This window comes from Salinivibrio sp. IB868, assembly GCF_001995655.1.
Taxonomy (GTDB): Bacteria; Pseudomonadota; Gammaproteobacteria; order Enterobacterales; family Vibrionaceae; genus Salinivibrio; species Salinivibrio siamensis.
Genome location: NZ_MUEW01000003.1, coordinates 345813 through 403483, shown reverse-complemented (window position 1 = coordinate 403483; position 57671 = coordinate 345813). Strand labels below are relative to the sequence as shown.

41 protein-coding genes and 2 tRNA genes (2 of these 43 cut by a window edge) are annotated in these 57671 nt (G+C 51.3%); 10 read left to right on the top strand and 33 right to left on the bottom strand.

The window, feature by feature from the left end:
- Positions 1 to 996, bottom strand: partial view of a DNA repair protein RadA gene (gene radA, locus BZG20_RS05445; RefSeq protein ID WP_046075145.1) — the 5' portion only. Its footprint begins 381 nt before the window's first position; only the first 996 of its 1377 coding nucleotides appear in the window; its start codon is at positions 994 to 996; its stop codon lies beyond the left edge, outside the window.
- A gap of 123 nt (positions 997 to 1119) precedes the next feature.
- Between radA and BZG20_RS05440 the strand changes: the two genes are divergently transcribed.
- Positions 1120 to 3477 carry a PilZ domain-containing protein gene (locus BZG20_RS05440; protein WP_077578330.1) on the top strand — a complete coding sequence of 786 codons (2358 nt, stop codon included), beginning with the start codon at positions 1120 to 1122 and terminating at the stop codon, positions 3475 to 3477.
- A gap of 125 nt (positions 3478 to 3602) precedes the next feature.
- On the opposite strand, the gene serB is transcribed toward BZG20_RS05440, so the two are convergent.
- Positions 3603 to 4574, bottom strand: coding sequence for a phosphoserine phosphatase (gene serB, locus BZG20_RS05435; protein WP_077578329.1), 972 nt, complete (start codon positions 4572 to 4574; stop codon positions 3603 to 3605).
- A 130-nt stretch (positions 4575 to 4704) separates the two neighbouring features.
- On the opposite strand from serB, the gene BZG20_RS05430 reads away from it, so the two are divergent.
- The gene (locus tag BZG20_RS05430) at positions 4705 to 5289 is read left to right on the top strand and encodes an AhpA/YtjB family protein (protein ID WP_077578328.1); all 585 of its coding nucleotides are present in this window, start codon (positions 4705 to 4707) and stop codon (positions 5287 to 5289) included.
- Between the two features lie 110 nt (positions 5290 to 5399).
- Here the strand turns inward: BZG20_RS05430 and BZG20_RS05425 are convergent, their stop codons facing one another.
- The 8 genes from BZG20_RS05425 to prfC form a co-directional block, all read right to left on the bottom strand.
- The gene (locus tag BZG20_RS05425) at positions 5400 to 6620 is read right to left on the bottom strand and encodes a phosphopentomutase (protein ID WP_077578327.1); all 1221 of its coding nucleotides are present in this window, start codon (positions 6618 to 6620) and stop codon (positions 5400 to 5402) included.
- 11 nt (positions 6621 to 6631) lie between these two features.
- Positions 6632 to 7963, bottom strand: coding sequence for a thymidine phosphorylase (gene deoA, locus BZG20_RS05420; RefSeq protein WP_077578326.1), 1332 nt, complete (start codon positions 7961 to 7963; stop codon positions 6632 to 6634).
- A gap of 65 nt (positions 7964 to 8028) precedes the next feature.
- Positions 8029 to 8805 (bottom strand): deoxyribose-phosphate aldolase, encoded by a 777-nt coding sequence (gene deoC, locus BZG20_RS05415; RefSeq protein ID WP_046075139.1) that lies wholly within the window; start codon positions 8803 to 8805, stop codon positions 8029 to 8031.
- Positions 8806 to 9172: 367 nt separating this feature from the next.
- The gene (locus BZG20_RS05410; RefSeq protein WP_046075138.1) at positions 9173 to 9343 is read right to left on the bottom strand and encodes a XapX domain-containing protein; all 171 of its coding nucleotides are present in this window, start codon (positions 9341 to 9343) and stop codon (positions 9173 to 9175) included.
- Positions 9344 to 9500: 157 nt separating this feature from the next.
- Positions 9501 to 10787 carry a NupC/NupG family nucleoside CNT transporter gene (locus BZG20_RS05405; RefSeq protein WP_046075137.1) on the bottom strand — a complete coding sequence of 429 codons (1287 nt, stop codon included), beginning with the start codon at positions 10785 to 10787 and terminating at the stop codon, positions 9501 to 9503.
- A gap of 209 nt (positions 10788 to 10996) precedes the next feature.
- Positions 10997 to 11767 carry a TatD family hydrolase gene (locus tag BZG20_RS05400; RefSeq protein ID WP_077578325.1) on the bottom strand — a complete coding sequence of 257 codons (771 nt, stop codon included), beginning with the start codon at positions 11765 to 11767 and terminating at the stop codon, positions 10997 to 10999.
- On the bottom strand, positions 11760 to 11906 hold the full coding sequence (locus BZG20_RS15995; RefSeq protein WP_158010020.1) for a hypothetical protein: 147 nt from the start codon (positions 11904 to 11906) through the stop codon (positions 11760 to 11762). Before BZG20_RS15995 ends, BZG20_RS05400 begins: the two co-directional genes overlap by 8 nt.
- Positions 11907 to 12059: 153 nt before the next feature.
- Positions 12060 to 13649: a peptide chain release factor 3 gene (gene prfC / locus BZG20_RS05395; RefSeq protein ID WP_077578324.1), complete on the bottom strand. Its 1590-nt coding sequence runs from the start codon at positions 13647 to 13649 to the stop codon at positions 12060 to 12062.
- Between the two features lie 416 nt (positions 13650 to 14065).
- Between prfC and pnp the strand changes: the two genes are divergently transcribed.
- On the top strand, positions 14066 to 16204 hold the full coding sequence (gene pnp / locus BZG20_RS05390; RefSeq protein WP_077578323.1) for a polyribonucleotide nucleotidyltransferase: 2139 nt from the start codon (positions 14066 to 14068) through the stop codon (positions 16202 to 16204).
- 67 nt (positions 16205 to 16271) lie between these two features.
- Positions 16272 to 17150: a lipoprotein NlpI gene (nlpI, locus tag BZG20_RS05385; RefSeq protein ID WP_077578322.1), complete on the top strand. Its 879-nt coding sequence runs from the start codon at positions 16272 to 16274 to the stop codon at positions 17148 to 17150.
- An 87-nt stretch (positions 17151 to 17237) separates the two neighbouring features.
- Here nlpI and BZG20_RS05380 read toward each other — a convergent pair whose 3' ends face one another.
- Positions 17238 to 19346 carry a bifunctional diguanylate cyclase/phosphodiesterase gene (locus tag BZG20_RS05380; protein WP_077578321.1) on the bottom strand — a complete coding sequence of 703 codons (2109 nt, stop codon included), beginning with the start codon at positions 19344 to 19346 and terminating at the stop codon, positions 17238 to 17240.
- Between the two features lie 334 nt (positions 19347 to 19680).
- Between BZG20_RS05380 and BZG20_RS05375 the strand changes: the two genes are divergently transcribed.
- Genes BZG20_RS05375 through rimI form a run of 3 tightly spaced genes read left to right on the top strand, consistent with a single transcriptional unit; the run spans position 19681 to position 20945 of the window.
- A complete protein-coding gene (locus tag BZG20_RS05375; protein ID WP_131825923.1) occupies positions 19681 to 20085 on the top strand; it encodes a hypothetical protein in 405 nt (134 codons plus the stop codon).
- Between the two features lie 13 nt (positions 20086 to 20098).
- Positions 20099 to 20491, top strand: a complete 393-nt coding sequence (locus BZG20_RS05370; RefSeq protein WP_158010019.1) for a DNA polymerase III subunit psi — start codon at positions 20099 to 20101, stop codon at positions 20489 to 20491.
- Positions 20484 to 20945, top strand: a complete 462-nt coding sequence (gene rimI / locus BZG20_RS05365; RefSeq protein ID WP_077578319.1) for a ribosomal protein S18-alanine N-acetyltransferase — start codon at positions 20484 to 20486, stop codon at positions 20943 to 20945. Before BZG20_RS05370 ends, rimI begins: the two co-directional genes overlap by 8 nt.
- Here the strand turns inward: rimI and BZG20_RS05360 are convergent.
- The 7 genes from BZG20_RS05360 to BZG20_RS05330 form a co-directional block, all read right to left on the bottom strand.
- A complete protein-coding gene (locus tag BZG20_RS05360) occupies positions 20942 to 22876 on the bottom strand; it encodes an EAL domain-containing protein (protein WP_077578318.1) in 1935 nt (644 codons plus the stop codon). The genes rimI and BZG20_RS05360 overlap by 4 nt on opposite strands.
- 37 nt (positions 22877 to 22913) lie before the next feature.
- The gene (locus tag BZG20_RS05355) at positions 22914 to 23516 is read right to left on the bottom strand and encodes an OmpA family protein (RefSeq protein ID WP_077578317.1); all 603 of its coding nucleotides are present in this window, start codon (positions 23514 to 23516) and stop codon (positions 22914 to 22916) included.
- The gene (locus BZG20_RS05350) at positions 23513 to 24904 is read right to left on the bottom strand and encodes a TolC family outer membrane protein (protein WP_241829519.1); all 1392 of its coding nucleotides are present in this window, start codon (positions 24902 to 24904) and stop codon (positions 23513 to 23515) included. Before BZG20_RS05350 ends, BZG20_RS05355 begins: the two co-directional genes overlap by 4 nt.
- A gap of 25 nt (positions 24905 to 24929) precedes the next feature.
- Positions 24930 to 26324 (bottom strand): HlyD family type I secretion periplasmic adaptor subunit, encoded by a 1395-nt coding sequence (locus tag BZG20_RS05345; RefSeq protein WP_231637435.1) that lies wholly within the window; start codon positions 26322 to 26324, stop codon positions 24930 to 24932.
- The gene (locus BZG20_RS05340) at positions 26324 to 28486 is read right to left on the bottom strand and encodes a type I secretion system permease/ATPase (protein ID WP_077578316.1); all 2163 of its coding nucleotides are present in this window, start codon (positions 28484 to 28486) and stop codon (positions 26324 to 26326) included. The genes BZG20_RS05345 and BZG20_RS05340 overlap by 1 nt, the downstream gene beginning before the upstream one ends.
- A 63-nt stretch (positions 28487 to 28549) precedes the next feature.
- Complete coding sequence (locus tag BZG20_RS05335) at positions 28550 to 35506, bottom strand: Ig-like domain-containing protein (RefSeq protein WP_077578315.1); 6957 nt, start codon at positions 35504 to 35506, stop codon at positions 28550 to 28552.
- A gap of 222 nt (positions 35507 to 35728) precedes the next feature.
- Positions 35729 to 36625 carry a LysR family transcriptional regulator gene (locus tag BZG20_RS05330; RefSeq protein WP_077578349.1) on the bottom strand — a complete coding sequence of 299 codons (897 nt, stop codon included), beginning with the start codon at positions 36623 to 36625 and terminating at the stop codon, positions 35729 to 35731.
- A 101-nt stretch (positions 36626 to 36726) separates the two neighbouring features.
- Between BZG20_RS05330 and metE the strand changes: the two genes are divergently transcribed.
- On the top strand, positions 36727 to 38997 hold the full coding sequence (metE, locus tag BZG20_RS05325; RefSeq protein ID WP_077578314.1) for a 5-methyltetrahydropteroyltriglutamate--homocysteine S-methyltransferase: 2271 nt from the start codon (positions 36727 to 36729) through the stop codon (positions 38995 to 38997).
- Positions 38998 to 39134: 137 nt separating this feature from the next.
- Here the strand turns inward: metE and rpsO are convergent, their stop codons facing one another.
- The 13 genes from rpsO to rlmE form a co-directional block, all read right to left on the bottom strand.
- Positions 39135 to 39404, bottom strand: a complete 270-nt coding sequence (rpsO, locus tag BZG20_RS05320; protein WP_046075122.1) for a 30S ribosomal protein S15 — start codon at positions 39402 to 39404, stop codon at positions 39135 to 39137.
- A 153-nt stretch (positions 39405 to 39557) separates the two neighbouring features.
- Positions 39558 to 40514: a tRNA pseudouridine(55) synthase TruB gene (gene truB / locus BZG20_RS05315; RefSeq protein ID WP_046075121.1), complete on the bottom strand. Its 957-nt coding sequence runs from the start codon at positions 40512 to 40514 to the stop codon at positions 39558 to 39560.
- A 3-nt stretch (positions 40515 to 40517) separates the two neighbouring features.
- Positions 40518 to 40910 carry a 30S ribosome-binding factor RbfA gene (gene rbfA / locus BZG20_RS05310; protein ID WP_046075120.1) on the bottom strand — a complete coding sequence of 131 codons (393 nt, stop codon included), beginning with the start codon at positions 40908 to 40910 and terminating at the stop codon, positions 40518 to 40520.
- Between the two features lie 86 nt (positions 40911 to 40996).
- A complete protein-coding gene (gene infB / locus BZG20_RS05305; protein WP_046075119.1) occupies positions 40997 to 43714 on the bottom strand; it encodes a translation initiation factor IF-2 in 2718 nt (905 codons plus the stop codon).
- 21 nt (positions 43715 to 43735) lie between these two features.
- On the bottom strand, positions 43736 to 45223 hold the full coding sequence (nusA, locus tag BZG20_RS05300) for a transcription termination factor NusA (protein ID WP_077578313.1): 1488 nt from the start codon (positions 45221 to 45223) through the stop codon (positions 43736 to 43738).
- 21 nt (positions 45224 to 45244) lie between these two features.
- A complete protein-coding gene (gene rimP, locus BZG20_RS05295; RefSeq protein WP_046075117.1) occupies positions 45245 to 45700 on the bottom strand; it encodes a ribosome maturation factor RimP in 456 nt (151 codons plus the stop codon).
- A 422-nt stretch (positions 45701 to 46122) separates the two neighbouring features.
- Positions 46123 to 46199 (bottom strand) — tRNA-Met (locus BZG20_RS05290).
- A 63-nt stretch (positions 46200 to 46262) separates the two neighbouring features.
- Positions 46263 to 46349 (bottom strand) — tRNA-Leu (locus tag BZG20_RS05285).
- Positions 46350 to 46356: 7 nt separating this feature from the next.
- Entirely contained in the window at positions 46357 to 46695 is a 339-nt protein-coding gene (gene secG, locus BZG20_RS05280) for a preprotein translocase subunit SecG (RefSeq protein WP_046075116.1), read from the bottom strand.
- A 177-nt stretch (positions 46696 to 46872) separates the two neighbouring features.
- Positions 46873 to 48210, bottom strand: coding sequence for a phosphoglucosamine mutase (glmM, locus tag BZG20_RS05275; RefSeq protein ID WP_046075115.1), 1338 nt, complete (start codon positions 48208 to 48210; stop codon positions 46873 to 46875).
- Entirely contained in the window at positions 48210 to 49061 is an 852-nt protein-coding gene (gene folP, locus BZG20_RS05270; protein WP_077578312.1) for a dihydropteroate synthase, read from the bottom strand. Before folP ends, glmM begins: the two co-directional genes overlap by 1 nt.
- A gap of 62 nt (positions 49062 to 49123) precedes the next feature.
- The gene (gene ftsH / locus BZG20_RS05265; RefSeq protein WP_046075113.1) at positions 49124 to 51073 is read right to left on the bottom strand and encodes an ATP-dependent zinc metalloprotease FtsH; all 1950 of its coding nucleotides are present in this window, start codon (positions 51071 to 51073) and stop codon (positions 49124 to 49126) included.
- 51 nt (positions 51074 to 51124) lie between these two features.
- Positions 51125 to 51754, bottom strand: a complete 630-nt coding sequence (gene rlmE, locus BZG20_RS05260) for a 23S rRNA (uridine(2552)-2'-O)-methyltransferase RlmE (RefSeq protein WP_077578311.1) — start codon at positions 51752 to 51754, stop codon at positions 51125 to 51127.
- 204 nt (positions 51755 to 51958) lie between these two features.
- Here rlmE and yhbY point away from each other — a divergent pair, with 204 nt between their 5' ends.
- Positions 51959 to 52255 carry a ribosome assembly RNA-binding protein YhbY gene (gene yhbY / locus BZG20_RS05255; protein ID WP_046075111.1) on the top strand — a complete coding sequence of 99 codons (297 nt, stop codon included), beginning with the start codon at positions 51959 to 51961 and terminating at the stop codon, positions 52253 to 52255.
- Between the two features lie 103 nt (positions 52256 to 52358).
- On the opposite strand, the gene greA is transcribed toward yhbY, so the two are convergent.
- The gene (gene greA / locus BZG20_RS05250; RefSeq protein ID WP_046075110.1) at positions 52359 to 52832 is read right to left on the bottom strand and encodes a transcription elongation factor GreA; all 474 of its coding nucleotides are present in this window, start codon (positions 52830 to 52832) and stop codon (positions 52359 to 52361) included.
- A gap of 276 nt (positions 52833 to 53108) precedes the next feature.
- Here greA and dacB point away from each other — a divergent pair, with 276 nt between their 5' ends.
- A complete protein-coding gene (dacB, locus tag BZG20_RS05245) occupies positions 53109 to 54551 on the top strand; it encodes a D-alanyl-D-alanine carboxypeptidase/D-alanyl-D-alanine-endopeptidase (RefSeq protein WP_077578310.1) in 1443 nt (480 codons plus the stop codon).
- A gap of 51 nt (positions 54552 to 54602) precedes the next feature.
- Here dacB and carB read toward each other — a convergent pair whose 3' ends face one another.
- On the bottom strand, positions 54603 to 57671 hold the 3' portion of the coding sequence (gene carB / locus BZG20_RS05240; RefSeq protein ID WP_077578309.1) for a carbamoyl-phosphate synthase large subunit. It continues 159 nt past the right edge of the window; only the last 3069 of its 3228 coding nucleotides appear in the window; the start codon falls outside the window, past its right edge — the gene reads right to left on this strand; it ends in the stop codon at positions 54603 to 54605.

The window sequence follows — 57671 nt, the reverse complement described above, 5'->3', positions numbered from 1 at the left end:
CTCTAGCCCCACCGCCACCCGGCGTGGATTGGCCAATTGTGAATAATCGACCAAGGCTTGTAACTCTACCAATAGAGGGCGCGTGCCTTCCCACACCACCATTACCGAGCTACCGGAGGTTTGCTCCTCACCACGTGAAAGGAAAATAGCGGAGGGGTTACTGACCTCTTTTAAACCCTGCCCAGTCATCGCGAACACGCCAAGTTCGTTGACCGCACCAAAGCGGTTTTTATGGCTGCGCAGCGTACGAAAACGGCTATCACTGGAGCCATCGAGCAAAATAGAACAATCAATACAGTGCTCCAGCACCTTGGGGCCAGCCAGTGTGCCATCTTTCGTCACATGCCCCACCATGAAAATCGCCACATTGTGTTGCTTGGCATAACGGGTCAAGGCTGCGGCAGACTCCCGCACCTGCGACACGCTACCGGGCGCGGATTGCACATCCGCGACATGCATCACCTGTATCGAGTCAATCACCATGATTTTCGGTTGTTCTTTTTTGGCCACCTGGCAGATGGTTTCTACGCCCGTTTCTGACAACAGCTTCAAGCGGTCTTTGGCAAGCCCCAACCGATCAGCGCGCATCGCCACTTGCTGTAATGACTCTTCCCCTGTGATGTACAAGGTCGGCAAATGGTGCGCGAGCCCCACCATGGTTTGCAACAGCAAGGTACTTTTCCCCGCGCCTGGGTTACCACCAATCAAAATAGCGGCACCAGGGACGATCCCCCCGCCGAGCACACGATCCAGCTCTTTAAAACCACTGCTCAGGCGTGGCACTTCTTGTAAATCGATATCCTGCAGGGTTTGTACTTGTCCTTCTGCGCTACCTGCATACCCGGCATACTTTTCATTGCGCGCGACCTGGGGCGATGCTGCCAGTCTCACTTCTGTAATGGTGTTCCACGCGCCACAGGCTGAGCACTGCCCTTGCCAACGGGGAAAATCCGCGCCACAGTCGTTACATACGTAGGCTCGTTTTGTTTTTGCCATTCGCTCTCCAAGACGTATGATGTCAGCTAATTCACAAAATGATTGCTATCTTATTAATTATTCCGACACTTTTTCCGACGCGTGCCGTTAATATACAAGGACAATACTTTACCAGACTTTGCCATGAAGCAGGATGATTACCAGGGACTGATTGAGCAACTGCTTCCTATGTCCCAAACCCCAAAATTTGAGGTGCTGCTCGATAAGCTAACCGCCAACGAGCCAAGCTCTGCCAAACTTCTGATCAAAATGGAGATCAGACGTTTGATGACGCCATGCAACCGTACCATCGACCTGCGTGGCAAAGTGGATGGTGAGTGTCATCAATACGAGCTCAACGGCAAAAAGCATTGGCTGGATGATGTCGCGATTAACCGCTATTACGAGCGTTTGCCTTTATACAACGGGCAAATGACTCAAGGGTTGTGGGAAGATTTGCACAATACCCCTAATAACTTTCGCGTCAAACACGAACAAGAAAAGCAGACGCAGCAACAAGGAAAAGGCCCAGTCAGTGATAGCGCCCAGGCGGCATTATTGCCCGAGAAACTCACCTTTGGACGTTATTTAGCGCGTAGTGAAAGCCGCATCCATTTTGCTACCCAAGTATTAATAACACTGAATACCGGCTATGAGGTACATGGGGTCACCAGCGACTTGTCTAATTCAGGCTGCCGAGTACGTGTCCCCGCGGCATTCGATTACCCGCCTAGCGCTGAAGTCATCGTTCGGTTCACAGCACTGGCGCAAAAGTATCAAGACCCCGATCTGGAACAAGGGCTGAGTTATCGCATTATTGGCGTCGATCAAAACAAAGAGTCCACCAGCAGTGCTTGGCTACGCTTACGGCTTGACACCAGCAGTGATGCGATTAAGCAGGCCCTCGATGCAGAAATGGCCTCGCCCGACTTTCGTGGCAAACAAGATGGGGAGGACAAGCTACTCACTCTCAAGCTGCAAAGCTATGAACAATCCTTCTTGCATCACACCAGCGTGCTACCGCTTTACTTTGCGCAAGACAAGTTAGAGTACGTATTACAAACGCGGCAAAATCGAGAGCTATGGGATTACTGGCACGACAGCCGCAATCAACCTGTCATTAATCATATTTTCGATGCACAGCGCTTGTCACTGCTGCAAGTGGAAGGGGCGTCAACCAGCCAGCTATTGTTATATTGCTTTTATGTAGAGAAAAACAAACAGCGTTTTTTCTATTCCGCTTCGCCCAGCGAAATGAGCGAAGATGAGCGCCACCTGTTCTGGCAACTGGGTGCCAAGCGCCATTCATGGCGGGTGTTTAAGGTGACCATGTCAGCCATAAACGCGGGTGACATTGAACGGCTACAAGATGTGTCGCCTGATTGGCTGAATACGCTCAAAACCCTGACTCATGTCGCGTTGGTGCAAGATGTGACTCATACCGAAAGCAAGGAGAGTTATTTAACCCACCCCAAACCGTCGTTATCCAGTCAAGCCTTGCGACGCTTTTTACACCAACGTAATCCAGTTTGTCTTGCCCAGCTCATCTCTTCTGACCGTCAACCACAACGTCGTGAACCACGTTATGCCTATCGCTCTGAGGTATCACTGGTGCATTCAGAACAGGGAGCGCTGAAGGGAAAACTGGTCGACTTTTCCTCGGGTGGGTTGAACCTGAAACTGGCGCAGCCTTTTCAAGGTGCGAAAGATGACTTGGTGTCTGTATCACTCGATGCGTTTGTCAATATTGACCCTCGTGCGCCTCTCGTCGATATGCCGTATCAAGTCATTCGAGTGAGCCCCAAACGAGACAATATCCAACTCAAGCTTACCACTGAAGCGCCCAACACCCGTCGTCGCCAGTACCTTCGCCGCTTGATTGAATACAACCTCGACAAACTGACCGTGCTGGATGAGCGTTTACCCGACCCTCCCTTGGTTTGGGCCATGCACCAATTATTGCTTACGCGCTTAACCGTACAACCCTACTTTATTCGGCGCGACAACGGTGTACTCTCGGTGCCCGCAGTGGGTATCAACCTGCCACCCAGCCGTTTGCACCGCTTTCTCGAGCGCGCAGGCGGCGGTCGCCAACTGTCTTTTTATCCGGTGTTCGGGGACAAGATTCTCACCCGCACTCATGAAGTCACTCGCCCCTCGCAGCCTCTTAAAGAGCTGGTGCGCGAATACTTTGTCTGGATAGACATGCAAAATGATAAGGTGCGCGCCGTCCATACCTTTGCCGATAGTGAATTTGAATCAGACGACGCAAGGCGTAAGTTCATCCAGTTGGCGCAAAAAGGCGGCGCATTCGCGGTGCTACGCAATCGGATGACACCGCTAGCCCATGCTGAACAAGATATTGATGCCACGCAGTTATCCACGTTACTCAAACGCGATACCCACAAAGCACGCCAGCTAGAAGACGAATTTGTTGCCTTGTGTGCCTACGGTGAGTTGGTCGATGTGACCGATGAAGTGCTAATGCGCCTGGGACGATAACCGCAGGCGACATACGAATGAATCGGCACGATATCGACCGGGGCAACAGCAAAGAGAGGATGGCACCCAGTGGGTACCACTCCGAGTGAGTGCCACACCAAGTGGGTGCCACACCCTTTACCCTATTAGCGTGGCTGCCAACTAATGCGATTTCGAATACTGGCAGAGAGCACGCACAACACACCCCCCAACCACGCATGTTTGACCGCAGCTTGCGCTTTCGCATTCACTTTGGGTTTCGCATGATACGCAATGCCGAGACCCGCAGCGTCCATCATCGCCAAGTCATTGGCGCCATCGCCTACAGCTAACGTGTTCTCTGGGGCGATATCGTACTTTTGTGCCAACATGGTTAACACATCCGCTTTGCGTTGCGCATCCACCACAGCCCCGTCTACCTCGCCGGTGAGTTGACCATCACGGCATCCAAGCTGGTTCGACACGGCATAATCCAAGCCTAATTGTTGTTGAAGATGATCAGAAAAATGGGTGAAACCGCCAGAGGCAATCGCCACATACCAGCCGTGGGCTTTTAAACTGGCCACTAAGCTCGCCATTTCTGGCATCAACGGCAACTGCGCTTTCACTGTCTCAAGTATCGCCGCGTCAGCGCCTTTCAACGCCGCCACGCGTTGACGTAAGCTTGCCTCAAAATCAAGTTCGCCCAACATGGCGCGCTCGGTGACCGCAGACACCGCGTCTCCAACCCCAGCGAGTGCCGCAATCTCATCAATACATTCTATTTCTATCGCGGTGGAGTCCATGTCAAACACCGCCAAACCAGGTTTGCTTAAATCCGGTAGGGCCTGTAAGTCCGCGCAGTCGAGCTCGAGCGCCTCAATCACGGTGCGATGTTCAGCCGTCAATTCACCGCGGATCAATAACACCTCATACGGCCCAACACGCCATCCATCGACGACCTCTAGCGCCTCCCCAGTAAAAAAGCGGATATCGTCAAGCTGACGGGGGTCGATGGCTTTAGCAAACACAATCCACCCGCCATGCCGGTGGCGAGAGAAAAACGGCGTGGTGATGGAAGGAAAGCGACGGTAGAGTTGCGGTGAACGGTGAATTGCCAACGGTTTGGCCTTATCCATGGTCAATATTTTCCTTTCGGTTTCCAAGCAAGCTTGGTGAATGAATCAATCACAATGAGGCTGTGATACCATAAAAACCGTAGTAAGCTCCAGTGCTAATTGACTCTGTTTATCTGGCTTTGAGGAAGGTATGTTTTCAATTTCGCGCAAAACACTACGGCGGGTGACTTGGTGGAGTCTTTTGCTCATGACCATGGGGACTATTGCCGCTTTGATGCTTTACAGCACCACACTCAGCCAGCGTCAGTACCAAGCGCTATACCAGCAAACGGACCAATTAGCCCAGCTAATGACCCGCCAAGTGGGTGTGCAAGCCTATGATGCCTTAGTGGATAAGAATTACCAGCCTTTACAAGCCATGGCTGATGAGCTGGCAACCGAGCCGTTAATTCGCGATGCCAGTTTCTATCAGCTCAACGGCAGCCCTGTCGTGCGCTCAACCAACGCCTTACCGTTGGAAACGGCCGTTGGGTTGACCACTCCGCTGGGGTTGGAAAGCCAAGGACGACAGCAACTGATGACACCAATCAGCCGTGATGGTGACATTGTCGGTTTTCTCCGCCTCACCGTTGAGCATCACTCCGTTATCAATGAAGCCAAAAAGCAGCTGCAATCGAACATGACCGAATTTCGCTTCCTCATCGGCCTCGCACTCCTATTGGGAGCGCTATTGATGGCAATACTCACTCGTCGTTCTGCGCGTTTATCTTGGTAAAACGGCAAATTGGTAAAACGGCAAAGACACGGCGATCAGGGCAATAAACCGAGATAAAAAAAGAGATGGCCGTTCGCCATCTCTTTTTATCTAGGGAAGTGGTCAACGCGTTACAGGAACGACTTCCCGTAATCCATTGGTGAAACATCAAAGTATTCCGCCAAGGACTGACCAATATCCGCGAACGTTTCGCGGCGACCGAGTGAGCCCGCTGGCACTTTTTTGCCGTAGACCAGTGCAGGGATATGCTCACGGGTGTGATCAGTACCAGGCCAAGTTGGATCGCAACCATGGTCAGCCGTTAGCAACAGCACATCGTCTTCTTCAAGCATGTCCATGATTTCGGGTAAGCGACGGTCAAAGTACTCCAGTGCCGCGGCATAACCGGCAACGTTGCGGCGGTGGCCGTACGCCGAGTCAAAGTCAACAAAGTTGGTGAAAACCAAGCTATTGTTGCCTGCTTCTTTGATCGCGTCTTTGGTTGCATCAAACAACGCTTCTAGGCCTGTGGCTTTGATTTTCTTGGTGATACCGCAATGCGCGTAAATGTCTGCAATCTTACCAATCGAGATCACATCACCGCCTTTTTCTTCCACCAGCTTTTGTAGCACGGTGGGAGAAGGTGGCTCGACAGACAAGTCACGGCGGTTGCCGGTACGCTCAAACTGACCTTTCGCTGGCCCGATGAAAGGACGGGCGATCACGCGACCGATGTTGTAGTCTTCCAGTTCTTCGCGCACGATCTGGCACAGCTCATACAGGTTATCTAGCCCGTAGGTTTCCTCATGGCACGCGATTTGGAACACCGAGTCCGCCGAGGTATAGAAAATCGGCTTACCCGTTTTCATGTGCTCTTCGCCCAAATCGTCCAGCACTTGCGTGCCCGATGCATGGCAGTTACCGAGATAGCCAGGTACGCCCGCCCGTTCAACAATGCGATCAAGCAGCGCTTGCGGGAAGCTGTTCGTCAAGTCTGAGAAGTAACCCCACTCAAACAAGACAGGCACACCGGCAATTTCCCAGTGACCAGACGGTGTGTCTTTACCCGAAGACAGCTCTTTAGCATGTGCGTAAGCACCGATAATCTCTGCATGTGAATCCAAGCCTTCTGGGAAGTAACCTGACGACTCTTCACACGCTTTACCCAAGCCCAATTTGGTCATGTTAGGCAAAGATAATGGGCCTTGACGATCCGCATTATCCGCTTCGCCTTTCGCACACGCTTGTGCAATGTGGCCCAAGGTGTTTGCACCTTGGTCACCGAATTTGACGGCGTCTTCAGTGGCGCCAATACCAAATGAGTCTAAAACTAATACAATTGCGCGTTTCATGATCGCCTCCATTAGACGTCTTGTAAGCTGATGCGACGATAAACGTCTGGCGTTGCACTCGGCGCCTCATCAGCGACTTTCACTGCGGCTCGCACCGCATTCGCCGCTTGTTGCCATTGCTCTTCAGTCTGAGCATGGAGCATGGCGAGCGGGGTGTGCTCATCCACTTGTTGCCCCAGACGAATCATTTCGTTCAACCCAACGGCATAATCAATTTTATCGCTGGCAACCCGACGGCCGCCACCTATTTCTATAATAGCCATGCCCAATGCCCGTGTATCCATGGCACTGGCAATACCTGATTGCTCGGCATAGACAGGTTTAATCACGGATGCAGTCGCGAGGTATTGATCCGGCGACTCAACAAAATCTGCCGGGCCACCTAGTCCTGCGATCATCTTGGCAAAACACTCGGCAGCACGACCGCTATCCAGTGCCTGATCCAGTTTTTGTTTTGCTTGATTCACATCGGTTGCTAATCCACTGACCACCAACATGTCGGCGCATAGCGCCATAGTCACATTGTACAAGCGTGGATTACGGTAACGACCGGTCAAAAAGTCGACGGCTTCTTTGACTTCTAAGGCGTTGCCGGCCGACGATGCTAATACTTGGTTCATGTCCGTCAACAACGCACTGGTTTTAGTGCCAGCACCGTTCGCCACACCCACAATCGATTTGGCCAATGCCTCTGAGTCTTCATACGTCGGCATGAACGCACCCGATCCAACCTTGACGTCCATCACCAAAGCATCCAGGCCTGCGGCCAGCTTTTTCGACAGAATCGACGCGGTGATCAGAGATATGTTGTCGACCGTGGCCGTCACATCGCGGGTGGCATACACACGTTTATCCGCAGGCGCTAATGAGCCGGTTTGCCCAATGATCGCCACACCGGCATCGCGGGTCACATCACCAAACACTTGGTTGCTTGGCATGATGTCATAACCAGGAATTGACTCCAGTTTGTCCAGCGTGCCGCCAGTGTGACCCAAACCGCGACCTGAGATCATCGGCACATATCCCCCACACGCGGCGACCATGGGCCCCAGCATCAGTGAGGTGACATCGCCCACCCCACCGGTTGAATGCTTATCAACCACAGGGCCATCAAATTGCATGTGAGACCAATCTAAGGTCATGCCAGAATCGCGCATCGCACACGTCAATGCCACACGCTCATCCATGGTCATGTCATTAAAGTAAATCGCCATCGCAAACGCGGCAATTTGCCCTTCTGAGACCGACTCATCGGCGACACCTTGAATAAACGCGTAGATTTCTTCTTTGCTCAACGCTAGGTTGTCACGTTTTTTACGAATAATCTCTTGAGGTAAGATCATGCTTCCTCCTTACCGGCAAATGGGCAAGGCCTACCTTGCCCTGGGTATCGATTGACAGTCGACAGTTAATAACCGCCTTCAGCTGCTTTTTCACCTTCGCCCAAGGTGTGCAGCAGGTTTGCCAGTAAGCTAGAAGCACCAAAACGGTAGTGACGGCTATCAGCCCATTGTTCACCAAGAATACGGTCAGCCATTGCCAAGTATTGCTGTGCGTCTTCAGCGGTACGTACACCGCCCGCAGGTTTAAAGCCAACAGTCTCAGCCACGCCTTTATCGTTAATCACGTTGAGCATGATCTCCGCCGCTTCTGGGGTGGCATTCACCGCCACTTTCCCCGTGGAGGTTTTGATAAAGTCAGCGCCTGCATCAATGGCAATCTCAGAAGCGCGTTTGATCAGTGCTTCACTTTTCAGTTCACCGGTTTCAATGATGACTTTAAGCAATACATCACTGCCACACGCGGCTTTACATTGTTTGACCAGCTCAGCACCTACTTGTTCATCACCTGCAATCAGTGCGCGATACGGGAACACCACATCAACCTCATCGGCGCCGTAAGCGACGGCTGCCTTCGTTTCTGCCACCGCAATATCAATATCATCATTACCGTGAGGGAAGTTCGTCACGGTGGCGATACGCACCTCTGGCGTGCCTTGTTCGCGCAGTGTTTTTTTGGCGATAGGGATAAAGCGCGGATAGATACAAATCGCTGCAGTATTACCAACGGCGGTTTTCGCGTTCTGACACAGGCTGATCACCTTTTCATCGGTATCATCATCGTTCAGTGTCGTCAGATCCATCAGTTTTAGTGCGCGTAGGGCCGCGGTTTGTAATTCGTTCATTGGTTATCTCCAGTCCTCATTCTTTTGCCAAACAGGTATAGGGTTGGCCACTGTATTAACAACCGGTTCTGTTTTCCGGTCATTGCTCAGCGGACTTGGCTCCATGAAGTTTGAGGCTGGACATCGCGCCGCCTTCAACCAACCATCCTTGTTGCCGCGTGCAAACACCTATGTGCTTGCGGTTCCGCCGTTGGACGTTTCCGATTGGGGCTAGCCACACCTTGTTGCTAACCATGAGAGGAAAATAAGGATTGTGGCGCCAGCAAACTTTGACGGCGTTCACTTATTTTACCAACGCCGTTTCAGCAAAACTAGATTTTACCGTTTATGTTGAAAAATACACTGTTGCGCGGTGGAACCAATCTTTCTAACTGAAAAAACGCGCCACAATCCACTGATAGCCGACGCCGCCCAAATACACCCCGACGATGCCCATCACACCGGATAAAACAGGCGGTGCGGGTATGGGGAGTTTTATCGCGCTAAACAGTACGCCAACCAAAAAACCAGCCACCAAGGCGAGAAGGACTTCCTGCATATCGTTACCTTTTTTGTTCGCTCGTATCTACCTCTGAGTATACACCCCTAGAGGATGTGGGCTGAGCGTATCACGCCAATGGCTGCAATAAAAAAACGCCACACAGGCAGCCTGTGTGGCGTTTTGATTAACATGATGTGCTATCGCGATAAGACGATTAGCCCGCCAAGGTTAAGGTAACAAATAGACCCGCAATGGTCGCTGCCATCAAGTTAGACAAGGTACCGGCGATCACCGCTTTCACACCGAAGCGTGCAATTTCTGGACGACGGTTTGGCGCGAGACCACCCAAGCCACCTAGCAAGATAGCCACAGACGACAAGTTAGCGAAACCACACAGAGCAAAGGAGATAATCGCTTTGGTTTTCTCTGTCATTTCCATACCTGTTGCCGCAACAACTTGCGCACCTTCACCAAGGTATTGCGTGAAGTTCAGGTAAGCCACGAATTCGTTAACCACGATCTTCTGACCGATGAAAGAGCCTGCGACCACCGCTTCTTCCCATGGCACACCGATAAGGAATGCAAACGGTGCAAACAGGTAACCCAAGATCAGCTCCAGCGTGATGTCTGGGTAACCGAACCAGCCACCGATACCGCCTAGCATGCCGTTAATCAGGGCAATCAAACCAATGAAGGCAAGTAGCATAGCACCAACGTTAAGCGCCAGTTGCATACCTGATGAAGCGCCGCCTGCGGCTGCATCAATCACGTTCGCTGGCTTCTCTGCGCCTTCAGCGGTCGCGTCAGCCATCTGCTCGACCGGCTCGTCGGTTTCAGGTTTGATGATTTTCGCAAACAGTAGACCACCAGGTGCGGCCATGAATGATGCCGCAATCAAGTACTCAAGCGGAACACCCATAGAGGCATAACCGGCCAGTACGCCACCAGCAACCGAGGCCAGACCACCACACATGACTGCGAACAGCTCTGACTGTGTCATGCGAGGTACGAATGGACGGATCACCAATGGCGCTTCGGTTTGTCCGACAAAGATGTTAGCGGTTGCTGACATAGACTCGGCACGTGAGGTACCCAGTGCTTTTTGTAGACCACCACCGAGCACGTTGATCACAACCTGCATAATACCCAGGTAGTAAAGCACGCTGATCAGTGATGAGAAGAAGACAATAACTGGCAGAACTTTCAGTGCGAAGACGAAACCGCCACCGCCGAACAGTTCAAACATTTTGTCAGAAACCAGCCCACCAAAGATGAAGCTGATCCCTTCGTCACCGTATGCGATGACGTTAGCAACGTATTGTGATGCGCCGTACAGAATGTCGCGTCCGACATCGACATACAGTACGAAAGCACCGAAAAAGAGTTGGATAGCAAATGCGCCACCCACGGTACGGAGGTTAATGGCTTTGCGGTTATCGGAAAGAAGAACAGCTATCCCTAGCAGTACAACCATCCCGATCACGCTCATCAGCAGGCTCATAGTATTGGCATCCTCAAAGTAAAAAGTTGGCGTCTCGACAAAGTGGAATTTGGTTTCCGGGAGAGATTATACGCATCGCAGTCACATTAAAGTAATATTCCAATCACAGTTCGCTGTAAAACTATTTTGTAATGCATCAATAAGTATGACTTTGATCTAGTTTTGTGAGCTTATGCAACCGCAAACGTTTGTCTTTTGCCCGTTCCCGCTCAATCAAAGCCAAACAATCTTTCAGCGTTGTCTGATGTTTCAGCCACCAGATGATCTCTGTCACAGCTTTTTAACGCTGCCACCACATCAGCAACCCGTGATACCTGAGAGGGTGTGTTCGGTTTTCCTTGAAATCCTGCCAAAGGCATGTCGGGGGCATCGGTTTCAAGGACGAGGTGCTCCAAAGGTAGCTGTGCAATGGCGCGGCGAGTTTTTTGCGCGCGAGAATAGGTGACGGTCCCGCCAACCCCGAGCATCAAACCCGCATCAATAAACTGTTTACCCTGCTGTTCACTGCCACTGAACGCATGTAACACCCCGCGTACGCCTGGGTAAGCTTTAACGGTGTGTAATAATTGGTTATGCGCTTTGCGGCTATGCAGAATAATGGGGAGATCATAGTGGCGTGCGAGCCAAAGCTGCCCCTCCAATAGCGCTTGCTGGCGCTGCTGAGCGGCATCCTGGTTCGCGACAAAAAAGTCGAGCCCGGCTTCTCCGACAGCGACACAGCGCGCAGGACGCGCGGCCAGTGCCTGATCAAGTTTATCTAGGCTGGTGTCAGTGTGAACATCGAGAAAACATGGGTGCAACCCTAGCCCCGCGTAAACGCCTTGTAAGCGTTCAGTCAACGACAGCACTGCTGACCAGTTACTCTCGCTAACACCGGGGACCACCATCCGCATCACACCGCTTTCGCGTGCCGCCTGCCAGTATCGCTCCGGGGCGTCTCGAAACGGAGAAAAGTCAAAATGGCAATGGGTATCAATCATACTGAGACGTTTGTGTGGGGGGTGTATTTTCTGAACGCTTGATAGGCACACAGCTTCGGCGGTTATCCTCGCCCAGCCCCATTCGCTGACACCAGGCATCGTAACCTGCCACCCAACGTTTAATACGCGCAATCATCATTATTGGCATCCTTGCTTTGTAAACCTTATGCCATTAAAAAGCCGTCTGGTTACAGACGGCAGTATAGCATGGGGGCGAACTTGGAGAGCGTTATCTTTCCCTGGTGCGTGTTTTTCGCCACACGGGGGTGACTCAGTCTTCGCCCTCTGCCGATTAGTGTTCGCGGGTCGCTCTGAGATCAATATCCGGGAAGCGCTCTTGCGTAAGGTTCAGGTTAACCATGGTCGGCGCAATGTACGTCAAGTTGTCGCCACCATCCAAAGCCAAGTTCGCTTGGTTTTTACGCTGAAATTCGTCCAGCTTCTTCTCATCCTTGCACTCCACCCAACGCGCGGTGGCCACATTAATCGGCTCATACAAGGCATCCACGTTGTATTCTGCTTTCAAGCGAGCTACCACCATATCGAACTGGAGGACACCAACCGCTCCGACAATTAAGTCGTTCGATTGCAACGGACGGAACACCTGTACCGCACCTTCCTCAGACAGCTGAATCAAACCTTTAAGCAGCTGCTTTTGGCGCAATGGATCTTTGAGGCGGATCCGACGGAAAAGCTCTGGGGCAAAATTCGGGATCCCCGCAAATTTCAGATCTTCTCCTTGCGTAAAGGTATCACCAATTTGAATGGTGCCATGGTTGTGCAAGCCAATAATGTCGCCAGCAAACGCATCTTCAGCCCGTGACCGATCCCCTGCCATAAAGGTCACCGCATCGGAAATATTCACTTGCTTACCTAAACGTACATGGCGCAGTTTCATTCCTTGCTGATACTTGCCGGAAACAATGCGCATAAACGCGATCCGGTCACGGTGACGTGGGTCCATATTGGCTTGAATTTTAAACACAAATCCCGAGAATTTCTCCTCGTCAGCCTTGACCTCACGGTCATGGGTCGGGCGCGCCATGGGCTTGGGTGCCCACTCAGTCAAGCCATCCAGCATATGATCCACACCGAAGTTACCCAGTGCGGTACCGAAGAAAACAGGCGTGAGTTCACCGCTTAAAAACAGCTCATGGTCAAACTCATGTGACGCCCCCATTACCAGCTCCAACTCATCGCGCAAATCTTGCGCAATGTCTGCACCGATCGCATCATCCAATTCAGGATTATCCAAGCCTTTGATGATACGTGCTTCCTGGATGGTATGGCCTTGGCCAGATTGATATAGAATGCTTTCGTCACGATGAATGTGATACACACCTTGGAAACCTTTCCCGCAACCAATCGGCCAAGATACCGGCGCACACGCAATATTGAGCTCACTTTCTACTTCATCAAGCAGCTCCATTGGGTCGCGGATATCACGGTCAAGTTTGTTCATGAAGGTGATGATCGGAGTATCACGTAAACGGGTGACTTCCATCAGCTTACGGGTACGATCCTCGACACCTTTCGCCGCATCAATCACCATTAAACACGAATCGACAGCAGTCAGTGTCCGGTACGTATCTTCCGAAAAGTCTTCGTGCCCTGGGGTATCAAGCAGGTTCACTAGGCAGTCGTTGTAAGGAAATTGCATCACCGAGGTGGTGACAGAGATACCACGCTCTTTTTCCATGTCCATCCAATCAGACTTCGCATGTTGGTTAGAGCCACGCCCTTTCACGGTGCCTGCCGTTTGAATGGCACGTCCGAATAACAGCACCTTCTCGGTGATGGTGGTTTTACCCGCATCTGGGTGCGAGATAATCGCAAACGTGCGGCGTTTATCAACTTCCTGTTGCAGCAGTGTATTTGACATAGCAGGTTATCTTCTTGTTGGCTTCAGGCGGCAATCAGGCGCCAGCTGAGGAGGTCATTCACAAAGGTGGCGTATTTTCGCTGATCTTGTAGTCAGCTTCAATTCACAAATCTGACTTCGCCGTGTTATCTGCATCCTTTAGGGTCAATATTGCTTGCCAAACACATCACAAATGTTGCCATTTGACCGCCTCGTGGTGTCGTTATCGGCCAAGCACGTGTATAATTAGCGCCACTTTCAGCTGTAACACAGTCAACAACGTCGACCATAAGGTCGCGACTATTGACAGCATACCGCCCACGAAGGCCAAACAGCCGCGCAGCGTGCTGTCATTAGTCGCGATGGTGAGCAGCTGAAAGCCAACACTTAGTGAGATAAACCAACGGGTTTATCCCTTAGCAACAAGGAAATAATCTGTGAATCCAATCGTAAAAACATTCCAATACGGCAATCATACAGTGACATTGGAAACAGGCGTGATGGCACGTCAGGCCAATGGTGCTGTCATGGTCAGCATGGACGATACCTCGGTATTCGTTTCTGTCGTCGGTAAAAAAGAAGCGGCTGAAGGCCAAAGCTTCTTCCCATTGACGGTCAACTACCAAGAGCGTACCTACGCCGCGGGTAAAATCCCAGGTGGTTTTTTCAAGCGCGAAGGCCGCCCTTCTGAGTCAGAAACACTGACCGCACGTCTGATTGACCGCCCTATCCGTCCGCTATTCCCGGACTCGTTCAAAAACGAAGTACAGGTCATCGCAACCGTCGTATCTGTTAACCCAGCGGTTAGCCCTGATATCGTTGCCATGCTGGGTACCTCGGCAGCACTGGCCATCTCAGGCATCCCATTCAACGGCCCTATCGGCTCTGCACGCGTCGGCTACATCAATGATGAACTCGTGCTTAACCCAAGCCCAGCAGAGCTAGACGAGAGTAAACTTGACCTCGTTGTGGCCGGGACCGAAGGTGCGGTGCTGATGGTAGAGTCTGAAGCTGACCGCCTAAGCGAAGAGCAAATGCTGCAAGCGGTGATGTTTGGTCATGAGCAACAGCAAACCGCGATCAACGCAATCAAAGAATTTGCCGCCGAAGTGGGTACGCCTACTTGGGATTGGCAAGCGCCGGAAGTTAACGCTGCGCTACAAACCCGTGTGGCTGAAATGGCACAAGGTCCACTGGCTCAGGCATACCAAATCACTGAAAAAATGGCCCGTTACGAGCAAATTGGTCAGGTGAAGCAGGAAGTGGTGGCTGCACTACTCGGCGAAGACGAGACCTTGGATGAACGTGAAATCCTGGGCATGCTTGGCGACCTAGAAAAGAAAGTCGTGCGTAGCCGTATCATTGCGGGTGAACCCCGTATTGATGGCCGTGAAAAAGACATGGTTCGTGCCCTCGACGTGCGTACGGGCGTATTACCACGTACTCACGGCAGCGCCTTGTTTACCCGTGGTGAAACACAAGCATTGGTCACCGCCACACTCGGTACTCAGCGTGACGCGCAAACCATCGACTCGATCATGGGTGAGCGCCAAGAAGGCTTCATGCTGCACTACAACTTCCCTCCTTACTGTGTCGGTGAAACCGGTTTTGTTGGCTCACCAAAGCGCCGCGAAATCGGCCATGGTCGCCTAGCGAAGCGCGGTATTGCAGCGGTTCTACCAAGCCAAGATGAATTCCCATACACACTGCGTGTGGTATCTGAGATCACAGAGTCCAACGGCTCTTCCTCAATGGCTTCTGTCTGCGGCACCTCCTTGGCGCTGATGGATGCCGGTGTACCGGTGAAAAAATCAGTGGCCGGTATCGCCATGGGTCTGGTGAAAGAAGACAACGATTTCGTTGTGCTTTCTGACATCTTGGGTGATGAAGATCACTTAGGTGACATGGACTTTAAAGTGGCCGGGACGGATGACGGTGTCACTGCGTTGCAGATGGACATCAAAATCGAAGGGATCACTAAAGAGATCATGCAAATCGCATTGAACCAAGCTAAAGGCGCACGTTTACACATCCTGGATGTGATGGACCAAGCCATCGGCTCGGCACGCGACGATATCTCTGAGTTCGCGCCTCGTATCCACACCATGAGCATCAACCCAGATAAGATCCGCGATGTCATTGGTAAAGGTGGCGCCGTGATCCGTCAGCTTACCGAAGAAACTGGCACCACCATTGAAATCGACGACAACGGTACAGTGAAAATTGCGGCCACCGACGGTGAAGCCGCCAAAGATGCCATTTCACGCATCGAAGCACTCACTGCAGAAGTCGAAGTGGGCCGTATCTATACCGGTAAGGTTCAGCGTATCGTTGACTTCGGTGCCTTCGTCTCAGTGATTGGCGGCAAAGATGGTCTGGTTCACATTTCTCAAATCGCTGATCAACGCGTTGAGAAGGTGTCTGATTATCTCGAGATCGGCCAAGAAGTGGACGTGAAAGTGCTGGAAGTTGACCGTCAAGGTCGTATCCGCTTGAGCATGAAAGAAGCGGCGGCAGAAAAAGCCCCCGCTGCTGATGCTGCGCCAGCAGAAGAAGCACCAAGCACTGACGCTTAGAGTCATATCGTCATTCATGGTATAAAGGGGGCTGAGGCCCCCTTTTTTTACACGGAGATGCGCCTTCATGACCTTTTTTATTCAGCCACGGGCGGTGTTTTACAAGCCTCTGGCGATACTGGCGCTGTTACTATTAACAGGCTGCACCAGCCAATGGACATTTCCTCCTATGGCCGTCCCTTTACAGCCTACCCTGCAGCAGGAAGTACACCTAGCACGGATTGATCAGCTGCTTGCGCGCAATGATTTGAGTGACGACGCACGCGCCCAATTGCATTATGAGCGTGGACTGATGCACGACAGCTTGGGGATGCGCGATTTGGCACGATTGGACTTTAACCAGTCTCTCTCACTAAAGCCGGATCAACCTGATGTGTTCAATATTCTTGGGGTCTATTTTACTCAAAACGGCCACTATGATGCTGCCTACGAGGCCTTTGACTCGACGTTAGAGCTGGATAATAACCACAGCTATGCCGCGCGTAATCGTGGGATCGCCTTGTACTACGGCGGTCGCTATCGCCTGGCCCATCAAGACTTACTCCATCACTACCAAGAAGATCGCGACGATCCTTATCGCCTCATTTGGCTTTATTTAGTGGAACGCGATTGGAAGGGGGAAACCAAGGCACAACAAGCGCTGGTAACGCGAAAAGCGAATGCAGAAGCTTCGGGTTGGGGCTGGCAGCTTGTCGATATGTACCTCGGTAAGCTCAGTGAACGTGAGCTGCTGGAGCAACTTGCCTCGCAAGGTGAAGACAATGAACTGCTAGCAGAACGTTTATGTGAAGCTTACTTTTACCTTGCTAAACGCTATCAATTCCAGGGCGACAACGATCGCGCTGTGGCGTTGTATAAGCTTGCCATGTCGGGTAACGTGTATGAGTTTGTCGAACACCGCTATGCGTTACTTGAGCTCAACCGACTCGCCTACGGCCAACCATAGCGCGTCACTCGATAGTGCCTCAAGCATAAAAATAGAGCAGGCTCACTGCTCTATTTTTGATCATGAGTAATACCAACAGGTATCCGGTTAGCTTGTCTGCGCACTGGGCGCCAAGGCCTGTGGTGGTTGCTTGTGGGGCTTACTTTTCAGCAATAGCTTTTCAAACTCATGCTTAGGCATGGGCGAGTGAAAATAATACCCTTGAATCGTGTCACAGTGCAGGTTAGTGAGCACTGACGCCTGCTGACGGGTTTCGACCCCCTCTGCCACCACGGTCATTTCCATGGCTCGGCCGAGATGAATAATGCTTTCCACCAGCGTCACCTGTTTACTCAAGGCATCCATATCGTGAATAAACGCACGGTCAATCTTAAGCTCATCAAGCGGAAAACGGGCAAGGTAAGACAAGGATGAGTAGCCGGTGCCAAAGTCGTCAATCGAGAGGGCAAAGCCCAGTGATTTTATCGCATTGAGCATATTCAGCGCATGCTCATCGTTTTTCATCACCGCGCTTTCCGTTAACTCAAAAGTAATATCTTCTGGTTTCGCCCCCGTGGCTTTAATCAGCTTTTCCATGTGCTCGGTCAGCTTGGGGCTGCTAAATTGCTCTGGCGATAAGTTAATCGCTACCCGTCCCGGCAATATGCCTTGTTGACGCCAGCGACGCACGTTTTGAAACACCTCGCGCATCACATGACGGCCGAGCGCTTCAATCAATCCGCAGCGCTCTGCGACCGGAATAAAACGCCCAGGACTGATATAACCTTCTATAGGGTGTTTCCAACGCACTAAAGCTTCAGCACCGTTGATACGATAATCACTGGCACTGACCTTAGGTTGATACCACACTTCCAGGCCGTTATTTTGTAAGGCCTTTTGTAGCTCGATTTCCAACCACAGCCGCATCCGTGCTTCTTTGCTCATGCTGTCATGATAGGCGACCACACGGTTTCGACCTTGCTCTTTGGCCTCATACATCGCGGTATCCGCATTTTGCAGCAGCTGGCGGGCGTCTTTGCCATCGTCGGGATAACGCACCATCCCCACTGAACACGCCAAGTACTTACTAAAATAATGCAATTCAAAAGGCTGACTAATGGCCCCGACCACTTTGTCAGCCAACTGATCAGGTGCATCTTCCGTTGCAGGCTTAGGAAGCAACACCGCAAACTCGTCACCGCCTAAGTGGCCAATGATAGTATCTGCCGAGAGCAAGGCGCGTAAGCGCTGAGCAATATCCTGAAGCACACGATCGCCGACATGGTGTCCGAGAGAATCATTGATATTTTTAAAATTATCGACATCAAGGTACAACATGGCCAATGGCGTTTGTGCCTTTATCAGCCTATCCAGCTCTCGACTGAACCCGTAGCGGTTATAAAGACCTGTTAATGCATCCGTATAAGCGGATTGTTGCTCACCGACTTTGCTGACATCCTCTTTTTCGGTGGGCTTTAGGCGCTTAACCGACGAGTCAGTGATTGTCGGCTGTAGACGCAGCATATGCGCTTTTTTGCCCAAAAGGTGGATCGGTGATTGGCACACGGTCAGCGGCGCGCTGTTTTTTGCACTCACCACCGACACACCTTGCCCATGGGGCGCACGCAATAGGCTGTCAATAGTGGTGGTCGTTGCCTCTGCCACCACAAGATAGTCTGATAAAGGTTCACCCATCAGCGCGTCGATACTACCGACGCCCAGTAGCCCAGCCGCCGCAGGGTTCGCTGATAATATACAGCCATCTTCAACCACGCAGCAGCCGTCATCGATAAGCTGACTAAGATGGTGGTATTTTTCCTCCGCCTCTTCGAGCGCACTGGCTAATACTTGGCGTTCGGATGTATCTGCAGCATGAAAGATCACGCAGGGCTTGCCACTTTCATCAGCGACATTTGGTAATGGTGCAACACTGAAGTGAAAGCTAGCACTATGGTAGTTGTCAGTAAGAAGCACCTCTCCCTCGGCGCATTCACCCCGTCTGGCTTTGTCATAATGCGGTTTGACCGACTGATAAAACGCCTCACCTAGGGTATCGATATCGGATAACCCCTTTAACGACGGCAAGGCCAAGCCAGACAGCTCTCTGTAGCGTTGGTTGGCGTAAAGATAGCAATCATTGCTGTCGAGAATGGCAAAAAGAAACGGACTATTATCGGTTAAGCAGTAGAACCAATCATTTAACGACGATATTGGCATGAAAAGCTCACATCTGGGAATCACTCTCGACCATCTCATTGGCGAGACAAGCGTCTCATATATTAGACACTTTTAACTTTGTTGTCAGTAGCACTTTATGAGGCACGCGTCATGGGTTCAAGCTTTTATCACTATATACCGCATATTTTACTGTAAAAATAGATAAAGGACTCAAAATCAGCAAACAGGGGAGACTGTGTCGCCATATTGCACAATTTGCTGACTATTTATGCATTTAGCTGCGTAAGCATCAAACACAAACGACAGTCACCTCTTGCACGGGATCGGGAATCCGTTATTCTGGCTACACCATTTAATAACCACTACCTCTGTGATGATGATTCGTACAGAAGCGCCCGCCGACCTGGTTCGACTAGACGGTTGGTGGCGAGAGACGCTAATGCGCCCCATGCAAGCCGATCAGCTCCAACAGCTGCGCGAAACGGGGCAGATCTCGCTTTCTCTCCTCGCAACTGATGATATGGGAGAGATATTAGGGCACATTGCCATCACCGACGCTCAAACCGCCAATAACACCCAAGAAATTACGTTATGGCACAGCCCAGATGCAGACTTGGTGATGCCACTGTTAGACGAGGCTGAGTCTACTTTGTTTGAACTGGGCTATAGCCTGTTAAAAATTGCGCCCAGTGACGTTGCCGAAAAGGCAGAATTTGCCCCCTTAGACCCGGATGATACTTGGTGGTATAAACAACTCGCCGCCGCGACTTCAACGTAAGAGTCACCAAACCATGTTAACGGATATCCAACGTTTACAAGCCATGGATCTCGACGTGTGGCAATTGCGACACCCAGAAATCTACGGCCGAGAGCAAGAGGTGATTCAATTGCCTGACCACTGCCAATTATTGTTGGTCTGCGATCACGTACTCACTGATCAAGACGCATGGCTATTTGGCAATATTCTCAAAAGTATCAAACTAAGCGCTGATCAAGCTCGTCAACTCCCCCATGCCGCCTTGGCTGCGTTGGGTGATCATCATCTTAGCTGGTGTTGGTATATTGACTCGCCCGAGATCATTGTCGATGGCGTCAAGAGCTTGTATTCACTTCCTTTAGCGCAGATGCACGATAACCCGATGACTAAGCGCGATCTTTGGCGTCAGATTTGTCAGTATGAGTGATTACAAGATTACCCCACTCGCTCATGACGATATTGAGAGGATCACTGCTATCGAGCAGCGCGCCCACCTCTTTCCATGGTCTGCGTCACAATTGGCGGTTTCGCCTCGCCAGTTTGACTATCACTACGTGCTGCGCTTGGCCACTACACCCTCAACCATCATCGGTTATTTTTATGCGCGCTGTATCGCGGGTGAGGGCGAGCTGTTGAATATCGCTATCGATCCTGATTATCAGGGGCAAGGATGGGGATGGGTGCTTTTAAACGGGATGATAACGACACTACGTCATGCTGGGGCGGACAGTATTTGGCTAGAAGTACGAGAGAGTAACATACCTGCCAAAGCACTTTATCAAAAGCATGGTTTCCGAGTGGTTCACCGCCGGCAACAGTATTACCGCTGTGCCGACGGTCACCGTGAAGATGCTTGGATAATGGAAAAGCGACTGACTTAGTCGCGACGCTCGTGCTCATTATCAAGGCGAAGGGGGGGAAGAATATATCCCTGGTACCCTTGGCAGCCCAACTGATGAAAATATTGATGCTGCTCTGACTGCTCGATTCCCGTGGCAATCACCTTTATTTCCCGAGACGCGGCAATATTCACCAACATACGAATAAACACATCGTCAACATCACTCGACGGCTGGCCAAAACCAATATCGAGCTTCACGTAGTCAGGCTCGATATTTTTAATGTATTCGACGTTATCCATATCACGCCCAAAGTGGTCCACGCCGACCTCAAAGCCTTGATCACGAATGAGTTGAAACAACGCCTGGCAAGCTTCTAGGTCTTGATGCACTGCCCTTTCTGCCACCTCAAATGTCAATTTATTGGCCAAGTAGGTTTTTAACAAAAAGTTTTGCAGCCAATCATGGAAGGCTTGGCTTTTAACACTTTCTAACGTCAGGTTGACCGCTAACTTATCCGTAACAGGGTTAGCTTTTACGTATTCATCGACCCGAGCCAACACATGCTTATCAAACTCTTCACCCAGTGCGTACATCGAGATACGGTTCAACAATTGCCCCGCGGCCAGCCAACTCTCATCAACCCAAAGATGCGCATACACCTCTTGGTGCCAGTTATGTTGATTATCGCGATGGCGAACCGGCTGGGCATAAAGCGCGAGTGGATTTTTATTCAGCGCATCAAGTAATATCTGCCGCCATTGCTCTCGAGTACGACTGTCAGCTTGTTCATCAGAGGGCCAGAAATAGACGTCACCTTGGCGCTTAGCCTGTTGTAAGGCATTATCCGCTTTGGCCATCAGGCTCGCCGTATCATCCGTACGGGTTTGCGCTAAACCAAGATGAAACCCTTGGTTAACAGGCAAAGCAATATGCTCCAGCTCTTGGTTTATGGCGCGCAATAGTTGCCTCAAGTAGCGACGCACTATGCTCTCTTCATCAATCGTCAGCAGTATCGCGATCTCGTTATGACTTAGACGTGCCACTAATTGATGGCTTTGTGCCAGCTCCCCTTGTGTTAACGCTTCTCCCAGCAAGCGCCAACACTGATCACGATATTGGTAACCATAACGTGCGCGCAGTCGCGATAACCAAGAGACTTCGATTAGCACAAGCGTACAACCAACGCCGTCTTTCATGTAACTTTGTAACTGATGCTGGAAGTAGCCTCGGTTAGGTAATCTTGAGACAGGATCAACCATCAATTTATCGCGCAAGCGTGCCAATTCTTCTTGCTGCGATTGCTGGACTTTGGCAACTTGCTGACCGGCAAGGTTAAACGCACTTTGTAAGGCCACCAAATCATTGACACGCGTCCTAGCCCGCGCGGGATGAAAATCACCATGGCCCAATGCTTTCAACCGTTTTCGTAGCTCACCCAGCGGTGCTGTCACGCTAAGGAACATGACCGACGCCCCTAAGCTTATCAGTACACTCACTGCCATTAACCCTAGGACCAGCTGTAAAAGCCGACTCCACAGGGCCTCAATGTTTCGCTGTGGCCCTATCGCAATGGTCAATTGCGCCAACTGAGTCCAACCATTAGTCACTGAGACTGAGCGGGTAAGGGTTGTGAGCCCCGTCAGTTGTGTAAACCATCCCGGTGCGTCCAGGCTCGGTGAGTCAGACTCCCACACTTGACGGTCTCCCGAGAGCATAGGTTTGACAATAATCTTCTCCACCTGAGGCATCGTGATAAAGTGAGAAACCAGTTTATTGAGCCTTTGCGTATCGCCCTGTTCAAGCACCACAGGTAACGCCTCTGCGAGTGACTGGCTTAATAAACGTGAGTGTTGCTGCTGCTCTCGCTCTATCTGTTCGACACCAAAATGAAAGACCACTGCCGTGGTCACCAAAAGGATGACCACGGCAGCGGTTATGACAAACGAGAGCACACGTTGATGGAGCGTCATTCCACGCCTCTTTTCATGTTTAGGTTATCTCGCTGAACTATTGCTCTTCTGACGAATATATAGTCCATCGTTTCTCTGTTACCCCATGTTCGCCTGACACAGACGCTATCACACGGCGATTTTGTTCATTCGCTCGGTCACTCTCGTCATCAATCAGCGGTTGGGTTTCCCCAAATCCCTGCGCATCTACGCGGTTTTTATCAATATAGAACTGTGTCACTAACACATTGGCAATGGCTTCCGCTCGGCGTTGAGACAGCTGCATATTGTAAGACGCATTGCCCACCTTGCTCGCATGACCCTCTATCGTCACGGTTGCTTGGGGATAGCGACGCATAAAGTCAGCAAGACGGCGAATATCTGCATACTGATCTTCGCGAACTTGAGCAGACGCAGTCGCAAACTGAACGTTGAGTTCAAACGACTCCTGCTCGATTCGCTGACTTGGGCAACCCTCATTGTTCACCTTGGCTTGTTCAACACTGTCACCACATTGATCGCGAGCGGCAACCACGCCGTCTTTATCGCTATCCGTTAAATCACGAGTTTGCGTCACAGTGTCTTCCATGGGTTCAACAGTTTGCGGGGCACAGCCACCAAGCAATAGTCCAGTGATTAAAACGATGCTTAGCTGTTTCATTGTTCACGCTCCTGGCCCGTCAAAGACTCTGTATCCCAACTTGCAGGCACATCGACCCGTAAGGAGGCTAAAAGCTGCCCTGTTGCGTTCAAAATACGATACTGCGCATAACGTTCGTCCGCTTCTTTGCTCAGGTACTCTCGGCGTGTTTCAAACAGCTCATTTTGCGAATCCAGCACATCCAACAATGTGCGCGCATTCAGACGAAACTCCTCTCGGTAAGCATTACGGGTGTCCGTTGCCGCTTCGACATGTTGACGCATAAAGTCGCGTTGCTGTTCAAGATAGGTACGAGCATTCCAAGCCAATTTTGCGCCCTCAATGACATCACGATGCGCCATTTCATTGATTTCACGCGCCTCAATGGTTTGATAGGCCGTTTGTCGTTCACGCGCTCGGTCAGCGCCACCGTTGAACAAGTTGTAACGCATACGCACCATTGCCTGGATATTGTTGTTCTCTCCGCCAACATCTGGCGGGCCGGCACCGTCTTCCCCCCCCACATTATCGTTCCAGTTAGCGTCTACTTCTAAATTGAACTCAGGCAAGTAAGCCGCACGCGAGCCGTCACGAGCCGCATTCGCCGCCGCAATATCCGCTTGTGCCGAGCGTAGCCTTGGGTGTGTCTCCAGTGCACGCGCCAGCAACGCATCTAATGACGAAGGCAACATGGATTCATCAGGCCTCGGCAGGTGAAGATCTTCAGGGGCTACACCCACCATTTTAGTGAACGCACTGCGCGCGTCCGCTAAATTATTACGTGCAGACATTAAATTAGCGTTAGCTCGCGCTAAACGCCCTGTTACCTGCGATAAATCACTGGCTTTAGCAAATCCACCTTCGTTGCTCTCTTTGATGGCATCGTAAATCTCTTGGTGATTCTCCAAGTTTTTCTCCGCCAACGTCACCACTTCATCAGCCACAAGTACATCTAAATATACGCGTGCCACTTCCAACGCCTTGTCTTCAGCGGTCGCTATCAGTGCCCACTGTTCAGCAGTGGCTTCATTCTCGGTGCGAGAGACCTCGTTTTGTGTGCGAAAGCCGTCAAAAAGTACCTGACGCAACGACACGCCCAGCTCACGGCGCGTCAAATCAACCTCATCGTCGGTGGTGGTATCTCGGCGAGTGGCTGGTGAGTCTGTGCGCTCCCAACCCATACCCGCGGTTGCATCCAAGGTAGGGTAATACCCCGCTTCGGCCTGCTCGATAGCTTGCTCACTGGCTTTATATCGTGCAAACGCTTGGCGAATTTGCGGATGAGATTCCAAAGAGCGCGCCACCGCTTGCTCTAGGGTTTGCGACATCACAGCCGGCGAGCTTAAGCTCATTGCCAGGGTAAGCGTCGCGATACGCTTTTTATTGACCACATGCGAGAAATTCAGCACGTTGTTACTCCTACTAGTCTATTTCTCAGCGCTCACGTAGTGCGTTTTCTTTTGCTCGTAAGATAGGATTGAGTATGTACTCAAGCACGGTACGCTTCCCGGTTATAATATCCACCGACGTCAACATGCCGGGGATAATCGGCATAGGCGTACCATCTTCCCTGGTTAAGTGTGATGATTCCGTTCTTATCCGTACTAAATAAAAGCTATTGCCTTCTTCATCCTGCGTCGTATCCGCACTGATGTGCTCGACGGTGCCGTCCAGGCCGCCGTAACGAGTAAAGTCATAGGCGGTTACTTTTACCACCGCTGGCAGGCCAGGATGAAGAAAGGCGATATCTTTTGGCAAAATTTTCACTTCGACGAGCAGCTGATCTTCTGTTGGCACAATTTCAATCACATCTTCGCCCGGCTCAACGACCCCACCGAGGGTATTGATATGTATTGTTTTCACCGTGCCATCAACCGGAGAGGTGATAACCGCTTTATTCACCTTGTCTTGAGCGCCTACTTTCGCTTCTGTTAATCGTGATAAACGTGCCTCTGTTTCACTCAGTTTAGCCCGTGTTTCACTGATAAATTGCAAAGCCGCTTCTCGGCGTTTTAATATCGCTTCATCCAATGAGGCTTTTATCTTTGGCCGCGAAAGCTTTAAGTTGGTCAGCTCACCGTCCATATCATTGATCTGTCTTTCTAGTTTGAGAAGTTCCACTTCTGAGACAATCTTCTTTTCGACCAAAGGACGTGTGATATTGATCTCACGCTGCATAATTGACATCGAGTTGGTCAAGGTCTTTATTTTAGAGGCGACCTCTTCCAGCTCTTGTTTTTTTTGTACAATTTGACGAGCTTGGATTTCTAATTGGTTACTGAGACTCTCAAGTCGACTGCGGTATTCCGATTTTTGTCGTGCAACCAAATTCGGTTTTCTGCTGGTTAATTCATTAGGAAACGTCATCGGCCGCATGGTGACATCGATTTGTTGTTGCCATGGCTTACTGGCCGGTTGTAGCGTGACACTATCAAGCTCATGATACATCCGCGTCACCGACGCGCGCAGGCTATCGACCTCTTGCTCTTGTTGAGCAAGGTCAGAGCGAAAGCGTGTGTCATCAATACGCGCTAAAGGCATCCCTTTTTCAACCAGTTGACCTTCATCCACATACATGGCTTGTAAGATGCCACCATCTAGGCTCTGAATAAGCTGAACATGAGACGGCGGAATAACCTTGCCATTGCCGCGCGTCACACGATCAAGCTCAGCAAAAGCGGCCCAAACAATAAAACTGACGATAAGGAGCAAAGCGACCCAAACGACGGCTCTGTACTTGAGCGGCGTGTCTGTCATCATGGCGCCATAAACGTCATCAACCATGTCGAGATCGGTGGGTTGACTCGTTTTTTTAACCATTTTGCCCATTACACACTTCCTTTATTGAGCTTGCTCAATACCTTATCGCGCGGGCCATCCATTACAATTCGACCTTTATCCATCACAATCACACGCTGCGCCATGTTAAGGAGGGCCATATTGTGTGTCACCATGACCAAGGTGCGCGACTTCGCAGCGACTTCCATCGCTTTAATAAACTGGTTTTCGGCATGTGCATCTAGGCTGGCCGTCGGCTCATCCATGACGAGCATGGGGGGCTCGTTAAGTAATGCTCGCGCCAAGGAAACCCCTTGCCGTTGGCCGCGAGACAGTCTTTCACCGCGCTCCCCGACTTGTTTGTCTAAACCTTCATGATCTTGCGCAGTAAACAAACTCACGCCTGACAGCTGAACCGCACGCATCAGTTGGTGTTCGGTCACTTGGCGTGTTCCAAACATGATGTTTTCGCGAATAGTGCCGTGGAACAGCGTCACATCCTGCGCCAAATAGCCCACGTTGCGACGCAGGTCTGAAGGGTGTATTTGGCGACTATCCACACCATCAAACCGTAAGCTACCTTGGTTAGGTTGAAAAAGCCCCGCTAACAGCTTCAGTAAGGTCGTTTTTCCTGAGCCATTCTTCCCCAAGATGGCAATCACCTCTCCCGCTTGAATCCGAAAGTTAAGCGGATATAGGGCAGGCTTTTCTGTCTCTGGATAGTTAAAAGCCAGATTATCCGCACTGAGCTCGCCTTTTAAGCGCTTGCGACTGACCAAGTGTCCTTTGTCAGAAAATTCGTCCTCTTGCTCCATCATCGCATTTAGCTGCCGCAGTGACGTACTGGTTTGATTCCAACGATTGAGCAAGCTGGCCATTTGCGCCATCGGTGACACCGCCCGGCTGGAAAGCATCACTGCAGCGATGATCCCGCCCATGGAGATATCCCCGTCCGCCACCCGGTATACCCCCAGGATCACCACCGCGATTGCCATCATTTGGGTGATAAAGGTAGCAATGTAAGAGACATTATTGGTGATTTGTTTAACTTTAAAGTTCCAATTAGCTGTATGCGCGGTCATTTGTTGCCAACTACGCTGCACAATCCCTTCCGCACCACTGGCTTTAACGCCCTCTAGTGCCGAGAGGCTTTCGATCAAGTGGCCATGGCGCTCGGACGCGTACTTGTTACTCTCTTCAATGGCCGCACGTAGTTTAGGCTGCACCGAGACGGTATACCCTAAGATCAATAAACCCGCCACGACAGGGACGATCGCAAGATCCCCGGCCACCAAATAGATAATGGCAACAAAAAAGACGGCAAACGGGAGGTCCACCAAGGTCGTGATGGTCGCTGACGTCAGCATATCGCGCACTGAGTCAAATTCACCCAATTGCTTTGCGGTTGCACCGACACTGCTTCCTCGATTGACAAGCGGTGTGCCCATCAGCCGCGCGAACAGGCGAGAGGAGACGATAATATCGACCTTCTTACTCGCCATATCAATCATATATGAACGAAGCTTGCGCATTAAAAAGTCAAAACAATATGCAAGCGTCGCGCCACTGGCTAACACCCACAAGGACTCAAACGCCAAATTGGGGACGATTTTGTCGTAGACGTTCATCACGAACAACGGCGAGACCAGCGCGAATAGGTTCACTAGCACAGAGGCTAATAACGCATCGCGATAGATAGGTGCTGCGTCTTTGACCGTTTGCCAAAACCAGTGGATTTTATTGTCATGAAGGTGCAAGTCGACCGATTGATCGCCGCGGTACTGGCGCTTGATCAAAAAGCAGTAACCCACATACATCGACTCGAGCGCCTCGAGCCGCATGGTTTGTTCGCCACCATTTTCTGGTAACTGAATCAACGCGGTACCCGCTTCATTATCGATCTCTCGTAATACACAGGCTTTTTGATCGGCGAGCAAGAGCACACAGGGTAAGAGCAGTGGCCCTAAATTATCCAAATTACGGCGTGACAAACGGGCGGCAAGACCCGCTCGGCCCGCCGCTTGCGGAAACATATCCGGAGTGAGTAACGCATTGGTCATCGGCAAGCCCGCGACTAACGCATCGCCCGAGCAGGGTGTGCCATAGTGTTCGGTAAGCAATACCAAGCAATCCAGCAAGGGATCGTCGGTAGGCTGCTCACCCGCGGCTATCTTCCATTGCACGGATTGATTATTACTTGATTGGTCAGTCACTTACGTCTCTCTTTTGACCGAAAAATAACAGGCAGCGACATGATAGCCGCTGCCTGATTGCGATTACCAGTCCGCCGTATCCACTTTGATTTCGAGGTCTTGGCTGTCTCCTACTGAAAGTTCAGCATGCTCATCACCTTGCGTCAATCGTAGCTCTCCTTCTTGACCACCAATCAAGGTATTGATCACGACTTCTTGTTGACCACCGTTGGTAACGACGCTCAGGCTTTCAATATCAATATGTTGATCCATTTGGCTATCGCCGTCGGCATCAATACCGATAGTTAACGTGCCCTCAGCCTCACCACTGTCTGTGATTTGCCATGAAATAGAAACCTGTCCATCTTTAATGAGCTGGGTTAAATCATCGACAAACGCGAGGGTATCTTGTGAATCACCTTGGTTGTCAAAATCAATGATCACATCGGTTTCTGACTCATCTCCGTCGGCAGAAGATGGCATATCCTCGAGAGACCACTGGAATTTATCGCTACCGGTACCACCGATTAATGTGTCTTCACCTCGGCCACCAATGAGAGTGTCATCACCGCCTTGGCCGTAGAGGATATCATTACCCTCTCCGCCTTCGAGAGTATCGTCGCCACCTCGGGTATCCCCATCGACATTAAATAACGCGTGGTTATCTTTAATGTACTGATACAGCTCGATGTCAGAAGGCGCTGCGCCATTTTTCATTTCAAGGAATGTAGTCAACGCCTCCACGCCCGATCCATCTGGTAGCGACTCAGGCCGTGTCAGACCATTTTCACCCCAAGGTAGGTTGTCAGTGTTAATGACATCGCCAAAGAGTATATCGTCACCGGCATTACCGATTACCTCATCATCACCGACCGGAAGCATATTGATCTCTTTAGCGCCTTCATCGAGTGCTGCACTAAGATCATTAGCTGTATTAACGATTTCAACATCCCCAGTTGGCGCACTGACACTTCCCCAGTAGTCGCTCCACGTTCCTGATCCAGATACATTGGTGTTATCAAAGAACCTGAGGATATCGGCATTCACTCCATTTCCAATGCCGATAGCTCGAACAGTAGAGCTCTCAGCAAGTGACTCATATGCCTCAATAGAATCCCTTAACTCAAAGGACTCAGTCGTATTTCCTGAGTAATTACTGCTATTCGAAAGCGTCGGGTTTCCGTCAGTTAGGAAGAATGACAAGTTTTCACTGTTCGCGTCCGAGTGCGTATTTAGCCATGAAGACGCCTGATTAAAGGCCGCTTCGTAGTTAGTTCCCCCGTCAGACTGAAGAGAATCTATAACACGATCAACATACCAATCATGCTCCCATTCACTTAACTGGGTAAAGTTATCAATATTAATTGTTAAGGTCGCAGAGGAGTTAAAGTCTACCAATGCCAGATTGATCGTGCCTGGATGATCAGAAATATTCTCCAACATCGACTTCAACGACGTTTTCAACACATCGAGTCGCGATTCAGAACTTCCCGGCTCTAATGCATATCCCATGCTGCCTGACGTATCAACAATTAACGCGATATTGTAGTTTGTTGGTGCGGTCGAGTTATCTTCCACCCCTCCAATATCACTAAGAATAACATCATCACCTGAGCCTCCTTCAATTGTGTTATCACCATTAGGATCATTCGGTGGCAGCACGGCTGTGCCTGGTTGCGCCGTTGCATATTCAGGCAAGTCGACAGGGTTACCGTTTTCATCAACTTCTGTCGCACCAACAGTCACGGATAAATCAGGCGCACTTCCTTCAGGCAACTCAAGCGTGACGGAGAAACCAGCATCCGAGCCTGGGTTTGGCTGCAGTGCATCAATCGGCACTTGCCAATCACCTGAATCAAGCTGCTCGCCATCTGGTACGCTGCCTCCTTCCGGCAGCCCCGATATAATCACTGATGTGATTTGTTCAGAGCCGTCGTTATCGTTCAACGTCACATCAACATCCAGCTGCACAATATCCGCAACTTTGGTCAGTTCACCATCGTCAACGACATACTTACCATCCGCAAAATAGACAGTGTCGATACTGTATAGATCATGATTAGCATTTTGCGTGTGGTCATCTTGGTAAACTAAGCGAACCGCATCGCTAAAACCGTTAAAAGTCTCTACTTGATAATCTTCACGGTTTCCTTGGAGGTAGACAGTGTCATCACCACTTCCTCCATAATAAGCCGTTGAGGCAGCACTCGCATTTCGTGATACAAAGACATCATCACCATCATTTCCACGCAACGCATATGAACCACCGCCATTACCACCAACAATAAGATCATTCCCATTGCCCGTATTTACATCAACAGCACCTGAGCTACTATCACCAACGCTAACTATTTGATCATATTGGTCAGATGACCCACCATCATGCTGTTCTGCGTAATCGATAAGCTCATTTGCCGAGTGGTTATCGCCTGAATACGACAACGAAGCAGAGACCGACAAACCGTTCGAGATCGGCAGTACAGAAATTCGAATCTCTTCCGTCACACTCGCCGTGTCACCATTGCCACTCTCGGTGCTAGTTGCCGTCACTTGCAGGTTGATCTCGCCTTCAGATTGCTCAGGCACCGAAATAGAAAGGTTGGACAAGTCCCAGCCCTCAAGAGAGATAGAGCCGCTTTCAACAATCACCTCCTGGTTACCGTCGGACAGCGTCGAACCAGCAGGAATATCATCTAACGTGAGGCTCAGCGTCTCAGAGCTATCCTGATCTACCAAGCTAGCATTGATTGGTGGTAACTTAATCGGCTGGCCAGCATGCCCTTCACCTGGTTCATTAATGGTGTAGTACCCGCCTTTGTCATCGCCGTCGTAGTCCTTAACGCTTAAGCCTTCGTCTTCTAGCGCATCGGTATTTGGCGCAAGATCAAAGTTGCTGGTATTTAAATCAACGGCAGCGCCATCGTCTACGGCGACTTCAATGTCGAACCCACCCGGACCATTTTGGTTATGGGTGTAAACGTCTAACGAATAATAGCCACTTTCTGATGGCGTAAATTCGCCGCTGAATTGCCCCCTTCCACTTGCACCACCTGGAGAGGTACCGTGACTGCCAAATCGACCCTCCGCAACCACTTCGCCACCAATGACGATTGCAGCACTGTCATCCGCATACCCGCCAAAGTTGTAGCTTTTACCTGCCTCTAGATAGATTAATCCTGAAGTCACCATGGCCTGGCTCGCATCGAGCCCCGAACTGGAGTCGACAGAAGCGCCGTTGGTCGTTGACTCAGAGTCTGGCTCTCCAGCGCCATTCACGGCATTGATCAGCGTCTCGGCATCAACACCTTGACCTGCACCATTTGGACTACCCACATCAACCGAATTCCAAATTGATGCGTTAAGAGATGTGGAAACAAAGTCCAACTCAAGCGTACCCAGTGAGAGCTCAGGGGCATCAGCCACAGGCGTCACACTGATATCGAGCGTTGCCTCCGTGGTGTCGCCGTATTCATCTTGAACGACGTAGGTGATATCCGGTACGTCACCACTCCAATGCTCTGCTGGTGTAAAGGTATAATCTCCATTCTCGCCAATGGTAATTTCACCGACATCAGCGATCGCGACTGACTCACCCGCGGCGTGGGTTTCAGTTTGACCAGTAATGGTGAAGGAAGTGACGGTGAGCGAATCCCCATCGCTATCTGTTGCATTACCGTCTTGTAAAAGGTTACCCGTTAACACGCTATCTTCATCAGTCGACACAGGTATGTCGTCTGAATCAGGTGTCGCGTTTATTCTTGCACTATCACTGCCTGGTTCTGATGTATTGCCGTACTGATCTTCCAGCTCTGCGGTCACGGTGAAGGTTTCACCTTCCGCTGGCGCATCGAACGAGGTCGCTACGCTGCCGTTSTCGATGTCGCTCTGCTCCAACACGATCTCGTTGGTGGTGGTGCCATCGCTGACGCGGATGGTGTCACCGTCCACGGCTCCGGCTGGCAAGCCGACTTCAACGTCGACCTGGCCATCGAGCTCGTCACTGCTGATCACGCCATCATTGTTGGCGTCTTCGGTGATGGTGACCGTCGGCGCAGTGTTGTCGTCACCCGCCTGGGTGTCAATCACGGCGCTATCACTGCCTGGTTCTGATGTATTGCCGAACTGGTCTTCCAGCTCTGCGGTCACGGTGAGGGTTTCACCTTCCGCTGGCGCATCGAACGAGGTCGATACGCTGCCGTTGTCGATGTCGCCCTCGACCAACACTATCTCGTTGGTGGTGGTGCCATCGCTGACACGGATGGTGTCACCGTCCACGGCWCCGGCTGGCAACTCGACGTTAACGTCGACCTGGCCATCGAGCTCGGCACTGCTAATCACGCCATCATTGTTGGCGTCTTCGGTGATGGTGACCGTCGGCGCGSTGTTGTCGTCACCCGCCTGGGTGTCGCGCACGGCGCTGTCGCTGCCTTCTGCCGAGGTGTTGCCGAACTGGTCTTCCAGCACCGCTGTCACCTCGAGGGTTTCACCTTCCGCTGGCGCATCGAACGAGGTCGMTACGCTGCCGTTATCGATGTCGCCCTCGACCAACACTATCTCGTTGATGGTGGTGCCATCGCTGACGCGGATGGTGTCACCGGCCACGGCACCGGCTGGCAACTCGACGATGACGTCGACCTGGCCATCGAGCTCGGCACTGCTAATCACGCCATCATCATCGGCATCTTCGACAATATCGACAGTCGGCGTGAAGAGCTCATCGATATTCTTGTCATCGCCATCTATATTGATCGATTCAAAATCACGCAGCTCAACACGATCTCCGGTGTCACTGTTTTCAACAATGACGTAACCATTACTATCTTTACTGAACGATAGGTTGTCGACACTGGCATTAAACACCGCCTTGTCATTCCCTACGCCGCCGTCAATGACGAGTTGATCGTTAGCATCATCAGTAATGATATTAACCGTATCATTGTCTCCGCCGGTCAGTACGTAATCATCACCTGTTTCGGTATTGGCATTGGCCCAGTTGCCGTGCCAGTAATGAACCGCCTCCGACGGTTCGCTTTGATTTCCTGCATCATCACTTTGTACCGCCTCTAAACGAACATTTTCGTTAATGCCAATACTAGCAATACTTTCTAGATCAATAGTCCACGAACCGTCTGCCTGCACGGTTGCCTGAGCGAGTGGTGTCCCAGTCTCGCCTTCGAAATAAATCGAAATGGTTGCTCCAGGTTCACCCGTACCGTGCATAGTGACGTCACTGTAATCACTACCAGCTGAGTCATCGGTGATATTGGTGATGACTGGGGGATTGGGGGCGGTGGTATCAACCGTGTGCGTGGAGGTCGCGGTGCTGTCTACCGTATTGCCCGCGTCATCCGACGAGCTCACGACAACCTCGAACTCGGTGTCCGCCGCTAGGTCGCTGCCGGACACGTCCACGCTCCACTGGCCATTTTCATCCACGGTGGTGGTGTACTCGATGCCGTTGATGGTCATGGTGACCGGATCGTTTGCGGCGATGTCGCCGCCGCTCGCGCTGCCGGTGACCGTGATGGTCTCGCCCGCTTCTTGCGCGTTGATCACGTCATCGTTGGTGATGTCGTTCACGCTGACCGTGCCGGCATCCGCGTATGTATCCAGCGTCGCGGTGTCATCCACGCTGCCCTGGTTTCCGGCTTCATCGGTCACCGTCATGGTCACGGTCAGCTCGCCATCGGCCAGGCCGCTCACGTCTTGGCCTGTGACGGTCACGTTGCCATCACCATCCACGCTGATGTCGCCTTCCGCCACGGTGACGCTGTTATTTGCGCTGTCGGTGATCACGATGCTGTCGATCGACGCACCGTCTTCCACCGTGCCGGTGAACTCGACGTCGTCTTGTTCGTTGTCGTTGATCAGGCCATCGGCATCGTCGAACGCGATGCTGTTGCTGCTATCGCCACCTTCGCCTGGGGCCGCCGTATCCAGCGTATGCTCTGATGAGCCAGTGCTCTCTACCGTGTTGCCCGCGTCATCCGACGAGCTCACGACCACCTCGAACTCGGTGTCCGCCGCTAGGTCGCTGCCGGCCACGTCCACGCTCCATTCGCCGTTTTCATCCACGGTGGTGGTGTACTCGGTGCCGTTGATGGTCATGGTGACCGGATCGTTTGCGGCGATGTCGCCGCCGCTCGCGCTGCCGGTGACCGTGATGGTCTCGCCCGCTTCTTGCGCGTTGATCACGTCATCGCTGGTGATGTTGTTCACGCTGACCGTGCCCGCGTCCGCGCTGGTATCAATGTCTGCTTGATCACTCCCCGGCGCTGAGGTGTTGCCGGAGATATCGGTAATGGTGGCTTCTACGGTAAGCGTTTCACCGTCTGCGGGCGTATCCGGGAGGGTGACGATGACAGTTCCGTCAGTAATATTATCTTCCGTCACGGTGAACGTCTGTCCATTCACCGTTAACACATCGCCTGGATTGGCGTTGGTGCCGGTCAGATCGATAGACACTCGAATACCGTCGCCAATTTCTTGGCTGCTAATCACACCATCATTGTTTGCATCGTTGAGGATAGTGACCCCAGGGGCGTTGGGGGCAGTAACGTCCACCAAGCGACCAAAACCGTCTTCTTCGTCCGTGCCAATTGCGCCTGCATTGTTGGCAATCGAGTCAGAGTCAAACCCAGAGCTCGCAATGGTCTCGCTTCCATCTCGCTCCAAGTTGACATAGCTCCATGAGCCACTACCCGTTGCTTCACCACCTGCAGCGGTCGCTTGGTCTTCTTGAATGGTGATCTCGCCTTCACCTTCCAAGATTTGTTGTTGAATGTCGGCTATTTCGTCTTGCACGTCTTGCGGCAAATTATCAATCAAGGAGCCGGGCTCCCCGCCTTGCGATTCCAAAGTGAGCAATACGCCGTTACTCAATGCAATCACAGCATCGCTGTTGTCGGGCAATACAAGCTCCGTTCCTGCGGGAAATGACATCCCCTCAGAAACCGTCATAGGCGCCCCATTGACAAGAACAACACCGTTTCCTTGAATATTTTCGACAATTACGTTGCGAGATAGCGAGATTGATTTCATAGCCGGACTCTTTAGCTAAACAAAGTGTGATCTGCTTTCAGAAAAAGCGAACCTTGATACATTATCGGTCTAATTAGACTTATCCGAAAGTGATTTTACTAGGAAATGTGCGCTTTATACGGCTCAAAAATGAGACAACAATGAGACTGAAACTACGGCAGTGCGATGACACGAAAGTTATTTGCAAAGAAGAGGTTATTCCACTTTCTTGTGCCATGTGCATCACAGCTTGTGATGGATACTGGTCACACTCGCCTGCCGAATAAAATCCTCGATATAATCCTCTCTCTCTCCAGCACGTATTCCTAGATGGATGGATTTATTGATGCCGCTTTTTCCCATACGTAGAACATGTAAGTTAAGTTGTTGTTGGTACTCTTTTGCCAGCCACTTCGGTAAGGCCGCAATGCCTCGTCCTGCCGCAACCATTTGTAGCATAATATCTGTTGTTTCAATGGTTTTGTGTTTGCGTGGCGCACAATGTGCCGGGGCGAGAAACTGCGTGAACACATCTAAACGCGCTTGGTCAACAGGATAGGTAATGAGCACTTCTTGTGTCACCTGATGGGGTTCGACATGAGACTGCGATGCCAGCGGGCTCTGTGGATGAGTCACAAGCACTAATTCGTAATCAAACACGGAGACGTATTCAATACCTGGTTTAAACAAGGGATCCGGAGTGACGAGCACATCAATATCATGACCAAATAATGCCCCTAGACCACCGAATTGAAACTTTTGTTTCACGTCAACATCCACATCCGGCCATTGGTGCAAGAAAGGCTCAACCACCTTAAGCAGCCACTGATAGCAGGGGTGACATTCCATGCCAATGCGCAGGGTGCCGCGCTGACCTTGTGCAAATTGTTTAAGTTGCTGCTCGGCATGCTCAAATTGAGGGAGCATACGCTCAGAGAGGGTCAGCAAGTACTCACCAGCCTGAGTGAAATGTAATTGTCTGCCTGATTTTTTCCACAGGCTAACGCCTATCTGACTTTCTAATTTTTTCATCGCATGGCTAATGGCAGATTGGGTGAGATAAAGCGTCTCTGCCGCGGCGGTAAGCGATCCTTGCTCTTTGATGGCACGCAGAATATGAAGATGATGACGTTCTAACATGTCTTTTCCATGACCAAATTTCATTAATTGATGAAATAATGCCATTTTAGTTCATAACGAGAAAGCCCTATGCTGAACTCAACTTAAAGGAGGACGTATAGATGGCTAAAACTCATAACCTCGGTTTTCCCCGCATAGGGGCACAGCGCGAACTAAAATTTGCACTCGAACGTTACTGGCGTGGCGAATCATCCCAGCAAGATTTAACCAATACTGCGGCGGCTCTACGCCGTACCCATTGGCAACAACAAGGTAAGCTCGATGCCGTTCCAGCGGGTGACTTTTCTTTTTATGACCATGTACTCGACACCAGCTTTTTAGTCGGCAATGTCCCTGACCGTGTGGCTGATCATCAAGATAACACCCTCGATAACTATTTCCGCGTCGCCCGTGGTCGCTCGGCGAACGATACTGGCTGCCAATGTGTCCACGCTGGTGAAATGACCAAATGGTTTGACACCAACTATCACTACATCGTGCCAGAATTCACAGCACAAACCACCTTTAGCTTGCATGCTGAAAGTCTATTGGCGCAAATAGAAGAAGCCAAACAAACCGGTGTTCAGGCCAAACCTGTTTTAGTCGGCCCCGTCACGTATCTGTGGTTAGGTAAAGAAAAAGATGCTTCTAACAAGCTGGATCTGCTTGATGAACTCTTGCCAGTTTATCAATCGCTCCTGAGCACGCTGGCAGAACAAGGTGTTGAATGGGTTCAAATCGATGAGCCTATTTTGGTCACTGAGCTTGCCCCTGCGTGGCAAACAGCAATAAAAACCGCGTATCAGACGCTAAGCCAAACCAACGTGAAGTTATTGCTGGCAAGCTACTTCGGCGAGCAAGCTGAAAATCGTCAATTGGCGCAATCCTTGCCCGTTGACGGTTGGCACCTGGATGCGATTCGTGGCCGAGGGGATGTTGCGTCGTACCAAGAAGCACTTGGCGATCACCAAGTCCTGTCTCTTGGTGTGATTAACGGCCGTAACGTTTGGAAAACCGATCTTAATGCCACGCTAGCTTGGCTTGAACCCACTCACCAAGCACTGGGCGATCGTCTCTGGCTCGCTCCCTCTTGTTCATTGCTCCATGTGCCCGTCGATTTGACCAGCGAACACAAGCTCGATCCTGAAGTAAAAAACTGGCTCGCCTTTGCCCATCAAAAGCTTGATGAATTGGATGTGCTTGCCAACGCGCTCAACCATGGCAAGCAAAGCGTTCAACAAGCACTGGCCGACAACCGCCAAGCTATTGAGAGTCGTCAGCAGTCACCACGCGTGCACAACCCTAATGTGCAAGCTGCATTGGCGGCGATTACACCGCATCTGGGTAGGCGACAACGCCCGTTTGCAGAACGCATTCGCTTGCAACACGAGCAGCTCAACCTGCCACGCTTCCCGACCACTACCATTGGCTCATTCCCGCAGACGAGCACCATTCGCCAAACGCGCTTGCAATACAAAAAAGGCGAGATTGATGCGGTGACCTATCAAGACATCATGCGCAAAGAGATCGCCCATGCGGTCGACAAACAAGAAGCTCTCGGGCTCGATGTTTTGGTCCACGGTGAAGCCGAGCGTAATGACATGGTGGAATACTTTGGCGAACAATTGGATGGTTATGTGTTTAGCCAGTTCGGTTGGGTGCAATCGTATGGCTCTCGCTGTGTGAAGCCGCCGATTTTATTTGGTGATATCGAACGCCCGAAAGCAATGACTGTAGAATGGACGCAGTACGCACAATCTCTCACCGATAAGCCGCTCAAGGGCATGCTTACCGGACCGGTGACGATTCTCAACTGGTCGTTTGTCCGCGATGATCAGCCACGATCGCAAACCTGTAACCAGCTGGCGCTGGCGATCCGTCAAGAGGTGCAAGATCTCGAGAAAGCTGGCACCAAGATCATTCAGATTGATGAAGCAGCCCTGCGTGAAGGCCTACCTCTGCGTCGCAGTGAATGGCAACACTATCTCGACTGGGCCATCAATGCGTTTAAAATTGCGGCTAATGGCGTGAGTGACGAGACGCAAATCCACACCCATATGTGCTACTCCGAGTTTAACGACATCATTGCATCGATTGCGAATATGGACGCTGACGTCATCACCATTGAAACCTCACGCTCGGATATGGAACTGCTGGACGCGTTTGATCACTTTGATTATCCCAATGACATCGGCCCAGGCGTTTACGATATTCATTCCCCCAATACGCCCACTCAAGCACAAATTGTGGGCTTGATGAACAAAGCCGCTGCGCGGATCCCCGAAGAAAGGTTGTGGGTGAACCCGGACTGTGGATTAAAGACCCGGCAATGGGATGAAGTGATCCCGGCCCTAGAAAACATGGTCGCTGCGGCGAAAACACTTCGCCAATAACCAGCGTCAATGGCGCTGCGTCAGCAAGGCGAAGAATCAAGATAGCGTCAAATAAAAAAACGCGCCACGGATAACTCCGGTGGCGCGTTTTTTATCGCAAAAGAAAAGGGAGCCTGAGCTCCCTTTTCTCCAGAATCTTAGCGACGGATGCCTAGACGCTTGATAACGTCCAAGTAACGGTCAACGTTGTTCTTTTTCAGGTAGTCCAGCAGCTTACGACGACGTGAAACCATGCGTAGCAGGCCACGACGGCTGTGGTGGTCACCTTTGTGCTCAGCGAAGTGCGATTGCAGATCGTTGATTGATGCGGTCAAAAGGGCGATTTGAACTTCTGGTGAACCAGTGTCGTTCTCAGTTTTACCAAAATCAGCAACGATTTGTGCTTTTGCTTCTGCAGTCAGAGACATAATGCTCTCCTAATAAGAGTGTGTGATTATCATGCACCAGCCAATCTCTGATTCAGCCGGTGCCCGAAGGCGCATATTCTACTGACTTTCGTCTAAGGTAGCAATCTATCCGCGCCTCTTTTTGCCGTCACCACGCGCAAAGGCATCATGTTTCTAGCGTGCGTCGGGCTGGCGACTGGCCACCAAACGACGCGGTGCTACCAAGCCATCGGCGTCAATTTCTCCCACCCCAATAAAGTGACGCTCATCGCCCGCCGTTAAGCGAACAAAACCACTCGTGGGAGCATTGGGCACTTGAACCGCTTGCCCTTGCAATGCATAGCTGGCCATCACCGGCAGCAAGTTAATTTCACGTAAGTCTTGCACCGCGGTATCGAGTGGCAGCAACAAAGGATCGAGCAACTGCTTAGGCTGGATCTCTTGCTCTCTGGCTTGATTGAGCAAGCTTTCCAGTTGCTCAAGCGTCACCATCTGGCGCGTTGGGTAGGCTGATACGCCAGTACGACGTAAGGCCGTCACATGCGCCCCACAGCCCAACATTTCACCCAGATCGTCGACGATAGTGCGAATATAAGTGCCCTTGGAACAATGCACTTCCATTTCTATCTCATCACCTTCAAAGCGCAGCAATTCAATCTGATACACCTTGATGGTACGCGCTTCACGCGGCACCTCAATACCTTGGCGCGCGTATTCATACAAAGGTTTCCCTTGGTACTTCAGCGCCGAGAACATAGAAGGAATTTGCTGGGTTTCACCACGGAACTTAGCAATACAACGCTCGAGTAAGCCTAGGTTAACTTTCACGTCTCGGGTTTCCACCACATCGCCATCGGCGTCAGAGGTGTTCGTCCGCTCACCCAGCTTTGCGACCACGCGATAACGCTTATCAGAGTCGAGCAGAAACTGGGAGAATTTGGTGGCTTCGCCCAGGCAAATGGGCAACATACCGGTTGCGAGTGGATCAAGTGCGCCCGTATGGCCTGCTTTTTCGGCAAAAAAGATGCGTTTTACTTTTTGTAAGGCATCATTAGAGGTCATGCCCGTGGGCTTATCGAGCAGGATAATGCCATCGACTGGACGACCTCGACGACGTTGACGACGCGCCATCTATTACTCCTCACCTTTGTCATCTTCACCACGGCGCTCATCATCGCTACGCACCGCTTTGCTTACCAAGTTGGAAATACGAATACCCTCAGTGAGTGACTCATCAAACACAAACGTCAGTTCTGGGGTCACACGCAAACGAATGGCCTTTCCAACCAAAGAGCGGATATAACCACTCGCTTCATTGAGGGCTTTGAGGCTTTCTGTCGGTGCTTGCTCGTCAACGGTTAAAAACGTGACGAAAACCTTCGCGTACGCCAAATCACGTGAAATCTGAACATCAGAGACAGTGACCATGCCAATACGCGGATCTTTAATCTCGCGCTGCAGTATCAGTGCAATTTCTTTTTGCAGCTGATGGGCGACGCGGTCTGTGCGGCTAAAATCTTTACCCATTTTCTTTTCTCTCAATAAAATGGGGGTAAGCGCATGCGCCTCCCCCCACGGTGTATCCAAACAACCTGGTTGATTTATACGCTTAATCAGTCGATTGAGCGCTGAATTTCAACCGTTTCATAGACTTCAATCTGGTCACCAACGCGAACGTCATTGTAGTTCTTCACGCCGATACCACACTCGTAGCCTTTTTTCACTTCGTTCACATCATCTTTGAAGCGACGCAGTGATTCTAGCTCACCCTCGTAGATAACCACGTTTTCACGTAGTACACGGATTGGATTGTTACGCTTAATCACACCTTCAGAAACCTGACACCCGGCAATTGCGCCCAGTTTCGGTGACTTGAAGACATCGCGTACTTCTGCCAGACCGATGATTTCTTGTTTGAACTCAGGCGCAAGCATACCGCTCATCGCTTGTTTCACTTCATCAATCATGGTGTAGATGACAGAGTAATAGCGCAGATCCAAGCTTTCATTTTCAATGGTCTTACGCGCCGCCGCATCCGCACGGACGTTAAAGCCACAAATGATCGCATTAGACGCTGCGGCCAAGACAGCATCAGTTTCAGTGATACCACCGACACCTGAGCCGACGATCTTCACTTTCACTTCATCCGTTGACAATTTGACCAGTGAATCTGCAATCGCTTCGACAGAGCCTTGAACGTCCGCTTTCAGCACGATATTCAGCTCAGCCACTTCACCTTCAGCCATGTTCGAGAACATGTTCTCCAGTTTGGCTTTTTGCTGACGCGCCAGTTTCACGTCACGGAACTTGCCTTGACGATAAAGCGCCACTTCACGGGCTTTCTTCTCGTCACGCACAACCGTGGCTTCGTCACCCGCTGCTGGCACACCAGAAAGACCGAGGATCTCAACCGGAATTGACGGCCCCGCATGCTCTACGTCTTGGCCATTCTCATCACGCATCGCACGGACACGGCCATATTCCAAGCCACACAGAACGATATCACCTTTGTTCAAGGTACCTTCTTGAACCAGCACTGTCGCGACAGGACCACGGCCTTTATCAAGACGTGATTCAACCACTACACCGCGCGCCATGCCTTGCTCGACCGCTTTCAGTTCAAGCACTTCTGATTGCAGCAAGATAGACTCAAGCAAGCCATCAATGTTCTGGCCTTGTTTTGCCGAAACATGCACGAAGATGTTTTCACCACCCCATTCTTCTGGGATAACGTCATACTGTGCTAGCTCGTTTTTCACGCTGTCAGGGTTAGCGCCTTCTTTATCCATCTTGTTGACGGCAACAATCAAAGGCACACCTGCCGCTTTCGCGTGCTGGATAGCTTCTTTGGTTTGTGGCATCACGCCATCATCAGCTGCGACCACCAAGACAACGATATCCGTGGCACCCGCACCACGTGCACGCATCGCGGTAAACGCGGCGTGTCCAGGGGTATCTAAGAAGGTGATCATGCCATTGTCGGTTTGTACGTGATACGCACCGATGTGCTGGGTAATACCGCCCGCTTCGCCCGTCGCAACGTGCGCTTTACGGATGTAGTCAAGCAGCGAGGTTTTACCGTGGTCAACGTGACCCATGATAGTTACCACCGGCGCACGTGGTGCGACAGGTGCATCGCTATCACGATCCGAGAGTACAGCCTCTTCCAGCTCGTTCTCTTTACGTAGGATAACCTTGTGGCCCATTTCTTCCGCCACTAGTTGCGCGGTTTCTTGGTCGATCACTTGGTTAATAGTCGCCATCGCACCCATTTTCATCATGGTTTTGATGACTTCAGCGCCTTTAACAGCCATTTTGTTGGCCAGCTCCGCTACGGTGATGGTTTCGCCGATTTCAACTTCACGGTTTACTTTCTGCGCTGGCTTTTTAAAGCCATGCTGCATCGATGATGGCTTAGCCATGCGGCCTTTGCCTTTTCCACCTTTGCCACGACGGCCGCGAGTGGTTTTATCCTCAGCAGCGTTCGCTTTTTTCTTCTTCTTACGACGCGGGGCGGCACTTTCTTCGCGACGATCCGCCTCGTCTTCTGCCTCACGGGCATACTCGGAAGTGACTGTATGGTGATCAGCCGCCTCCATGGTATTGAGTGCTTTGTCTTGATCTGACCAGCGTTCTTGATTTGCTTCTGCCATTTTGCGTGCCTCTTCTAACTGCCGCTGACTTTCTTCTTCAGCTTTACGCTTGGCTTCCTCTTCCTGGCGACGCTTAAGTTCATCAGCTTCTTTCTTCGCTTGCGCATCAGCAGCTTGAGCTGCAGCAGTATCCGCTGCGTTTTCTTTAGACTGCTCAGTGTTCGGTTGCGCTTGCGGCTTGGCTTCACGCTTAGCTTTTTCTTCGGCTTCGCGTTTGGCTTTCTCTTCTGCTTCACGTTTGGCTTTTTCTTCCGCCTCACGCTTGGCTTTCTCTTCTGCTTCGCGTTTCGCTTGCTCTTCGGCTTCTAGACGCGCTTTTTCTTCGGCTTCGCGTTTCGCTTGCTCTTCCGCTTCTTGCGCTGACTTTTGCTCTTCAAGGTCGCTACGCTTCACATAGGTACGCTTCTTACGCACCTCAACTTGGACATCTTTGTTCTTTCCGCCAGCCCCTGACACGCTCAGTGTGCTACGTTTCTTGCGCTGAAGCGTCAGACGCGTCGGAGCATTGCCGTTATCACCGTGCTCACGCTTTAAATGCGCGAGCAAAGCTTGTTTCTCATCTTGGCTTACCTGATCGTCAGCCGACTTTTGCATACCAGCTTCTTTAAACTGCTTCAGCAGACGATCGACTGGCGTATCAATTTCCTTCGCCAGTGTATGTACTGTAACCTCTGACATTCTGCTCCTCCTTTGCCGTCTTTACGCTTCGTCGCTGAACCAGCAGATATTACGCGCGGCCATAATCAGCTCACCTGCACTGGTCTCATCTAATCCGTCGATATCTAACAGATCGTCAGTACCTTGATCAGCCAGATCTTCCAAGGTCTTCACGCCTTTAGCGGCGAGTTTAAAGGCCATTTCACGAGAAAGACCATCCAGTGCCAGCAAATCTTCGGCAGGTTCAACATCTCCCAGCGACTCTTCTTGTGCCAGCGCGATGGTGGTCAACGCTTCTTTGGCACGTGCGCGCAAAATCTCGACGGTGTCTTCATCTAGTCCATCGATTTCGAGCATTTCGCTGGTTGGCACATAGGCCACTTCTTCAAGGGTGGTAAACCCTTCTTCCACCAAGGTTTCGGCAAAGTCTTCGTCAATATCGAGGTACTTCACGAACAATTCGACAGAGGCTTGCGCTTCTTCCTGGTGTTTTTTCTGTAGATCTTCAACCGTCATCACGTTCAGTTCCCAACCGGTTAGTTGAGATGCCAAACGGACGTTTTGACCATTACGGCCAATCGCCTGCGCCAAGTTATCCGCCGCAACGGCAATATCCATGGAGTGCGTGTCTTCATCGACGATGATAGAGGCTACGTCGGCCGGTGCCATGGCATTGATCACAAATTGCGCCGGGTTATCATCCCACAACACGATATCAATACGCTCACCACCCAACTCGGTCGATACGGCTTGCACACGCGCACCACGCATACCCACACAGGCGCCCACAGGGTCAATGCGTTTATCGTTGGTTTTCACGGCAATTTTTGCCCGTGAAGCAGGGTCACGCGCCGCGCCCATCAGCTCAATCATTTCTTCGCCAATTTCTGGCACTTCAATGCGGAACAGCTCACTCAGCATTTCCGGCTTTGAGCGAGTCATGAACAGTTGGAAGCCACGTGCTTCAGGACGGACGGCGTAGAGTAAGCCACGTACCCGATCACCCGGGCGGAAGTTTTCACGCGGCAGTTGATCTTCACGCTGGATAACCGCTTCCGCGTTGTTGCCTAGGTCAACGATGATCACATCACGGTTAACCTTCTTGACCACACCGGTAACCAGTTCACCTTCGTTGTCCATGAACTGCTCAACCACTTGCGCACGTTCAGCTTCACGCACTTTTTGTACGATCACTTGCTTAGCCGTTTGAGTGGTAATACGGTCAAAGGCAACAGATTCAATCTGATCTTCAACGTAGCCACCCAACTCTAAGGTTTCGTCTTCGTACTGTGCGGCTTCTAGCGTGATTTCACGCGTAGGCTGTGTCACTTCGTCAACCACGAGCCAACGACGGAAAGTATCGAATTCACCGGATTTGCGATCAATGGCGATACGTACATCAATGTCGGCTTCGTACTTCTTTTTGGTTGCCGTTGCCAGTGCGGTTTCCAGTGCCTCAAAAATACGCTCACGCGGAACGGCTTTTTCGTTTGAGACCGCTTCGACAACAGCCAAGATTTCTTTATTCATCTACTAATGCCTCATTTACTCTTAAAATGAAGGAACCAGGTTTGCTTTGGCGATATTACTCAAGGCAAACGCCTCATCTTGGCCGTCAACGCGAACCGTGATGGTATCGCCATCGACAGAAAGGATTTCTCCTTTCCACTTACGGCGGTTTTGCATAGCCATTTTCAGCACGATGTTCACTTCATGCCCGATGAATTGCTGATAATGATCAGCGGTGAACAGTGGACGATCAACACCTGGTGATGACACCTCTAGGTTGTAAGCCACTGTGATTGGGTCTTCTACATCCAACACTGCGCTCACTTGACGGCTCACGTCGGCACAATCGTCGACGGTAATGCCATTTTCATGGTCAATAAAGATACGCAGTGTCGAATGTTGGCCAGCTCGAACAAATTCAAGCCCAACCAACTCATAGTCCAACGCCTTAACCGGCGCGGCCAAAAGTTCAGTCAGTTGTTTCTCTAATCCTGTCATTCCAAACCCCAGAAATAAAAAAAGGGCTTAAAAGCCCAGTTACTATCCGAATGGTCTTCTTCAGATAACAAAAAACCCCGAAGATCGGGGTTTAATGTAACTGGACCCTGATGCTACGCCAGTAGCGTAGCCGTTATCGCTGGTGTCGGAATCATCTCAGCAATAACGAGAGAGTAACTCTCTGCACAAAGGCTTATTGGTCCGCTTCGTGCTGCCCCGAGGGCAAAAAGGCTAGCACGTGGCTAGCCCGGTTAGCGTGGCTTTAGTAAGAAACGCTAACGCGTTATTCAGTTTAGCCGTTATGTTAACAACAAACTTGAAATTGGTTGTGGGAAGCGGATTTTATCGCGCCGTGCAATGGCGCCGACCGGAGGTCGTGTTGATTGCATTCAACCTGATATTTCACTTCACCAACCTAAAATTGGTTGCGGGAGACGGATTTGAACCGCCGACCTTCGGGTTATGAGCCCGACGAGCTACCAAACTGCTCCATCCCGCGTCCGATGGCGACTATTATATCGCTTTTTGCAACAAAGGTGCAAGCAAATGCCCTTTGTGAACTTGGTGCCGAGAGCGGGACTTGAACCCGCACGCCTATAAAGGCACTACCCCCTCAAGATAGCGTGTCTACCAATTCCACCACCTCGGCTCAATTTTTACTGAGGGATCTCACTGTTATCAACAGGGATTTCGTCCTCTTTTGGCGCCGCTTGCTGTTGTGTAGCAGGCTCGCTTAAATCTTCAAAACCGCCTTTTGCTTCAGGCTTATGTGCAGTGAGGTTACCAAGCACCAAACTCAGGGCAAAAAATGCAATTGCAAAACCGGTTGTCATTCGGGTCAAAAAGTTTCCAGAGCCGCCAGAGCCAAATACTGTATTTGATGCTCCAGCCCCGAACGAGGCTCCCATATCTGCGCCTTTACCTTGCTGAACCAGAACCAGGCCAATTACACCGATTGCGGCCAACAGATAAATCACAAGTAGAATTTCGTACATGGTTCCACCTATGCTCCAGGTTGTTGAGCCGGCAGTGTTACTTCTCAGCCAGCGCAGCCCCCTTCGTTGGGAGCGGGTGAATACTAGCGAAAGCGCGGTGACGAAACAAGAGGAAATTGCAAAAAACCTTGATTTCGACGCTGTTTGCGCAATCTATGACCACCCGCTCGACCGTTATCAACAATTCGCCTTCACCGCCTCTGCGATTTCAAGCGCATAAGCGTGGACGTTGTCGGCCTCAGGCCCTTCCACCATCACTCGGATTAAAGGTTCAGTGCCCGATTTACGCAACAGTACACGTCCTTGTTCGCCCAGCTTTTCCTCGACACTGGCTTTAGCTGCCAGCACAGGCGCGCTTTGTAACGGGTCAACCGTGCCGCTAAAACGGACGTTCTCTAACACCTGGGGCAGTAGCGTCATGCCATCGCTTAAGGCTTTAAGATCCATCCCCGTCGCGGCGATGCTCGCCAGCACTTGCAACGCGGCGACAATGCCATCACCGGTCGTGACCTTATCCAGCACAATGACGTGGCCCGAGTTTTCTGCACCGATCCGCCAGCCTTTCTCTTGCAGCTTTTCCATCACATAACGGTCGCCCACTTTGGCGCGCGCAAACGGAATGCCGAGAGACTGAAGCGCAAGCTCCATCCCCATGTTGGTCATCAGGGTACCAACGACACCGCCTTTCAATTCACCACGGCGCAGGCTCTCGCGGGCGATAATATACGCAATTTGGTCGCCGTCGACTTTGTTGCCAAGGTGATCCACCATGATCACGCGGTCGCCATCACCGTCAAAAGCGATGCCTAAGTCCGCTTTTTGTTCGAGGACTTGTTTTTGTAACGCACGAACGTCCGTGGCCCCCACTTCATCGTTTATATTGGTACCGTTGGGCGCACAGCCAATGGTGGTCACCTCCGCACCGAGTTCACGAAACACAGAAGGCGCAATGTGATAGGTGGCACCATGGGCGCAATCGAGCACAATTTTTAACCCACTCAGGCTCAACGCGCTCGGGAAGGTGCCTTTACAAAACTCGATGTAACGCCCGGCCGCGTCGTTAATGCGGCTGGCTTTACCTAACTCAGCCGACTCGACACAAGTCAGTGTTTTTTCCAGCTCAGCTTCAATCGCTAACTCAACCTCATCAGCCAGTTTGGTGCCTTCTGAGGAGAAGAATTTAATCCCGTTATCATAATGCGGGTTATGTGACGCCGAGATCACAATCCCAGCTTCCGCGCGGAACGTTTGGGTTAAGTAGGCAATCGCAGGTGTTGGCATGGGGCCGGTAAAGGCGGCTTCTAGACCCGCCGCAGAGAGCCCCGATTCCAGCGCCGACTCTAACATATACCCAGAAATACGCGTGTCTTTACCAATCAGTACCTTACGCGTGCCTTGTTGCGACAACACGCGACCTGCGGCCCAGCCAAGCTTTAGCATAAATTCCGGCGTAATGGGAAATTCGCCCACCTTGCCACGCACACCATCGGTGCCAAAATACTTACGCTCTGTCATTATTTTTCTTCTCCTAATTCATTTTTTACGCGCGCTGTCATGGCGACGACCTTGAGTGCATCAGCGGTTTCTTTCACATCGTGAACGCGAATGATTTGTGCGCCTTTCGCCGCAGCTAAGGTGGCACAAGCAAGGCTACCGCCCAGAATATCCTGCGGCGTTTTTTCTAACATCTTGTAAATCATTGACTTGCGTGACATCCCTGCTAATACAGGCAACCCGAAGTCATGAAAAGCGTCGAGATCCGCGAGAAGCTGATAGTTGTGCGCCAACGTCTTACCAAAACCAAACCCGGGATCTAGAATAATATTCTGTCGACGGATCCCCGCCTCAGTGCAGGCCTCGATACGTGCTGCTAAAAACGCTTTCACGTCCCCCACGACATCTTGGTAGTCAGGGGCCGCTTGCATTGTCCGTGGTTGTCCTTGCATGTGCATGATGCACACAGGCACTTGCAGATCCGCTGCCGCTTCCAACGCACCAGGCGCTTGCAGCGCTCGCACATCATTAATGAGATTGGCGCCTGCTTTTACTGCGGCACGCATCACACCAGCCTTACTGGTATCAATCGAAATCCAACAATCAGATTGCTCACGAATCGCTTCAATGACTGGGACAACACGATTGATCTCGTCTTGCTCTTCTACATCAGCAGCACCTGGGCGTGTCGACTCGCCACCAATATCTAAAATGGTGGCGCCGTCGGCTAGCATCTGCATCGCTCGCTCAACCGCTATATCGCGGTGCTGAAATTGGCCGCCATCTGAGAAAGAGTCCGGCGTCACATTCAAGATACCCATGATGACAGGGCGAGTAAGGGGGAGTGCGTTATTCTTGTGGGTTATTTGCATGTGTTTGTTTCCAAGCACGATCAAAAAAACCCCGACGTATCGGGGTTTGCATTCATGGGGATTTACGCTTCAGATTGGTTTTCTGAATCAAGCGGTTTTTGTTTTTTGTCGTCAGATTGCTCGTCAGACTCGCTCGCTTTCGAGGCATCCGGCTTGCTCGGCGTATCATCTGAAGATGAACCGCCATTACCGCCTTCCCAGCCCGCGGGCTCTCGCACGTCACGGCGAGCCATCAGATCATCAATCTGCGCTGCATCAATGGTTTCGTACTTCATCAAGGCATCTTTCATCGCGTGCATGATATCGAGGTTTTCTTCCAAGATTTGCTTGGCGCGATCGTAGTTGCGGTCGATGATGCCACGAATTTCAGCGTCAATGAGTCGGGCTGTCTCATCGGAGATATGCTTGGTTTGCGCGACCGAGCGTCCTAAGAAGACTTCGCCTTCTTCTTCTGCATACAGAAGCGGACCCAATTTTTCCGAGAAGCCCCACTGCGTGACCATTTTGCGAGCAATATCCGTCGCTCGCTCGATGTCATTCGACGCCCCCGTCGAAACTTTTTCTTTGCCGTATATCAGCTCTTCGGCCAAGCGTCCACCATAAAGGCTTGAAATCATCGAGTCGAGATGCTGACGCGACATGCTGATCCTGTCTTGCTCAGGCAAGTACATGGTCACACCCAATGCACGTCCACGTGGGATAATGGATACCTTATACACAGGGTCATGTTCAGGCACCAAGCGACCAACAATTGCGTGACCCGCTTCGTGATAGGCGGTTGACTCTTTGGTTTCTTCCGACATCACCATTGAACGGCGCTCTGCACCCATCATGATTTTGTCTTTCGCCAGTTCAAACTCGACCATCGATACGACACGTTTGTTACCACGCGCAGAGAACAGTGCTGCTTCGTTAACAAGGTTAGCCAAGTCAGCCCCTGAGAAGCCCGGCGTACCGCGCGCAATCAGTGACGCATCGACATCATTGCCTAGCGGTACTTTGCGCATGTGTACTTTGAGAATATGCTCACGGCCACGCACATCTGGCAAGCTCACCACCACTTGACGGTCAAAACGACCAGGACGCAATAGCGCAGGGTCCAATACGTCTGGGCGGTTCGTCGCCGCAATGACGATAACGCCTTCGTTGCCCTCAAAGCCATCCATTTCGACCAGCATCTGGTTTAAGGTCTGCTCACGCTCGTCATGACCTCCGCCAAGCCCAGCGCCACGCTGACGACCGACAGCGTCGATTTCATCGATAAAGATGATGCAAGGTGAGGCTTTCTTCGCTTGCTCGAACATATCGCGGACGCGTGATGCACCCACACCTACGAACATTTCCACGAAATCGGAGCCGGAAATGGTAAAGAACGGTACTTTGGCTTCACCCGCAATCGCTTTGGCTAGCAAGGTTTTACCGGTACCCGGAGGGCCGACCATGAGTACGCCGGTTGGGATTTTACCCCCTAACTTTTGGAAACGGCTTGGGTCGCGCAAGTAATCTACCAACTCCTTTACGTCTTCTTTGGCTTCATCACAGCCTGCAACGTCGGTAAAGGTCGTTTTAACCTGCTCCTCACTCATCATTTTGGCTTTTGATTTACCAAAAGACATGGCGCCTTTGCCGCCACCACCTTGCATCTGGCGCATGAAGAAAATCCATACCCCGATAAGCAGTAGCATTGGGAACCAAGAAATGAAGATCGATGCCAACATACTTGGCTCTTCAGGTGGCGTCCCTTTCACGCGCACGTTTTTGTTAAGCAGATCATCCAAAAGTTTTGGATCATTCATCACAGGCATAAAGGTGACATAGCGTGAGCCGTCACGTCGGGTGACACTCAGCTCACGATCGTCAAATTTTACTTCCTGTATTTGATCGTTGCCGATTTCGCGTACGAAAGAGGTATAGTCGACTTGACGACCGGCGCTGTCCCCTGGTCCAAAGCTTTGGAACACAGACATTAAGACAACGGCGATAACCAGCCACAGAATCAAGTTTTTTGCCATGTCACTCAAGGTGTTAGCCTCGCATAACTGAGATAGATAAATGTAAGGGTACTACAGTTTATAACCTGTAGCCACAATGTAGACTTCTCGCGACCTTGCACGGGATGAGTCGGGTTTTCGAATTTTGACCGCTGTAAACATTTTACGCACCTCGGCCAAATACTGATCAAAGCCTTCGCCCTGAAAAACTTTTACCACGAAGCTGCCTTTCGGCCCCAGCACTTCACGGCACATCTCTAATGCCAGTTCGACCAAATACATCGCTTTGGGTTGATCGGCCGCCTGATTGCCGCTCATGTTTGGCGCCATGTCAGACATCACCACATCAACTTGGTTGGGTTGAATGCGCTCGAGCAAGGTGTCGAGCACCGCTTGTTCGCGAAAATCCCCTTGAAGAAAGCTAACACCTGGCATGGGATCCATGGGTAGGATATCGCAAGCAATCACTTGCCCATCGTCACCGACTTGTGTCGCGGCATATTGCGACCAACCTCCAGGCGCAGCGCCCAGATCGACCACTGTCATTCCCGGTTTCAAGATGCGATCTTTTTGCTGAATCTCTTCTAGCTTAAAAATAGCCCGAGACCGATATCCTTTTTTCTGCGCTTCATGAACGTACTTATCGTCGAAGTGTTCTTTCAGCCAGCGTCCTGAGCTGGCAGAGTGTTTTTTATTCGCCATGTTGTTCCTACTACGCCCGCCAATGCACCACATTCATATAAAATTCAGGCAATTGTGTGCGTTAGCTTATTCTCAAAGACAGACTCACTCTCACCCAGCAGACGACGTGCATGGCATCTGCCCACTTTCTACTGTTTCAGTTTGTGGTGAGATGGCGTTAGAATGGCATGTTTTCAACCCCTAGCAAATAGAAATCGAGCCAACATGAAACTCAGCACCAAACAAAAACAGTATCTCAAAGGACTGGCTCACCCGCTTAAGCCTGTAGTCTTAATGGGCGCCAATGGTTTAACTGAAGCCGTGGTCGCTGAAATTGAGCTTGCGCTTGACCACCACGAGCTGATTAAAGTGAAAGTGGCCTCTGAAGACCGTGAGACCAAAAACCTGATTATCGACGCGATCCTACGGGAAACAGGCGCCGAAAAAGTGCAGGTAATCGGTAAAACTTTGGTCATTTATCGCCAAAGCGACGCACGCAAAATTGAATTACCACGCAAATAATCATGTGTGTGATCAAGTACGTGCTGTAGCATAACAAAAAGGCCGCATTGCGGCCTTTTTACTGTGTCAGCATCGGAGAAAAGTTACATTCCGTAACACTTTCCTACACGTAATCGACGCTATCAATTTCGAACTCTTTGACGCCACCTGGGGTGGTGATGCTCACTTCTTCACCTTCTTCTTTACCAATCAGGCCGCGAGCAATGGGAGAATTCACCGAAATCAAATTCGCTTTGATGTCGGCTTCATCATCACCCACGATCCGATAGGTCACTTCTTCGTCAGTGCTCACGTCAATCAAGGTGACCGTCGCGCCAAAAATCACTTTGCCATTATTCGGCATCTTGGTGACATCAATCACCTGTGCCACCGACAGCTTGTATTCGATGTCACGGATTTGCGCCTCACAAATGCCCTGCTCTTCACGAGCCGCATGATATTCTGCGTTTTCTTTTAAGTCGCCGAGCTCACGCGCCTCTGCAATGGCGTTGGAGATCTCAGGGCGACGCTTGATCAACTTGTCCAGCTCTTCTCGTAGCAGCTGCTCACCGCGTACGGTCATTGGCACTTTATCCATAAATGACATTACCTCTTTCAATCCACAGCAAAGGGATTTTGGCAAAACAAAGCCACGCCCAAACAGAGTATCTGGGCGCGGCGGAATTCAACGCTTTTTTTAGATTGTAAACAAGAATTCGCGCAAAATCATCTCTGATCCGGTGATAGCGTGAGCCATCCATCGGCTATCCGCTTCGCCCCCAGCCCAGCTGACGGCCTGGCCACCCCGAACGGCTTGTCTTCAAGGCTAGACAGGGTAGGATGGCATGCATGCGCAAACAAAAAGGCTTTTACCATGCTGTCCGCTCTTTTCCGCCGCCTCGCCCCCATGGCGATTTTCCTCGTGCCGTTAGCATCGGCCTCGGCGCCGTCGTTAACACTGGAACAACTGACACCATTACTCCCTAAAGGCAGCCAAGTCGCGCTATGGGTGAGTGATGCGCAGCAAAATCAGCCCCAGATCAGTGAGCAAGCCGATGCGCTGCTGCCCCCAGCCAGTACACAAAAACTCCTCACCGGACTCGCCGCTCGGCTTTATTTACCGAGCACTTTCCGTTTTACCACCCGATTGGTGCAAACCGGTGATGACATCGCCCTTATTTTTAACGGTGACCCCTCACTGACTCGAAAGGATATTCGTCAACTGCTGAGTCAATTACCGCGTCGTGGTCTCGATACCATTAACAACCTCTATCTGGATGGGCATGCGTTTGCTGGTCGCACCCGTGCGCCTGGCTGGCCATGGGACATTTTAGCGGTCTGCTACAGTGCACCTTCCACGGCAATCACCCTCAATCACAACTGTGTGCAAGGTGCGATTTATAGCCAGCCTGATAGTACGTTGACACGCGTGCATGTCCCTGACCACCAGCCCGTTTCGGTAGAGAACCAAGCGCGAGCGGTAAGCGAGGACGAACAAGCTACCCGCCATTGCGGTCTCGATCTCACCGCGACACCGCAAAATACGTATTATTTTTCCGGTTGCCTCCCGCATCGGGAGCGTCCGCTGCCACTCAACTTTGCCGTACAGACCCCTTCGACTTACGTCAAAGCCATTGTGGCCGATGAGCTCGCGCGCCTGAATGTGCGTGTGAAAGGCGATATCCGAGTGGCGCGGGCGCCCAGCCAGTCACGCGAGTTGGCTCGTCACCAGTCAGCGCCCCTTACCTCCCTACTCACCACGATGTTGCGCGACTCTGACAACCTCATTGCCGACAATCTTCTCAAAGCCTTGGGGCGCCGCTACTTTCAGCAACCTGGCTCTTATCGCAATGGCGTCGCGGCGGTGAAAGCGATATTACAGGAGGCTGGGATTGATCTATCACAGGCCGTGCTGGTCGATGGGTCGGGGCTGTCTCGTAATAACCGTCTCAGCGCCCGCCAGCTGGCGCAGGTGATACATTACATCACCACTCACCCGGCACTTGGCATGGTTCAAATGCTCCCCACTGCCGGTGTGGATGGTACCCTCAAGTATCGCCAGAGCATTCGCCACGCCCCCATAAAAGGGCGTTTAAAGGCCAAAAGTGGTTCGCTGTATGGCAGCTTTAATCTAGCTGGGGTTTTGGAGGATGATTCAGGAAACCAGCATATCGTGGTGCAACTTGTCAGTCATTATCATCCCGAGGAAGACGCACAGCCGGAGAATGTGCCCTCGCCGATTACTCAGTTTGAGCGTGAATTTTATATGGCGCTGATCCGCGGTCAGCTACTGCCTACACGAGCGCCATCTCACTGAACAAAAAAGCCCGCCAAGATGGCGGGCTCATACGCGTTGACAGTCGCACCGTTATGATTTAGTCAGTACCCGTGCGTGCAACGATTGCACCGGATTGACTTTACTCATGTCGGCGGCCGTTAACGCCATACAGGTCGCGAAAGCAGCATTCAAGGTCGTGGTATAATTCACTTTAGCCGCCAGTGCGCCACGGCGCAGCACTTTTGAGTCCTCAATCGCTTGACGCCCTTCCGTGGTATTGACGATATAGCTGTACTCACCGTTTTTGATGCGATCAAGAATGTGTGGTCGCCCTTCATGTACCTTATTGACCAGACGCGGATTGATGCCCGCCTCGCCAAGGATCACCGCGGTGCCGTGGGTCGCGTCGAGCTCAAAACCAAGCTTGAGCAACTTCGCCGCTAAATCCACCACGCGCTGCTTGTCATTATTGCGCACCGATAACAAGGCGCGTCCACCCTCGCTGTAGGCTTTACCACAGGCTAAATCCGCTTTGGCAAACGCTTCGGCAAAGGTATCACCGACACCCATCACCTCGCCGGTCGAACGCATTTCAGGGCCCAACAGTGGATCAACCCCTGGGAATTTATTGAACGGCAGCACTACCTCTTTGACCGAGTAATAAGGTGGAATCACCTCTTTAACAAACCCTTGCTCGGCCAGTGAGCGTCCGGCCATGACCCGTGCTGCAATTTTCGCGAGCGGGACACCGGTCGCCTTGGACACAAATGGGACCGTACGCGCCGCACGCGGGTTGACTTCAATGAGATAGATTTCATCATCCTTCACCGCAAATTGCGTATTGACCAAGCCTTTAACGCCTAGCTCCAACGCCAGCTTACGCACCTGTTCACGCATGCGATCTTGGATATCGTCACTGAGAGTATAAGCAGGTAACGAGCAAGCAGAATCACCAGAGTGCACGCCAGCTTGCTCGATGTGCTCCATAATGCCGCCAATCACGGCGGTTTCACCATCGCACACGGCATCGATGTCCACTTCAGTCGCATCATCCAAGAAATGATCTAGCAACACGGGAGATTCGTGCGAGACACTCACCGCCTCGTTAAAGTAGCGGCGTAGGTCGGTTTCATCATAGACAATTTCCATCGCTCGCCCGCCGAGGACGTAGGACGGACGCACCACCAGCGGATAACCAATCTCTTTGGCTTTCTCCACTGCTTGTTCCAGTGCGGTGACGGTGGCGTTAGCAGGCTGCTTAAGGCCAAGGCGCTGCACCGCATCTTGGAAACGCTCGCGATCTTCAGCACGGTCAATCGCATCTGGGCTGGTACCGATAATCGGCACACCCGCCGCTTCTAAGTCACGGGCAAGTTTAAGTGGCGTTTGCCCACCGTACTGAACAATGACCCCTTCAGGCTTTTCTACGTTCACAATGGCGAGTACGTCTTCCAAGGTGATCGGCTCAAAATAGAGGCGGTCAGAGGTGTCATAATCGGTAGAAACGGTTTCAGGGTTACAGTTGACCATAATGGTTTCAAAACCATCTTCACGCAGGGCCAGAGATGCGTGGACACAGCAGTAGTCGAACTCGATCCCTTGCCCGATTCGGTTCGGGCCACCGCCAATCACCATGATCTTCTTCTTATCCGTCGGCTGTGACTCGCACTCTTCATCGTAGGTAGAGTACATATACGCGGTGTCAGAAGAGAACTCAGCGGCACAGGTATCCACACGTTTGTAGACAGGATGAATCTGGAACTTGTCACGCAGTTTGCGTACTTCAATTTCCGACACGCCTAACAAGGTTGCCAAACGGACATCAGAAAAACCTTTACGTTTTAACTGACGCAGCGCGGCTTTGTTGAGCCCCGCGAAGCCTTGCTCACGCACTTGCTGCTCATGTTTGACAATGTCTTCAATTTGTACCAAAAACCAGCGGTCGATATTGGTGAGATTAAATACGCCATCGACCGACATACCGGCACGAAACGCATCGGCAATGTACCAAATCCGTTCGGCGCCGGGCTCTTTGAGTTCATGACGAATTTTAGTTAACGCCGTATCGTCATCCAGGTTTACCATCTCATCAAAACCCGCCGCGCCCACTTCCAGACCGCGTAATGCTTTTTGCAGTGACTCTTGCTGGTTACGGCCAATCGCCATCACCTCACCCACTGACTTCATCTGGGTGGTTAAGCGGTCGTTCGCGCCGGCAAATTTTTCAAAGTTAAAGCGTGGGATTTTAGTCACGACATAATCGATGGTCGGCTCGAACGAGGCGGGCGTTGCGCCACCGGTGATATCGTTCATCAACTCGTCAAGGGTAAAGCCCACCGCCAACTTGGCTGCCACTTTCGCAATTGGGAAGCCGGTCGCTTTTGAGGCCAATGCCGAAGAGCGTGATACCCGCGGGTTCATCTCGATGATCACCATGCGACCATTTTTGGGGTTAATCCCAAACTGTACATTTGAGCCGCCGGTTTCAACGCCAATTTCGCGCAAAACAGCCAACGACGCATTGCGCATCAATTGGTATTCTTTGTCGGTCAGGGTTTGCGCCGGCGCCACCGTGATAGAGTCCCCCGTGTGGACCCCCATGGCGTCGAAGTTTTCAATCGAGCAGACAATGATGCAGTTGTCGTTTTTATCCCGCACCACTTCCATTTCGTATTCTTTCCAACCAATGAGTGACTCATCAATCAACAACTCATTGGTGGGAGATAAATCGAGGCCGCGCTCGCAAATCTCTTTGAACTCCTCCTGGTTGTAGGCAATGCCCCCACCAGTGCCTCCCATGGTAAAGGAGGGACGGATAATACAAGGGAAGCCCACTTCGTCGAGCACCTTGTGCGCCTCATCCATGCTGTGGGCGATGCCCGCACGCGGACAATCCAAACCAATGCTTTGCATCGCCTCATCGAAGCGATGGCGGTCTTCTGCTTTGTCTATTGCGTCAGCGGTGGCGCCGATCATTTCCACGCCAAATTCGGCTAACACGCCATGGCGCTCGAGATCCAGTGCACAGTTCAAACCTGTCTGACCACCCATGGTTGGCAGTACGGCGTCAGGGCGTTCTTTTTCGATGATGTGTTTCACCACCTGCCACTGGATAGGCTCGATGTAAGTGGCATCAGCCATCTCTGGATCTGTCATGAT

Bases quoted from the DNA above. Each gene is read 5' to 3' on its own strand.
- BZG20_RS05440 (WP_077578330.1), top strand. From the start codon at position 1,120: ATGAAGCAGGATGATTACCAGGGACTGATTGAGCAACTGCTTCCTATG.
- serB (WP_077578329.1), bottom strand. From the start codon at position 4,574: ATGGATAAGGCCAAACCGTTGGCAATTCACCGTTCACCGCAACTCTAC.
- BZG20_RS05430 (WP_077578328.1), top strand. From the start codon at position 4,705: ATGTTTTCAATTTCGCGCAAAACACTACGGCGGGTGACTTGGTGGAGT.
- BZG20_RS05425 (WP_077578327.1), bottom strand. From the start codon at position 6,620: ATGAAACGCGCAATTGTATTAGTTTTAGACTCATTTGGTATTGGCGCC.
- deoA (WP_077578326.1), bottom strand. From the start codon at position 7,963: ATGATCTTACCTCAAGAGATTATTCGTAAAAAACGTGACAACCTAGCG.
- deoC (WP_046075139.1), bottom strand. From the start codon at position 8,805: ATGAACGAATTACAAACCGCGGCCCTACGCGCACTAAAACTGATGGAT.
- BZG20_RS05410 (WP_046075138.1), bottom strand. From the start codon at position 9,343: ATGCAGGAAGTCCTTCTCGCCTTGGTGGCTGGTTTTTTGGTTGGCGTA.
- BZG20_RS05405 (WP_046075137.1), bottom strand. From the start codon at position 10,787: ATGAGCCTGCTGATGAGCGTGATCGGGATGGTTGTACTGCTAGGGATA.
- BZG20_RS05400 (WP_077578325.1), bottom strand. From the start codon at position 11,767: ATGATTGATACCCATTGCCATTTTGACTTTTCTCCGTTTCGAGACGCC.
- BZG20_RS15995 (WP_158010020.1), bottom strand. From the start codon at position 11,906: ATGATGATTGCGCGTATTAAACGTTGGGTGGCAGGTTACGATGCCTGG.
- prfC (WP_077578324.1), bottom strand. From the start codon at position 13,649: ATGTCAAATACACTGCTGCAACAGGAAGTTGATAAACGCCGCACGTTT.
- nlpI (WP_077578322.1), top strand. From the start codon at position 16,272: ATGACCTTTTTTATTCAGCCACGGGCGGTGTTTTACAAGCCTCTGGCG.
- BZG20_RS05380 (WP_077578321.1), bottom strand. From the start codon at position 19,346: ATGCCAATATCGTCGTTAAATGATTGGTTCTACTGCTTAACCGATAAT.
- BZG20_RS05375 (WP_131825923.1), top strand. From the start codon at position 19,681: ATGATGATTCGTACAGAAGCGCCCGCCGACCTGGTTCGACTAGACGGT.
- BZG20_RS05370 (WP_158010019.1), top strand. From the start codon at position 20,099: ATGTTAACGGATATCCAACGTTTACAAGCCATGGATCTCGACGTGTGG.
- rimI (WP_077578319.1), top strand. From the start codon at position 20,484: ATGAGTGATTACAAGATTACCCCACTCGCTCATGACGATATTGAGAGG.
- BZG20_RS05360 (WP_077578318.1), bottom strand. From the start codon at position 22,876: ATGACGCTCCATCAACGTGTGCTCTCGTTTGTCATAACCGCTGCCGTG.
- BZG20_RS05355 (WP_077578317.1), bottom strand. From the start codon at position 23,516: ATGAAACAGCTAAGCATCGTTTTAATCACTGGACTATTGCTTGGTGGC.
- BZG20_RS05345 (WP_231637435.1), bottom strand. From the start codon at position 26,324: ATGGGCAAAATGGTTAAAAAAACGAGTCAACCCACCGATCTCGACATG.
- BZG20_RS05330 (WP_077578349.1), bottom strand. From the start codon at position 36,625: ATGTTAGAACGTCATCATCTTCATATTCTGCGTGCCATCAAAGAGCAA.
- metE (WP_077578314.1), top strand. From the start codon at position 36,727: ATGGCTAAAACTCATAACCTCGGTTTTCCCCGCATAGGGGCACAGCGC.
- rpsO (WP_046075122.1), bottom strand. From the start codon at position 39,404: ATGTCTCTGACTGCAGAAGCAAAAGCACAAATCGTTGCTGATTTTGGT.
- truB (WP_046075121.1), bottom strand. From the start codon at position 40,514: ATGGCGCGTCGTCAACGTCGTCGAGGTCGTCCAGTCGATGGCATTATC.
- rbfA (WP_046075120.1), bottom strand. From the start codon at position 40,910: ATGGGTAAAGATTTTAGCCGCACAGACCGCGTCGCCCATCAGCTGCAA.
- infB (WP_046075119.1), bottom strand. From the start codon at position 43,714: ATGTCAGAGGTTACAGTACATACACTGGCGAAGGAAATTGATACGCCA.
- nusA (WP_077578313.1), bottom strand. From the start codon at position 45,223: ATGAATAAAGAAATCTTGGCTGTTGTCGAAGCGGTCTCAAACGAAAAA.
- rimP (WP_046075117.1), bottom strand. From the start codon at position 45,700: ATGACAGGATTAGAGAAACAACTGACTGAACTTTTGGCCGCGCCGGTT.
- secG (WP_046075116.1), bottom strand. From the start codon at position 46,695: ATGTACGAAATTCTACTTGTGATTTATCTGTTGGCCGCAATCGGTGTA.
- glmM (WP_046075115.1), bottom strand. From the start codon at position 48,210: ATGACAGAGCGTAAGTATTTTGGCACCGATGGTGTGCGTGGCAAGGTG.
- folP (WP_077578312.1), bottom strand. From the start codon at position 49,061: ATGCAAATAACCCACAAGAATAACGCACTCCCCCTTACTCGCCCTGTC.
- ftsH (WP_046075113.1), bottom strand. From the start codon at position 51,073: ATGGCAAAAAACTTGATTCTGTGGCTGGTTATCGCCGTTGTCTTAATG.
- rlmE (WP_077578311.1), bottom strand. From the start codon at position 51,754: ATGGCGAATAAAAAACACTCTGCCAGCTCAGGACGCTGGCTGAAAGAA.
- yhbY (WP_046075111.1), top strand. From the start codon at position 51,959: ATGAAACTCAGCACCAAACAAAAACAGTATCTCAAAGGACTGGCTCAC.
- greA (WP_046075110.1), bottom strand. From the start codon at position 52,832: ATGGATAAAGTGCCAATGACCGTACGCGGTGAGCAGCTGCTACGAGAA.
- dacB (WP_077578310.1), top strand. From the start codon at position 53,109: ATGCTGTCCGCTCTTTTCCGCCGCCTCGCCCCCATGGCGATTTTCCTC.